The organism is Pseudomonas nitroreducens NBRC 12694 (genome assembly GCF_002091755.1).
GTDB classification, from domain to species: Bacteria; Pseudomonadota; Gammaproteobacteria; order Pseudomonadales; family Pseudomonadaceae; genus Pseudomonas; species Pseudomonas nitroreducens.
On sequence record NZ_BDAI01000001.1, the window covers coordinates 281753 to 338484 of the forward strand.

The following is a 56732-nucleotide window of genomic DNA, read 5'->3' on the forward strand; positions in this document are numbered from 1 at the left end:
CCGGCGAGGACTCCCAGGACTCGGCCAGTTCGGGAATGGCGTTGCCGCTGCTGTCGATCTCCACCAGGTTGCCGCGCAGCGCCTGGCTCAGCAGCATCATGAAGTCGTCTTCGGCCAGGCCCGGATCCAGGCTGTCGGTGGTCGACGCGCCGGCCAGGCCGAATACCAGTCGCCCGCCCTTCTTCGGCTCGGCGAATGCCGGCAGCGGCAAGCCGCCCAGCAACACGCCGGCCCACAAAAGCCCCATCGTCCCTTTCACCAGGTCACGACGGGTTACGCCGGAGGATGGCTCCCCAGGTTGCTTTTCCTTCATCCCACACCTCGCAAGACACTTGAGTTTTGTACGACCGTACAGGCCTGAAGCGAAGTTGGGCCTGGGGTCTTCTGTTTGTTTTTATCCACTCAACGCGACTGCCCCGGAGACTTCTATCGAATCACTTTTGGACAGTCGTACAGATTATTAGCAACAAGAAATCCGCCATGCAAGAATTTTCTGTACAGACGTACAAAAGAATCTCGCAGATCTTCAGTTTCAAGGGAGAGCAAAGCGCGGCCGAGGGTGGCCGCAGGGGAGGAAAAAGGCAGGAAGTACTGGCGCCCTGGAGGGCAGAGCGCCATGGAACCTGACAGCAACCTGCAGCAGGTTCAGGGCCGTGACGACGGCCCTGGTCTCACTGCCCTGCGGTTGGCTTCCAGTCCAGCAGGTGATGGGTGAAACCGTAGCTGGCCGACTGGTAATAGCTGATAGCACGCGCCACCAGCGGGTCGTCCGCCTGCGCCGTCACTTCCGTGCTCGCCCCCAGGGCCTGGTTGTGCCGGCGCAGTTCGCCGCGCGGGCTGAGGATCGCCAGGTCCTGGCCGTCGAACAGGCCCAGGTGCTGGTAGTTGCCAATCACCACGCGCGGTGGCAAGGCGTTCGGCACCATCAGGTTGCGGCCGTAGAAGGTCGAGGTGTAGCTCAGGTTGAGGATCGACAGCAGGCTCGGTGCGAGGTCCAGCTGGCTGGCCAGCTCCGGGCGTTCCCCGGCCGGCAGCAACTTGGGCGCGTAAATGAACAGCGGGATCTGGTAGTTCGCCACGGGCAGGTCTTCCTTGCCGGCGCTGCCCGCGGTGTGGTCGGCGACGAACACGAACAGGGTGTTGTCGAACCACGGTTTGCTCTTCACCGCCTTGAGGAACTGGCCGATGGCGTAGTCGGTGTACTTCACCGCGCCGTCACGCCCCTCGCCCGAGGGGATGTCGATGCGATCGGCCGGGTAAGTGTAGGGGCGGTGGTTCGAGGTGGTCATCAGTTGCAGCAGGAAGGGCTGCTGGCGCGCGTGGTCTTCGTCCGCGACCTTGATCGCCTGGGCGTAGAGATCTTCGTCGCTCATGCCCCAGGCGTTCTTGAAGTGGATGTCCGACTCCTGGACGCTGGACTGGTCGACGATGCGATAACCATTACCGCCGAAGAAGGCGTTCATGTTGTCGAAATAGCCGCGACCGCCATACAGGAACACGGCGTCATAGCCGACGTTCTTCAACTGCTGACCGAGGCTGGCGAAACCGCTCTCGCGGCCGACACGCTTGACGATGGAGCGACCCGGGGTGGGCGGGATCGACAGGGTGATGGCTTCCAGGCCACGGTCGGTACGGGTGCCGGTGGCGTAGAAGTTGTTGAAGTAGAGGCTGTTGCGACGCAGCTCATCCAGGTTGGGCGTGAGGTCGCGCTCGTCGCCGTTGCTGCCCAGGTACTTGGCGCTCAGGCTCTCGATGGTCACCAGGACGATGTTGTAGCGCTTGGGCGCCCCTTCGCTGGCGATGCTCCGGCGGATGTCCATCGGCCCGGTGCCGGTGAAGCGCGCATTGGGCTCGGCCAGTTCCGAGCGGATGCGCTGCGTGACCTGCTCGGGCGGCAGGGTCGCGTAGAACTGCGGATAGTCCAGCTCGTTGTTTCGGAACGCAGCGAAGAACTGGTACGGCCCGTTGCTCGCCAGCTCGCGGGCGTAGGTATTGCCATCCTGGCCGCGCGGGGCATCCTGGTCGACCAGGACACCGGCCGCCAGCGCCATCACCACCAGGCCGGCGCAACCCAGCAGGCGGCGCGACAGCGGCGGCACCTCGGCGTCACGCAGGCGACCCAGGACCTTGAACAGCGCGAGGGTCACGCTCAGCGAAAGCAGCGCCAGCATGCTCAGCCACAGGCCGATGGGATAGGACTCGAGGATGTTGTTCAGCACCTCGTCGGAATACACCAGGTAGTCGACTGCGATGAAGTTGAAGCGCACCCCGAACTCGTCCCAGAACAGCCACTCGGCCACCGCCGTGAAGAGCATCACGTAGACGCTGGTGAACAGCATCGCCGCCAGCAGCCAGCGCCAACTGGCGCTGCGCCAGACCCGCGCGGGCATCAGCAGGAGGACCACACCCATCGGCAACAGGGCGTAGACCAGGAAGCTGAGGTCGTAGAGCAGGCCAATGGCGAAGACCGCCACATGGGCCGCGCCCACCTCGGGCAGATGGCCGACCAGGAGGGCCGATCGGGTCAGGAAGAAGACGATCAGCCAGAGCAAGGCGACCAGCGCCAGGAAGCGCGTCGGAGCCGAGCGGAAGAGTTGCATGGGGTGTCCTTGTAGAAGTCTTTCCTGCGCAGCACAACGCGGCGCAAGTCGGCGCCGGTGCAGGCATCCGGGCGGGACACTACAAGGGGGAAGGAAAAGAAATCGTCAAAATAAGCTGCGGGATTCGTAAATTGTCCAGGATCCGGAACCGCTCGCCTGAATGCCCGGGCAACAGCTCACGAAAAATCCTCCTCCACGTCTTTTTCACATGTCCTTGACGAGACCTTGATCGCTCGATTCGACAATGGACAGTAACTGACGAGTCCCTATCCATGAACGATCCCCAGCGCCTGTTCACCCCCTCCTCCCGACATCAGACCGATGCCCCTGCCCGCGGTTCGTCCGGCGGCGGACTTTGCCAGCGGATTCGCCAGTGGCGGGAGAAGCGTCTGCTGCGCCTGGCCCTGCGCATGGCCGAGGAGCCCATCCTGATGCTGGAAGTCTCGCAGTCGCCCGGCGCCTCCTGGCCCGTGCTGCTGGAACACAGCAACCGCATCATCGTCGCGACCTGCCCGTCGGGCGACTCGCTGGCCGACGCCCACCGCAAGCTGCCCGAAGCGATGAAACGGCGGATCCGCGACCTGCCGGCGCCGCTGGAGGGCGCAGAACTGCGCAAGGGCTCGGTCGATTGCCTGCTGCTGCCGGAAATCCCCCGGACCGCCTGCAACAGCCGCAACGTCCGCTTGCTGAACCAATGGATTCCGGTGACGCGCGACAGCGTGATCCTGTTCGCCCGCATCGGCCATTCGAATTCGCTCGACGACACACAGCCCTGCCCCTGCGGCTCGGACCCGCACCCCATCGGCCCCGACTTCGCCAATGCGCGCGCCCTGGAACGTGAATTCCAGCGCCTGGGTTTCTCCCAGATCCACCATTGCAACGTGATCCCCGGCGTGGATGGGGTACGCATCTACGTCCTGCGCAAGTAAGCCCTCTCGCCCTCCACGGGCAGACCTGCACTTCGCCGCGGCCCTGGTTCTCCGCCGGCAGGTCATTCCACGCTGACGACCGGCCCGGGCCGTGCCATCATCCGGATTTCGCTCCCACCTCCGGATTTCCCATGCCGCTGACCCTGCTGCTGCGCTGCCACGACCTGGACCTCACCCGTGAGCATTACCGCGACGTGCTCGGCTTTGCCGTGACCGACTCCGCCGAGGGGACGCTCACCGTGCAGCTGGAAGACTGCCGCCTGCTGTTCACCGCGCAGGACCTGTGGGGCAGCGAGGCAGGTTGTTCCGGCACCCTCTACCTGCAACTGGCCGACATCCAGCGCTACTACGACGCGGTAAAGGAGCAGGCGCAGATCGCCTGGCCCCTGCAGGACATGCCCTACGGCTCGCGGGAGTTCGGCGTGCGCGACTGCAACGGCTACCACCTCGCCTTCGCCCAGCACAGCGCAGCCTGAACGGGGCCAGCCGACCGAGACAAGGCGCTGGTGTTCGATGCGCAGGCGCCGGGACGCCAAACCAGCGGGGGGATGCGGCGGCGACACTGTTCGGGCCTCGTGGATCACCGCCAGCAAAATACCGGGCGCCCGCGACCTTGCATCCCGCGTCACACCGTGACGACTATCTTGCCCACCTGCTGGTTGGCTTCCAGGAAGCGATGGGCGTCCTGGATCTGCTCCAGCGGGAAGGTCCGCGCGATCACCGGGCGCAGCGCACCGGACTCCAGCCCCTTGACGATGAATGCCTTGGCGCGCTGCAGCGCCGCCGGGTCGGCGACGATCTCGGCGTACAGGTAACCCTTCAGCGTCAGGCTCCTGCCCAGCACGGTGAACAGGGGGAACGGCGTCGGTTCAGGGCTCAGCGCACCGTATTCGAGGAGGATGCCGCCGCGGGCCATGGCCTGGGTGAGCACCTCGAAACCGGGACCACCGATAGGGTCGAACACCACGCGGGCGCCCTGCCCGTCGGTCAGCGCCATGACCTTCTCGACGATACTTTCATCGTCGCTGACGATCACGTGATCGGCACCCGCCTCCAGCAGCGCCTGTTTTTTCGCCTGGGTGCGGGTGACGGCAATGGAGGTGGCGCCCACCATGCGGGCGATCTGGAAAGCGGCGAGGCCGACACTGCTGGACGCGGCGGTGACCAGCACGAACTCGCCCTTCGACAGCTTCGCCTGCTCCACCAGCGCACCCCAGGCAGTGACGTACTGCATCCAGGACGCGGCGGCCTGTTCGAAGCTGAGGTTCTGCGGATGCTTCACCACCAGGTACGCCGGCACGTTGGCCACTTCGCCGTAGGTGCCCCAGCGGGCGATATCCAGCGGCGGGATCAGGCTCACCGCATCGCCCACCTCGATATTCTTCACGGCACTCCCCACGGCGCTCACCACACCAGCGGCCTCGTAGCCCAGGCGGCTGGGGAACTCGGCTTCCTGCAGGTAAGCGTGGTTGCGGAACATCACTTCGGCGCGGTTCAGGCCGAAGGCCCTGACCGCGATCTGTACCTCGTCCGCCGCTGGCGCGGGCACGTCCACCGCCTCCAGTTTCAGGACGCTGGCGTCACCGTATTGGTGGATTCTGACAATGCGGGCCATGACAACCTCTCTTCAGCGGGCCGGGACAAAGGCGCCGGCCGGAATGGGAGTGTAGGAAATCCGTGCGGGGTCGCCCGACCATTCGGACCGGGCGCGTCATCCGGCTGGCCAAGGGCGAGCGAAAAGCCGCAGACTGCTCGCCCGCACACAGGACCTCGACATGGATAGCCTGCCCACCCTGCGTACCGAGCGCCTGCTGCTCACGCCCCTGCAACTGGCGGATGCCGACGCCATCCAGCACCTTTTCCCGCACAGGGAGGTGGTGCGTTATCTGGATAGCCGCGTGCCCTGGCCCTATCCCGATGACGGTGCCTTGACCTACGTGCGCGACCTGGCGCTGCCGGCAATGGCGCGCGGCGAGGAGTGGCACTGGATGATCCGCCTGGCCAGCGCACCCGGCGACGCCATCGGCAGCATTTCCCTCTTCGACCAACCCGGCAATCACCGGGGGTTCTGGCTCGCGCCGAGGTGGCAAGGCCGGGGTTACATGACCGAGGCCTGCGAAGCGGTCACCCGCTACTGGTTCCTAACCCTGGAGCGGCCGCTCATGCAGGTGCCCAAGGCCATCGTCAACCAGGGCTCGCGGCGCATTTCCGAACGCGAAGGCATGCGCTGCATCGACAGCAGCGAAGGCCATTTCGTCAGCGGCGTGCTGCCGCGGGAAACCTGGGAGCTGACCCGCGAAGAATGGCTGGCACACCATGCAGCCGACTGAACGGGCCTGGCAAGGCGAGCTGTGGCTGGGCGCGGACTTCTGCCTGGTCGCCGGCACCACCGGCCACGCCCGCCCACACGCGCACTATGCGCATCAGCTGCTGATGGCTCGCACAGACGAGGTGCAGGCGCTGGTGGACGAGCAACCGCAGCGAGGGTCGCTGCTGGTGATTCCGTCGAACCGGCGCCATGCCATCCAGGCCAGCGAGCAGCCCGTCATCACCCTCTTCGCCGAACCGCTGGCTTTCGAACTGGCCGACCTGGAGCGCGTCTGCCGAGCCACCGGGCCGGACCTGCCAGCGCTCGCCGCGCAACTGCAAGCCCTGCCTCGCCGTGCACTCGACCCGCGCCTGGGCAAGGCCCTGCAACGCATCCGCGCCCTGGACGATGGTGCCCTGCCCGCCCAGGAGCTGGCCGAAGAAGCCGCGCTATCGTTGAGCCAACTGGAGCGGCTGTTCAGCGGCACACTGGGGCTATCGGTACGTCGCCTGGTGCTCTGGCAGCGGCTGCGCCAGGCGCTGCGTCTGGCCATGGCCGGCGACAGCCTGACCAGCGCCGCCATTGCGGCAGGCTTCGCCGACTCCGCGCACTTCTCCCGCAGCGTGCGCAGCCAGTTCGGCATTCGCGCCGACCTGACGCTGCGCCAACTGAAGCTGCGGCTACTCGACTAGCGCACGGCGCAGCTCTGCCGGCAATGGTGCCGGCGGGTGCGCTGCATCGGCGCGGCGGAACGGTTCGGCGAGCTGCGCGAAGTACGCCAGCGGGTAGTCCGGCCGGTCGCCGACGCCCAGGTCGTCCTCTGCCAACTCATAGCCGGGCAGGTACAGCGCGGTACCCAGCAGGCGATCCCAGAAGCTGAAGAACAGCGCGAAGTTGACGTCGCCCGCAGTGCCGTACTTCAGGTGATGCAGGCGGTGCAACGGCGCCCAGGCGAACACATGGCGCAGCACACCGATACGCATGTCGACGTTGCTGTGCTGCAGCAGCAACTGGATGGCGATGGCGAAGGCCAGCAACGCCGCAACCTCCACGGGAACACCGAGCAACAGCAGTGGCAGCGTGCCGCCCAGGGCTTCGAGCATCTGGTGCAGCGGGTGCTTCATCAGGCCGTTGAAGCCGTACATGCGCGTCACGCTGTGGTGCACCGCGTGCAGACGCCAGAGCAGCGCGGAACGGTGGCTGGCGTAGTGCACCAGGGTGATGCCGAAGTCAGCGATCAGCAGCGCCGCCAGCAATTGCAGCACCAGCGGCCAATCGCTTGGCCACCACCCGAAATGCGGTAGCCACAGGGCCAGCAGAGGAATCGCGGCAATGCCCAGCGCGTTCAGCGTCTCGTTGACCAGCGCATGGATCAGGTCGCGGGCGCCATCGCCGTGACTCTCGTTCCAGCCCGCTCGATGCGGCCAGAATCGCTCGGCAACAAAGGCCAGCAGAATCGCCAGCGGCAACAGCGCCGGCAGACAGAGCAGCGAAACGCCTTCACCGACCAGGTACAGGGCCAGGCCGATGAAGCCGAAGAAGAACGCGGGGGCGTAGAGGTGTCGCATGGGGCAACTCCGGTGCAATGGGAGTCACCAGTGTTCCCGTTGCCGCATCACCGGCGCTTGAACAATCCGCGCATCTCGCCGGCTCAACGCCGCCAGGCGCACCCCAACGCACTGAGCGCCAGTATCAGCGCCGCTCCGGCGTAGGCCCAGATCGCCGGCACCTGCGGCAGCAGCACGCCGGCAAGGATCGGCCCGAGCCCGGCGCCGATATCTCGCCAGACCGCATTGCCGGCCAGCGCCTGGATGCGCGCCTGCGGGTTGCGCTGCGCCACCAGCGTCACCACCAGCGGCAGTTGCAGCGCGCGCAACACCAGCACGAAGAAGGCGCCGACGAACAGCCAGTAGCTGCCGAACATCAGCAGCGCCAGCGAGGTGGCCAGCGACAGGATCACCAGCATGCGTAGCGCGCCGAAGCGGTCCGCCAGTCGCCCGCCGAAGGGGCTGAAGAGCATCTCGCTGAGATAACGCGCCGCCATCAGGATGCCCGCCACCAGCACGCCGGTGCCGCCCAGGTGGGTCTGTGCGTAGAGCGACAGGCCGAAGATGAACAGGCCGTCCAGCGTCACGCCTTCGATGAAGGACCAGGTGGCGATGCTGTCCGGCAGGCGCAGGCGGCGACCGTTGCTGACGGGAATCTCGTGCCCCGTGGCCGGCAGCGCGCGGGCGCGCCAGAGACCGCACAGGGCAGCCACGCAGAGCACGAAGAACACGCTGCGCGGCCCGAAGGCCTGGGCCATCACCGCCCCCAGCGGCAGGGCCAGCATCGGCCCGATGGACAAGGTTGCCCGCGAGCGCCCGGCGCGCCGCGCAGCGCCTTGAGCCTCAGCGGTGGCGAGGGTCTGGGTGCTGAGGTTGAAGGTGGCGAAACACAGGCCCCAGACCAGGCGAAACACCAGCAATGTGGCAAACCCGGAGAGCGTCGCCGAGGCCAGCGCGCAGGCTGCCGTCGCCAGCGCCGCCAGGCTGCAGGCGGCACGGTCGCCATGGCGAGCGTAGAAATGCACCACCCAGCCGTAGCCGACGATGCGCACCAGGCGATTGGCCGCCAGCAGGATGCCCGCTTCCACCAGGGTCACGCCGAAGTCCGCCGCGTACATCGGCAGCAACAGGTAGAGCAGCACGTCGGCGGGCAGGCACAGGCCGAGCACCTGGGCGGAGTTGCGCGAATCTCGATCGGCGCGGCGCAGCAGCGCCTGCTCGGCAGCGGACGACATGACAGTCTCGTGACGGCGACGGGGCCCGCAGGATAACCCGGCCCCCGGCCCGCAAGACAAGCCTTACGCCCGCCCCGGCGGCTGTGCTATCGCGCGAGTGTGCGCAGGAAGGAGGCGATCACCTGGCTGCTGCGGCGCTCGGCCAGGTAGTACAGGTAGGTCTCGGTGAACACCGGGTCGCCGATGATGCGGATGGCCTTCAGGCGCGGATCGGCGATGTACTCCGCCTCGGACACCACGCCGATGCCGATGCCACGGATCACCGCCTCGCGCAGCGCTTCGCGGCTGCCGATCTCCATGGCGATGCGCGGTGTGACATCCGCCGCTTCGAGCACCCGCTCCAGGGCGACGCGGGTGGTCGAACCCTGCTCGCGACGCAGCAGCGGCTGGCCCTGCAGCGCCTGCACCGGCACCGCGTCGTGGCGGGCAAAGGGGTGTTCGGCGTGGGCGAAGAGGATCACCGGGTGCCGCGCATACAACTCGGCGACGAAGGCGGGATCGTCATGCAGCCCGGCCAGCACGCCGACATCGGTCACGTAGTTCTCCAGGTCGGCGAGCACCGACGCCGAGTTGCCGATACGGATCGATACGTCGATCTGCGGATAGTCCCGGCGATAGCGGTCGACCATCTCGATCACATGGAACGGCCCCACCGCGCCGACCTTCAGCTGGCCGCGATTGAGCTGGCCGGAATCGCGCAGCAGGTTGGTCGCCTCGGATTCGAGCATCGACATCTGCTGGGCAATCGGCAGCAAGGCGCGGCCCACGGCGGTCAGCTCGATGCGACGGCCACGGCGGTGGAACAGCTCGACGTTGAACTCGCGCTCCAGGCCCTGGATCTGCGTGGTCGCCGTCGGCTGGCTGAGGCCGATGGCCCGTGCGCCGGCGCTGAAGCTGGCGTGGCGGGCGACGGCGAGGAAGGTACGCAGGCGGGCGGTGGACATCCATAGCTCCTATCAATGGATTTGCGTGCAAACCCATATTGATCTGATGGCGTGACTGTCACATGACAGCCCTAGCTTTGGCGCTACCGAACACAACCTCCGGGTAACGCCATGACTTCGCTGACCAGACTGTTCCGCTTCGCCGTGCTGCCGCTCGCCTTCGCCTCCGCCCTGCTCTCGACTGCCCAGGCGCAGGACGCCCTCACCGTCGGCCTGATCCCCTCCGAGGATTCCCAGGCGATGATCAAGAGCAGCCAACTGGTGCTCGACCAGCTGCAGGAACGCCTGGGCATGCCGGTGAAGCCTTTCGTGGCCACCGACTACAACGGCGTGATCGAAGCCCTGCGCGCCGGCAAGCTGGACGTCGCCTACCTCGGCCCGTTCTCCTATGTGCTGGCGAACAAGGTGGCCGGCGCCGACGCCTTCGCCGTGGCGGTGACCAAGAAGACCGGCAGCAGCGCCTACCACAGCCTGATCATCGCCCGTAAGGACAGCGGCATCCGCAGCCTGGACGACCTCAAGGGCCACACCTTCGCCTTCGTCGACCCCAGCTCGGCCTCCGGCCACCTGTTCCCCAAGGCCGGCCTGGAGCAATCCGGGCATGACCCGAAGGCGCTGTTCTCGCGGGTGATCTTCTCCGGCTCCCACGACGCCAGCATCCTCGCCGTGGAGAACCGCAAGGTGGATGCCGCCGCCGTGGCCGACCGCATCCTCGCCGGCGCGATCAGCGCCGGCCAGGTGCAGCAGGATGACTTCCAGGTCGTCTGGACATCCGACGACATCCCCGAGTCGCCCATGGTCTGGCGCAAGAACCTCGACCCGGAACTGCAGAAGAAACTGGTCGCCGCGTTCGCCTCGATCAAGGACGTGCCGTGGGGCGACCAGGGCCTACTCAACGGCTTCCAGCCCACCAACGACGCCGCCTACAACGTCGTGCGCGACACCGCCAAGGTGCTCGATCTCGACCTGCGGAGCCTGAAATGATCCGCGTCGCCCAACTGACCAAGGGCTACGGCGACAACCCGGTGCTGCGCGGGATCGACCTGCGCATCGAGGCCGGCGAGTTCGTGGTGATCCTCGGCCAGTCCGGCGCCGGCAAGTCCACCCTGCTGCGCTGCATGAACCGCCTGGCGCAGGCCGACAGCGGTACGCTGCAGGTCGCCGGGGTCGATGCGCTGCAGCCCCGCGACCAGCGCGAGCTGCGCCGCCGGGTGGCGATGATCTTCCAGCAGCACAACGTGGTACCGCGCCTGTCGGTGCTGAAGAACGTGCTCACCGGGCGCCTGGGCTGCGTCGACACCCTCGCCTCGGTACTGCAACTGTTCAGCCGCGAAGACATCGCCCTGGCCCGCGAATGCCTGCGCCGGGTGGAGCTGGAACACAAGGCCGATGCGCGCACCGATTCGCTGTCCGGCGGGCAGATGCAGCGCGTCGGCATCGCCCGCGCGCTGGCCCAGCGGCCGCAGGTGATCCTCGCCGACGAACCGGTGGCGAGCCTCGACCCGAAGACCGCGCAGCTGGTCATGCACTACCTGCGCGAAGCCACCCGCACCCTGGGCATCACCGTGGTGTGCAACCTGCACCAGGTGGACCTGGCACGCGAGTTCGGCGACCGCATCGTCGGCCTGGCCAACGGCCGCGTGGTCTTCGACGGCAGCGCCGGGGAACTGGATGAATCGGCCCTGCAGCGGATCTACCAGCAACGCCCAAGCGGCGAGGCGACCGCCTACCAGGCGGCGGCTCGCGCGGTGTACACCAGCGGCACAGGAGTCGGCGCATGAACCTGCGAAGCCATCAGTGGATGGTCGAGACACCACACAGCAAGCGCGGCTGGCTGACCACCGGCGCCGCCGTTCTGGCGGTGATCTACCTGCTGCACTGGAGCGCCGAGGGCGCGCAGCTGAGCTGGAGCGAACTGGCCAGCGGCCTGCCGCAGATCGGCGACTTCCTCAGTCGCTCGCTGCCGCCGGACCTGAGCATCCTCCCCAGCCTCTGGCGCCCGGCGCTGGAAACCCTGCAGATCGCCCTCTGGGGCACGCTGCTGGGCATCGTCCTGGCGGTGCCGCTGGGTTTCCTCGCCGCGCGCAACCTGCACGGCAACCGCTGGCTGTACCTGGGCACACGGCAATTGCTCAACGTCATCCGCAGCATCAACGAGTTGATCCTCGCCCTGGTGTTCGTCTCGGCGGTCGGCCTCGGCCCCTTCCCCGGCGTACTGGCCCTGGCGCTGCACGGCGTGGGCATGCTCGGCAAGTTCTTCGCCGAGAGCATCGAGGAAATCGACCAGGGCCCTATCGAAGCCTTGCAGGCCACCGGCGCGCGGCCGTTGCAGGTGATCGCTTTCGGCGTGCTGCCGCAGGTGATCACCGCCTGGATCGCCGTGGTGCTCTACCGCTTCGAGGTCAACCTGCGCTCGGCCACCGTGCTCGGCATGGTCGGCGCCGGCGGCCTGGGCTTCGAACTGGTCAGCAGCCTGAAGCTGTTCAAGTACCCGGAGACCGCCACCTGCATCCTCGTCATCACCGTCATGGTGGTGCTCGCCGACCTGCTCTCCAACCGCCTGCGCCACGCCATCCAGGGCAACGGCCGGCACTGATCCACCCGCCCTCTTCAACCCTGCCGCGTGCGCCTTCCGGGCGCGCGCCGGGCAGGTTCATGCCTGGAGTTTTGCCAGATGTCCGCACCCGCCGTTATCGGTCAGGCCGATGCCCACCTGCGATCAATCGATTGGAACGAAACCGACGAGGCCCGGAGCATGGCCGCACGTTCAAACAACAACAAGGAACTGCCCATGCCTGCCCGATTCCACAATCCGGTCGCCACCGTTTTCGGCGGCGGCAGCCTGGAGCGCATCGCCGACCTGTGCCAAGGCAAGGTCGCCCTGGTGACCTTCCCCGAAGCCGCGCAACTGGGGCTGATCGAACGCGTCCGCCACCTGCTGGGCGACCGCCTCGCCTACGTCATCGACGACGTGCAACCCAACCCCGACGTAGCCTGGCTGCGCGACGTGCACGAGCGCTTCTGGCGTGAAGCGGGCGACTGCACCACGGTGTTCGCCCTCGGCGGCGGCAGCGCCATCGACACCGCCAAGGCACTGGTCGTCGGCACCGGGTCCGGGCGCTTCGACGAACTGCTCGACCTGCTGGCCGCCGGCAAGCCCTTCGTCCCGGCACGACACAAGATACTGGTCGCCGCGCCGACCACCGCCGGCACCGGCAGCGAAGTGACGCCCTGGGCGACCATCTGGGACACGCAGCAACAGAAGAAGTACTCCCTGCACCTGGATTGCACCTGGCCGCAGGTGGCGCTGATCGACCCGGACCTGATGCTCAGCGTGCCCGCCGGGGTCACCGTGTCCACCGGGCTGGACGCGTTGTCCCACGCACTGGAATCGATCTGGAACCACAACGCCAACCCGATCTCCGACACCTTCGCCATCTCTGCCATCGAAGACATCCTCGACTGCCTGCCGCGCCTGCAGCAGGACCTCGGCAACCGTGAACTGCGCTCGCGCATGGCGCTGGCCGCGCTGAAGGCCGGTATGGCCTTCTCCAACACCAAGACCGCGCTGGCCCACTCCATCTCCTACGAGATGACCCTGCGCCACGGCCTGCCCCATGGCATCGCCTGCTCGTTCACCCTGCCGCTGGTGCTGGGCCTGGCCTGGGGTCGCGACGCCGACCGCGACCGCGTGCTGCAGCGCGTCTTCGGCAGCGACCTGAAGGGCGCCCAAAAGCGCCTGCGTGAATTCCTCCATCGCCTCGGGGTCAAGACCGAGTTCGGCGACTACGGGGTGACCGCAGCCGAAGCCGAAGCGATGATCGACTTCGCCATGCAGGGCGCCCGCGGCCGCAACTTCATCGGCTCGCAAGCCGCCTGAGGTCGTCCTTTACCGGGCGGCCCTGGCTGCCGCCTTTTCCTGTTGCACCGAAAACCTATTGCACCGAAGAAGAGTGCCGACACGCCGAGCCTTGCGCCGGCGCGAGCGAACAAGAAGGAAAACAACCATGAACCGTGCACAAACCCTGCCTGGCCTTGAGTCATCCGTGTCGCCCTTCCGCGTGGCGCAGTGGCGCATGCTGCTCGCCGCGATGTTCTGCTACCTGTTCTTCTATACCGGCCGCCAGACGTTCGGCTTTGCCATCCCCGGTATCCAGGCCGAGTTCGGCCTGAGCAAGGAAACCCTCGGCTGGGCCTCCAGCGCCATGCTCTGGATGTACGCCATCGGCCAGGCCATCAACGGCAACCTCGCCGACAAGTTCGGCGGCCGGCGCATCATGAGCCTGGGCGCGGTGCTGTCCTGCGGCGCCAACTGGGTCACCAGTTTCGCCGGCGGCTTCGCCAGCCTGATCCTGCCGTGGGGCATCAACGGCTACTTCCAGGCCCTGGGCTGGGCGCCGGGCAGCCGCCTGCTGTCGAACTGGTGGAGCGCCGCCGAGCGCGGCAAGGTCTACGGCTTCTACGTGTTCGCCGCCGGCTGCGCCTCGGTGCTGTCGTACGTCACCTCGGTGGTGGTGATCGACGTGTTGCACCTGGAGTGGCGCTGGATCTTCCGCCTGCCGGTGCTGCTGATGCTCGCCGGCGGCATCGTGTTCTATCTGGTGGCGCGGGAACGCCCGCAGGACATGGGCTTCGAGCCGCTGGCCGACACCGGCGTGGCGAATGCCGAGGACCGCTCCAGCGAAGCGACCCACGGTGAAGAGGAAAGCTCGACGCAGCGCTACCTGGCGGTGCTGAAGAACCCGCGCCTGCTGGTCGCTGCGCTGTCGCTGGGCTTCCAGAACGCTGCGCGCTACGGGCTGATCGTCTGGGTGCCGGTGCACTTCCTCGGCGCCGACTGGCAGAAGGGCCAGAGCTTCATCGACCCGAAGTGGATCACCATCGCCCTGCCAGTCGGCATGGCCGTCGGCGCACTGAGCAATGGCTGGGTGTCCGACCGCCTGTTCGGCAGCAAGCGCTACCGCGCGATCATGCTCTACATGGTGCTCGGCGCCCTCACCAGCCTGTGGATGTGGAGCCTGCCGGCGCACAGCAGCATCGGCCTGCTCGCGCTGTTCCTCTGCGGCTTCTTCGTCTACGGCCCGGCGTCGAGCTTCTGGGCGCTCTGCCCGGACCTGGTCGGCGCGCGCCGCGCCGGTACCGCCACCGGGATCATGAACTTCTCCTCCTACCTCTTCGCGGGTCTGGCCGAACCCCTGATCGGTCGCATGCTGGACACGACGGGCAATACTTCGCTGATCTTCATCGTGGTCACCACGGCCTGCGTGTGCAGCGCGGTGGTCGCCCTGTTCGTCCGGCGCTGAGGGCACGGCAATGAGCCAGGCCTTCCTCACAGAGAGACCTCATGTACCAGTACCACAAGTGGTTGCGCTCCTTTCACGCCGTGGCCCGCACCGGCAGCTTCACCCAGGCCGCGGCGCTGCTCAGCGTCGGCCAGCCGACCATCAGCGAGCAGGTCAGCGGCCTGGAGAAGCGCTTCAGCGTGGAGCTGTTCCATCGACGCGGGCGCTTCATCGAGCTGAGCCCGGCCGGCGAGCAGCTCTACGCGATCACCCAGGGCCTGTTCGGCCAGGAGGACGAAGCCTTGCAACTGCTGCAGAGCTTCCAGCAGCGCAAGCAGGGCATGTTGCGCATCGGCGCGGTGTCGCCGCCGATCGCCATGAGCCTGACCTACGCACTGATGCAGCGTTACCCGCACATCGAACTGGAGACCTCCTTCACCAGCGAGGCCGGCACCCTGGAGCGGCTGTACAACTTCGATATCGACGTGGCGATCCTCGCCCTCTCGGAGTTCGACCAGCGCCTGAGCACGCAGCTCTACCGTACCTGCCCGATCCTCGCGGTGGTACGCGACGACCACCCCTGGGCGCAGCAGGAATCGGTCAGCGTGCAGGAGATCGCCAGCCAGCGCGTGGTGTTGCGCGAGCCGGCCTCGCGCACCCGCCAGTTGGTCGAGGAAGGCTGCCGGCAACATGGCGTGGAGCTGGACTGCGCGATGCAGCTGAACAGCCGCGAGGCCATCGTCCATGCGGTGGTGCACGGCATCGGCGTGGGCTTCGTCTCGGCGGTGGAATACGCCGACCGGCCCGGCACGCGCTCCATCGCCTTCGCCGAGGACCCGTTCCACATCGACTACTACCTGTGCTGCCTGGGCATCCGCCGCAAGCGGCCGATCATCGCCGAGCTGTTCGACTCCACGGCCTGATTTTCAACCCGAACACCCCGTGACACCGCGAGCCTGCCATGACGCCGGGCGGGCCGCGCTCATCCTGCCTTTCACCAAGAATCCCCTCACAGGAGCACCGCCATGCACTACCAGCAACCCCAGCAACTGCAAGCCGCCATCCTCGACTGGGCCGGCACCGTGGTCGACTTCGGCTCCTTCGCGCCGACCCAGATCTTCGTCGAGGCCTTCGCCGAGTTCGGCGTGCAGGTCAGCCTGGAAGAAGCCCGCGGCCCGATGGGCATGGGCAAGTGGGACCACATCCGCACCCTGTGCGACATCCCCGCCATCGGCGAACGCTACCGTACGGCCTTCGGTCATCTGCCCACCGACGACGATGTCACCGCCATCTACGAACGCTTCATGCCGCTGCAGATCGAGAAGATCGCCGAGCATTCGGCGCTGATTCCCGGTGCGCTCGATGCCATCGCCGACCTGCGCAGGAACGGGCTGAAGATCGGTTCCTGTTCCGGCTACCCGGCGGTGGTGATGGAGAAGGTCGTGGCGTTGGCCAAGACCAACGGCTATGTCGCCGACCATGTGGTCGCCACCGACGAAGTGCCCAACGGCCGCCCGTACCCGGCCCAGGCGCTGGCCAACGTGATCGCCCTGGGGATCAACGATGTCGCGGCCTGCGTGAAGGTCGACGACACCTGGCCGGGCATCCTCGAAGGCCGCAGCGCCGGCATGTGGACCGTGGCGCTGACCTGCTCGGGCAACGCCCTGGGCCTGACCTACGAGCAGTACAAGGCGCTGCCGGCGGAAAAGCTTGAGCAGGAACGCCGCCGCATCGGCCAGATGTTCGAGGGCTCGCGGCCGCATTACCTGATCGACACCATCGCCGAACTGCCGGCGGTGATCGCCGATATCAATGCGCGCCTGGCGCGGGGCGAGATGCCGCAGAGCAGCTGATCCCGAGCGAGAACGAAGAAGGCCCGCCTGATGCGGGCCTTCTACTTTCTGTAGGAGCGAGCTTGCTCGCGAACATCGCCGCGGGGAATCGGTTCGCCAGCAAGCTCGCTCCTATATAAGGATCGTCCATGCATCCCGTGATATCACGGCAATAGCACCTCAGACCGTTCGTCAGGCCTCTGTAAACATTCGGAACAAAATTTCCGTCCTTCATCTCGAACCGTCGGAGCTGTCATATCCGCGTTACACATCCGACAGCGGTGTATCAACGGATTTACAGCGATTAGAACGGATTCACGGTCGGATTCAGGACTTTTCGTCATAATTCGACGAGTTATTGCAAGATATTTCACAAGGATGCGAAATGGCTCTTCTCTCTTGCCGTAGAGCGCTTTCGGCAGATTCGTGCCGTGCTCCACGAGCCCCATGGATGGGTATCGCTCTTCCCCTTCGAACTGCCCTGCACCTGGCTGCCCTGGCCATGGGCGCGTGCAGTGGCGCCACCGCCCTGGCCGCCGACCCGCTCCCCGCCCAGCAGCTTCTGCAACAGCAGGAACGCGATCGCGCGCTGCGCGAGCAGATGGAACCCTCGCCAGATGTGCGCCTGAAGCTGCCACCCAGCGGCCTGGAAGGCAACCGCCTGCCGCGCAACGAGGCACCCTGCTTTGCGATCCGCCAGATAACCCTCACCGGCGATGCCGCCGAGCAATTCCAGTGGGCCCTGCGCGCCGCCGACCCGAAGGACGACCCGGCCACCGGCCAGTGCCTGGGCGCCAACGGCATCAACCTGACGATGAAGCGCATCCAGAACGCGATTATCGAACGCGGCTACGTCACCTCCCGCGTGCTGGCGCAGCCACAGGACCTGAAGAGCGGCACCCTGGAGCTGACACTGGTGCCGGGGCGCATCCGCTCGATCCGCTTCGCCGAGGGCACCTCGCACCGCGCCAACGCCTGGAACACCGTGCCCGCCAAGCCCGGCGACCTGCTCAACCTGCGCGACATCGAGCAGGCGCTGGAGAACTTCAAGCGGGTGCCCACCGCCGACACCGACATCCAGATCACCGCCGCCGAAGGCGCCGGCGCGCAGCCCGGCGAAAGCGACCTGGTGATCGCCTGGCGGCAGAAATTCCCGATCCGCTTCAGCCTCTCGGTGGACGACTCGGGCACCGACGAGACCGGCAAGTACCTGGGCACCACCTCGGTGTCGTTCGACAACTTCCTCACCCTCAGCGACCTCTTCTACTTCAGCTACAACCACGACTTGGGCGGCGGCGACTCCGGCGATCGCGGCTCGCGCGGCCACACCCTGCACTACTCGGTGCCCTTCGGTTACTGGCTGCTGGGGGTGACCTCCAGCGAGTACGACTACCACCAGACCATCTCCGGGGCGAACCAGGACTACAGCTACAGCGGCGAGAGCAAGAACGACGAGATCAGCCTCACCCGCATGCTCTACCGCGACGCCGTGCGCAAGACCACCGCCAGCATCGGCGGCTGGAGCCGGCGCTCGAAGAACTGGATCGACGACACCGAGATCGAGATCCAGCGCCGGCGCATGGCCGGCTGGTCGTTCGGCCTGACCCATACCGAATACATCGGCGCCTCCACCCTCTACCTGAGCACCGGCTACCGCCGCGGCACCGGAGCGCGCAATGCCATGGCGGCGCCGGAGGAACCCTTCGACGAAGGCACCTCGCGCTCCAAGATCATCACCGCCGAAGCCCAACTCAGCGTGCCCTTCGCCCTGGGCGACCAGCGCCTGCGCTACAGCAACACCTGGCGCGCGCAATGGAACCGCACGCCGCTGGTACCTCAGGACCGCTTCACCATCGGCGGGCGCTACAGCGTGCGCGGCTTCGACGGCGAGCAGATCCTCTCCGCCGACCGGGGCTGGCTGACCCGCAACGACCTCGGCCTGGCGCTCGGCCAGACCGGCCAGGAAGCCTACGTGGGCGTGGACTACGGCGAAGTCGGCGGGCAGTCGAGCAAGTACCTGATCGGCACTCACCTGGCCGGTTACGTGCTGGGCCTGCGCGGCGGTTATCGCGGCGTGTCCTACGACGTTTTCGTCGGCCAGCCGATCAGCAAGCCCAAGGGCTTCGACACCGCCACCACCACCGGCGGCTTCAACCTGACCTGGTCCTTCTGAGGAGGCGCCCATGCATATCGACGGATTCGACATCACCGCGCCGGGCTTCTTCGACGAACCCTGGAGCGAAGCCGAGGCGCTGGGCTCGGCGGTCTGGCTGTGGCTGCACTCGGCGTCCCACCGCGACATCCCGCTGCACGCGCTCAACGCCCTGCTGCTGCCGGCGATCAGCCATCGGCAGTTCATCCTCGGCCGGCAGAACGGCCGCCCGGTGTTCTACGTCGCCTTCAGCAACCTGAGCCTGGAAGCCGAGGCGCGCTACCTGAGCCAGCCGGCCATCTGCATGCCGGCCGCCGACTGGAACAGCGGCGAGCGTATCTGGTTCAACGACTGGGTGGCGCCGTTCGGCCACTCCGTTCCGGTGTCGCGCGTCCTGCAGCGGCACTTCTTCGCCAACCGCTGCGGCCGGGCGCTGTACCACCGTGGCGAACAACGCGGCCTGAGGATCAAGAAGTTCCAGGGTGTCGCGGTCATGCCCGCCGAAGGGCGCGCATGGTTCTCCGACCACCCGCTGGCCATCCAGCTCTGAGCGCGCCCCGCGGCCTGCGCCCTGAACCGACAAAGGGATTTGTATGAACAAGCACCTCTACCGCATCGTCTTCAACAAGGCTCGCGGCCAACTCATGGTCGTTGCCGAGAACGTCACCAGCAACGGCAAGGCACCGGGCACCACGGAAGGCCCGCGGGGCGCTGTTGGCTCCGCGCTGCTGGTCAGCCTGCGCCCACTGCGTTTCGCCCTGATGGCGACGCTCGGGCTGATCAGCCTGGCCGTCCCGCTGGCCCACGCCGACATCGTCGCCGACCATGGCGCCCCGCCCGGCCAGCAGCCGGGCGTGATCAACTCCGCCAACGGCGTGCCCCAGGTGAACATCCAGACGCCCAGCGCGGCGGGCGTCTCGCGCAACACCTACAGCCAGTTCGACGTGAACCAGCAGGGCGCGATCCTCAACAACTCGCGCAACAGCGTGCAGACCCAGCTCGGCGGCTGGATCGACGGCAACCAGAACCTGGCCAACGGCACCGCGCGGGTGATTCTCAACGAGGTCAACGGCAGCAACCCCAGCCAGCTGCGCGGCTACGTGGAAGTGGCCGGCGACCGCGCCCAGGTGGTGATCGCCAACCCGGCAGGCATCGCCTGCGACGGCTGCGGCTTCATCAACGCCAACCGCGCCACCCTCACCACCGGTACCGCGCAGATCGTCGACGGCCAGTTGCAGGGCTATGAAGTGCGCGGCGGCCGCATCGCCATCACCGGCAAGGGCCTGGACGCCAGCCAGACCGACTTCACCGACGTGATCGCGCGCTCCGTGGAGGTCAACGCCGGCGTCTGGGCGAACGACCTGCGCGTCACCGCCGGGGCCAACCAGGTCAACGCCGACAACAGCAGCGCACGGCCCATCGAAGGCAACGGCGAGAAGCCCTCGGTGGCCATCGACGTCGCCCAGCTCGGCGGCATGTATGCCGGCAAGATCATGCTGGTCGGCACCGAATCCGGCGTCGGCGTGCGCAACGCCGGGCAGATCGGCGCCAGCGCCGGCGACGTGGTGATCAGCGCCGACGGGCGCATTGGCAACAGCGGCCAGATCAACGCCACCGCCAACGTCCGCCTGGACAGCAACGGCGGCATCGACAACAGTGGCTCGGCCTACGCCAAGGGCGACACCGCCCTGAGCAGCCGCGGCGACATCCACAACAGCGGCATCGCCGCGGCGCAGCAGAACGTCAGCCTGAACGCCAATGGCATCGTCAACGACAGCCAGGCCACCCTGGCCGCCGGCGTGCAGGCGGACGGCAGCATCGGCACCAGCGGGCGGCTCGACATCACCGCCACCCGGCAGGTGAAAAGCCAGGGCGCCACCCTTGCCGGTGGCGACCTCGGGATCGCCGGCGCCGACCTTGACCTCAAACAGGGCCAGGCCAGCGCCCAGAACATTCGCCTGAGTGCCACCGCCAATGCCGACCTGAGCGGAGCAACGCTGGACGCCGGCAACCTCCTTGCAGCGAACATCGCGCAGAAGCTGACCTCCGATTCGGCCAAGCTGGCCGGCACCAGCGTGCAGTTGCAGGCCCACGACCTGTCCAACCGCAAGGGCGAGATCATCCAGACCGGCAGCGGCGACATGACCCTCGCCCTCCCCGGCACCCTGGACAACAGCGACGGCCGCATCGCCAGCAACGCTGCCAACCTGACCCTGGGCGCACTGAACCTGAACAACCGACAGGGCAGGATCGAACACGCCGGCAGCGGCACCCTGAAGGTCACCGCGAACTCCGTCGATGGCCGCAGCGGCTCCATCGCCAGCAACGGCCAGTTGCAGGCCAGCCTGAACGACGCCCTGCTCGACGGCGCCAGCACAGTCGCGCGGCAGATCGGCATCGATGCCGCGTCGCTCTCCAACCGCCAGGGCGAAATCCTCCAGACGGGCGCCGGTACCCTGCGCGTCAGCACCAGCGGCCTGCTGGACAACAGCGGCGGCACCCTCGCCGGCAATGGCGGCGTGCAGCTGGACGCAGGCACCCTGCTGAACCAGTCCGGCACCGTCCAGGCTGCCGGGGGCGACCTCCAGGCCAAGGTGAAGGACAAGCTGGACAATGCCTCCGGCACCCTCGCGGCGACTGGCAACTCGCGCGTGGAAGCCGGCGAGCTGGTCAATGCCAAGGGCAAGGTCACCGCCAGCGGCACGCTCGACGTCAGCGCCGGCAAGCTCAACAACGACACCGGCACCCTCGCCGCCAAAGGCGCACTGACGGCCCGTGGCGGCAGCATCAGCAACCAGGCTGGCACGCTCGGTTCGGTGGACGGCAGCGTGGCCGTCGACGCCACCCAGGGCAGCCTGGACAACCGTAACGGCCGCATCGAGGGCCAGCACCAGATCACCCTGTCGGGCCAGGGCGTGCTCAACGGCAACGGCCTGATCAGTGCCGGCAACCTCAAGCTGGACAGCAACCGCGCGACGCTCGACAACCAGAATGGCGTGCTGATCGCCAGCGACGGTGTTGAGCTGCAGACCGGCGCGCTGAACAACCAGGGCGGCCTGGTCCAGGCCGCCGGCCTGCTGCGCATCGACGCCCATGGCCAGGCCATCGGCAACACCGACTCCGGCGCCAGCGGCGGCCTGCTCGGCAAGGGCGGGGTGATCCTCGCCAGCGGCGACCTGGACAACAGCGCCGGCTTCATCGGCGGCAAGGGCGACCTCGATCTCACCACTGCGCAAATCAACAACGCCCGTGGCGGCCTGTTGACCAGCGAAGGCAACGTGCGCATCAAGGCCAGCGGCCTGGACAACCGTGGCGGGCAGCTGCAGACCCTGGGCGACGCCGTGCTCGACCTCGCCAGCGGCCGCCTGGACAACGCCGGCAGCCTGCTGCGCGCCGGCGGCAAACTGCTGGTCACGGCGGGTACCCTCGACAACCGCAACACCCTGGGTACCGACCAGGGCCTCGAAGGCCATTCGCTGACGCTCAGCGCCAGCCAGATCGACAACCAGTCCGGTGCGGTGCGCGCCGACGAAACCCTCACCCTGAACAGCAGCGGCCAGTTGGACAACAGCGGCGGCCTGGTCAGCTCCAGCAAGAACCTGAACATCCTCGACGGCGCGGCCAGCAAGTCCCTGGCCATCCTCAACCACAACGGCAAGCTGATCGCCGGGCAGAAGCTGAGCATCGACAGCAGGAGCCTGGGCGGCGACGGCCAGACCCTGAGCCTGGGCGACATCAGCCTGAAGCTGAGCGACAGCTACGTGCACAGCGGCCAGTTGCAGGCCAACGGCAGCATCGACCTGCAGACCGCCGGCAACCTCGACAACCAGGCACGCCTCGTCGCGGGCCAGGCGCTGAAGGTGACAGCCGGCAACCTGAACAACACCGCCACCGGCGAGCTGAGCGCCACCAACCTGACCCTCGACACCGGCGGCACCCTGACCAACCGCGGCCTGCTCGATGGCCAGACCACCCGTGTCAACGCAGGCACCCTGAACAACCTCGGCAGCGGGCGCATCTACGGCGACCAGCTGTCGGTATCCGCCGGCGCCCTGCGCAACGACGTCGAAGACGGCAAGGCCGCCGTGATCGCCGCGCGCAATCGCCTGGACATAGGCGTGGGCAGCCTGCTGAACCGCGAGCATGCCCTGCTCTTCAGCGCCGGCGACCTCTACATCGGCGGCGCCCTGGACGCCAACGGCCACGCCACCGGCAGCGCCGGCGAAATCCGCAACGCCAGCGCCACCATCGAGGCCCTGGGCGACATGGGCCTGGCCAGCGCCGTGCTGCGCAACACCAACGAACATTTCAGCACCCAGGAAGTGGAAGTCAGCCGCGAGAGCGTCCTCGAGTACCAGCTCACCGGCTCCACCAACCGCTACCGGCCGGAGCAGATTTCCATCTACAACTCCGAGGTGGATTACCTGGTCACCCCGGAGGGCGAGCGCGAGGACTGGAACCTCTACAACTACACCCGCGTGACCCGCGAAACGCAGATCCTCAGCTCCGATCCGGCGCAGATCCTTGCCGGCGGCAACCTGCGCCTGGACGTCGCCGACGCGCTCAACGACAAGAGCCGGATCATCGCCGGCGGCACCATCGGCGGTAACCTGGGCCGCCTGGAAAACACCGAGGCCCCCGGCGAGCGTGTCACTACCGAGAGCGGCATCGTCACCCACTTCTACCGCATCCAGAAGAAGGGCCGGGACAAGCAGGGCGCCGATAACGCCGCCTACAACCCGGCGGCCAGCATCGTCGACATCTTCCTCAAGCCCGGCGCCTACCTGCAGAACACTGCCCACGTCGGCAGCGGCACCCAGGTCGGCGATCTCAACCTGGGCCGTGTCGACCAGCCGGCAAGCGGTGCCGGCGCCGCCCAGGTCAACGTCGGCAACGGCCGGGTGATCAGCCCGGTACTGGAAGTGACTGCCGTGCAGACCAAGAACGATGCCGGCGTCGCCGAGAGCATCCGCACCGGCGGCATCGACACCCGCGTGCCGGACAACAGCCTGTTCCAGGTCAACCCGCAGGCCACCAGCGGCTACCTGATCGAGAGCGACCCGCGCTTCACCAACTACCGCGCCTGGCTGTCCTCGGACTACATGCTCGACCGCCTGAAGCTGGACCCCGGCCTGACCCTGACGCGCCTGGGCGATGGCTTCTATGAGCAGAAGCTGATCCGCGAACAGATCGCCCAACTCACCGGGCGGCGCTTCCTCGATGGCTACGGCAATGACGAAACCCAGTACCGCGCGCTGCTCGACAACGGCCTGACCTATGCCCAGGCCTGGAACCTGGTGCCCGGCGTCGCCCTGACTCCCGAGCAGATGGCGCAGCTGACCAGCGACATCGTCTGGCTGGTGGCCAAGGACGTCACCCTGCCCGATGGCAGCGTGACCCGCGCGCTGGTACCGCAGGTCTATGTGCGCGTACGCCAGGGCGACATCGACGGTTCCGGCGCGCTGATGGCCGGGCAGAACGTCGACCTGAACATCCAGAACGACCTGGTCAACAGCGGCACCCTTGCCGGGCGCGACGTGCTGTCGATCACCGCGCAGAACATCCAGAACCTCGGTGGCCGCCTGACCGGCACCGACGTGGGAGTGAAGGCCGCCGGCGACCTGAACAACCTCGGCGGCCTGATCGACGCCAGCCATAGCCTGACCGCCGTAGCCGGCCGCGACATCAACCTGACCTCCAGCACCCAGGACTCCCAGAGCGCCCAGGGCAGCGCCACGCGCCTGTCCCGGGTCGCCGGGCTGTTCGTCTCCGACCCGGCCGGCGAGCTGATCGCCACGGCCGGGCGTGACCTCAACCTGAACGCCGCCCAGGTGGTCAACAGCGGCGCAGGCGGCAAGACCACCCTGGGCGCCGGCAACGACATCAACCTCGGCACCGTGGCCGTCCAGGAACAGCAGAGCATGACCTGGAACAGCAGCAACTGGCGCAAGGAGTCCAGCGCCGGCGAAGTGGCCAGCAGCGTGCAGGGCCAGGGCGACGTGCGCCTGATCGCCGGCCACGACCTCAACTCCCGCGGTGCCAGCGTGACCAGCGAAAAGGGCGCGGTGCAGGCCTCCGCCGACCACGACGTCAACCTCACCGCCAGCCAGAACAACGCCATGGCCGACGAGGCGCACAAGGTCAAGAGCAAGACCGGCTGGTTCTCCTCCAAGACCATCGTCACCCGCGACACGGTCGACGAGAGCCTGTCCCAGGGCTCGACCTTCAGCGGCGAGACCACCTACGTCAGCGCCGGCAACGACATCAAGGTGGAAGGCAGCAACGTGGTGTCCAACGGCGACACCACCCTGGTGGCCGGCCGCAACGTCACCATCGCCTCCGCCACCGACCACCTGAACGAACAGCACAGCCGCGACGAGAAGAAGAGCGGCCTGTTCAGCGGCGGCGGCATCGGCTTCACCATCGGCAGCCAGCAGCAGTCGGTGAAGAACACCGACGATGGCGACAGCGCCGCCGCCAGCACCGTCGGCTCGATCAACGGCAACGTCAACATCAAGGCCGGCGAGGCCTACCGCCAGGTCGGCAGCAAGGTCAGCGCGCCCAGCGGTGATGTGAACATCGAAGGCCGCACCGTCGACATCGTCGAGGCGCAGAACGCCCACCTCAGCACCCAGGAAAGCAAGTTCAAGCAGAGCGGCCTTTCCGTCACCCTGACCAACCCGATCATCACCGCCGTGCAGACCGCGCAGCAGATGAAGAAGTCCGCCGAGCGCACCGACGACAACCGCATGAAGGCCCTGGCCGCGGCCAATGTCGCGCTGGAAGGTGCCGGCGCCGCCTCCGCCGTCATGGCCAATCCGGCCCAGGCTGGCGGCATCAACATCAGCATCTCCATCGGCGCGAGCAAGAACGAGAGCCGCAGCGAGCAGCGCGGCAGCACCGCCGCCGGCTCCAGCGTGAGCGCCGGGCGTGACGTGAACATCACCGCCAGCGGCGCCGGCAAGGACAGCGACCTCACCGTGCAGGGCAGCCAGATCAGCGCCGGGCGCGACGCCAATCTCAAGGCCGACGGCGACATCGCCCTGCTGGCCGCGAAGAACACCGTCGAGCAGCACAGCACCAGCAAGGGCAGCAGCGCCAGCATCGGCATCGGCTTCGCCGTGGGCGGCACGCAGAACGGCTTCACCATCAACGCCGGCGCCTCGCAGAGCCGCGGCAACGCCGATGGCAAGGACCTGGTGTGGAGCAACACCCACGTCGACGGCGGGCGCCAGGTCAACCTGCAGTCCGGCGGCGACACCCAGCTGCATGGCGCGGTGGTCAGCGCGCCGCAGGTCACTGCCGACGTCGGCGGCAACCTGAGCATCGAGAGCCTGCAGGACACCAGCACCTACGACGCCAAGCAGTCGAGCAAGGGCGTGGGCGTCAGCCTGTGCATCCCGCCGTTCTGCTACGGCGCTTCCAGCGGCAGCGTCAGCAGCAACACGGCCAAGCAGAACTCCAACTACGCCAGCGTCACCGAACAATCGGGGATCAAGGCAGGCGACGGCGGCTTCGACATCCGCGTGAACGGCAACACCGACCTCAAGGGCGGCCTGATCGCCAGCAGCGACGCCGCCATCGAGGCCGGGCGCAACCGGCTCAGCACCGCCACCCTGACCCAGGCGGACATCCACAACGCGGCGGATGCCAAGGCCACCAGCAGCGGCGTCAACCTCAGTTCCGACATGGTCACCCAGGGCAAGTACGGCGTCGGCAAGGCCATCGTCGGCAACGCGCTGAACTCGGGCAAGGACTCCGGCTCGTCGTCCGGCGATACCCGCAGCGCCATCAGCGCCGGCACCGTGGTCATCACCGACGATGCCCTGCAACAGCAACTCACCGGGCAGAACAGCGCGGACACGGTCGCCGGCCTCAACCGCGACACCGCCAACGCCCATACCGCCGCCGAGCGCCAGGACGTCGACGAGATGCGCCGCACCGCCGAGGCGGAACAGGCGATCAAGAACGAAACCTACCGCCAGGCCGTGCAGTTCACCGACGACGCCTACCGCAAGATGTTCCTGGAAAAGGCGCGGATGTTCGTCATCCTCACCGACGACCAGGGCAACGTACTGCGCGACAAGGACGGCATGCCGCTGCGCCGCGAACTCGACGACAGCGAGAAGGCCAACCTGCAGGCCGGTGGCGACGGCCGCGTGCACATCGCCAACAACGGCATCTTCAACGACGAGAACGGCGCGGCCCGCTACGCGGCGCAGCACAGCACCGCCGATGGCCCGCAGTACTTCATCTGGTTCCCCGACGCCAGCAACTCCGTCTCCGAGCTGCTCATCGCCGGCTACCAGAAGTACCTGGAGAACGACTTCTGGGGCCTGGCCAACGCCACCGTCGAGACCCGCGAAGCGCTGCTGCGCTATGGCGAGACCGGTCTGCACATCGACGGCCACAGCCGCGGCTCGATGACCACCGGCAACGCCATGGAGTCCATCGCACGGCTGCCCGATCCCAGCGGCAGCCTGAGCAACACCACCCTCAACTTCTACGGCCCGGCCTACAATGCCGCCAAGGCGGACGACCTGCTGGCCATGCTGCAGAATCGCGACGCGATGAGCGACGAGAAGAAGAACGAGATGGTCGTCCAGTTGCAGAACCACAAGACCGACCCGGTGGGCGGCTGGATCGGCTGGAACCCCGGCACCGGCGGCACCATCCCCGACGACAGCAATGCGCTCAAGGAGATCAAGAACGTGGCAGGCGGCAAGTACACGGTGCACAACTGCTACGGCAACGGCGACCCTGCCTGCCAGAAGTTCTGGCAGGACATGCCGGACAAGAAACCGGTACTCACCCCGGTGAAGACCTATCCGCCGACCCCATGAGCCCGCAGACATGCTGAAGCGCAACGGCGGCCTGGCCGCCCTTCTGCCCTGCCTGCTCCTGGCAGCCTGCAGCCAGGCGCGGCCGTTGCAGCCGCCACCGCCGCTGTACGAGCTGTGGGCCAAGTCCGGCGTGGACCAGCAGGGCGTGCGCAACGCCCTGCTCGGCTGCGGCTTCCCCGACTCGGCCTACGTCGACAGCACGACCATCACCACCAACGACTACGCGCGCGGCGAGCAGTGCATGCTCGGCCAGGGGTTCGCCTACCAGGATCGCTACACCCTCTGCGATACCAGCCCGCAGCTGCCCGCCTGCAAGGCCACCGGCGCCGCGCCGAAGGCCGGCCCGACGCAGCGCCCGCCCGCCTACACGCAATGGACGCAGGCCGGTGCCGACAGCCTGGGCGTGCAGCAGGCCATGAAAGCCTGCGGCTACACCACGGTGATCGAGCCCGTCGACCAGATGCTCCTCAACGACATCGCCGCCGCGCAACTGTGCATGCTCGATCGCGGCTTCCACTTCACCCGCCCGGCCAACAATCTGCTGTGCAAGAACCCGCCCATGCTGCCCGCGTGCCGCGGCAAGGTCATCGACACGCGCAACTGCTGCGCGCCGCCCAAGGCCGCCGGGCAACGCTGATACCAGGAATCACCATGTACGCCACGCTGTTCCCCCGCACCGGCGCCCTGGCGCTGGCCACGCTGCTGCTCGCCGGCTGCGGCAACCTCGCCAACGTGCAGTCCTACTCCACGCCCTACTCCGCGCCGGCTGGCGGAGAAACGGCACGCTTGCGCGTGATCACCAACGGCATGGCCCGCGGCGTTCCCGCCAGTGCCTGCATCGACTGGCGCCGCGAAGGCGCCGGCGTGATCGCCGTGGCGCAATCCGGCTTCGCCAACCGCAACGGCCAGAGCCTGGGCATGCCGCCCAGCCGCCAGGCCGAACAACTCAGCCAGGGCGGCTTCGCCAGCAGCGAGGTGCGGATACCGGCGGGCCAGCCCTTCGCCTTCAACTTCCAGAGCCGGGGCATGGTCAGTAGCGGCTATTCGTATAGCTGCCAGCAATCCATGACCTTCACCCCCGAAGCCGGGCAGGACTACGAGCTGCTGCTGATGGAAAGCGGCCAGTGCCTGGCGCGGCTGGTGCGCCTGGGCGATGGCCGCAACCTCAGCGGCAGCCTGCAGGACACCCGTTTGTGCAAGGCTTCCGACGCGCTCTGAGCGCCGCTTTCAGGGTTGCGAATAGGGTGGATAGCGGTCATCCGGCACACGCCGCTGGCTGCCGGGGTCCGGCCCGTCTTCGGGAGCATGGGCCGGGTGTGGCGGGTCGACCTGCGGGTCGGCCAGGTCCGGCGAATCCGGATCGAACCCCAGGTCGGGGTCCACGTGGTGCGAGCCATCGCCGGGCGCCTGGCCCGACGCGAACAGCCAGCGCTCGCTGGCGGCCACGGGGTGCTCGCTGAGGGGGACATGGCGTTTCATGATCACCTCCTGCGTCTCTGGCAGTGACAAGGCAGTTTACGCGCAGCCATCCCCCTGGGTTTCCCCTGCACCGACAGCCGGCCGATTTCGCTCGCCGCCGAAGGGAAACCCGCGATCTAGACCATGGTCGCAAAGACCCGACCGCCCATCTGTGACACCTTCGCGCGCTTTTTCAGTGCCCCCGGAGTCACCGCATGCCCTCGCCCCTCTCCTCCAGCCAGCTCACCCGCCTGAGCGCCCTCGCCCTGCTCGGAGGCATCGCCGCCCCGGCCAGTGCCGACTTCCTGGAGGACAGCAGCGCGCGCCTGGAATCGCGTACCTTCTACTTCAACCGCGACTTCCGCGACGGCAGCTCGTCCAACCCGCAGGGCGCCTCCAAACGCGAAGAGACCGCCCAGGGCTTCATCCTCAATCTGCAATCGGGCTACACCGAAGGCACCGTCGGCTTTGGCGTCGACGCCCTGGCCATGCTCGGCGTCAAGCTCGACTCCAGCCCCGCCGACAGCAACAGCGGCCTGCTGCCTTCCAGCGGCCACGACCCGCGCCACTCCGCGGACCAGTACGCCAAGGCCGGCGTCACCGGCAAGCTGCGCGTGTCCCGTACCCAGCTGAAGTACGGCGCGATGCTGCCGGACATGCCGCTGCTCAAGTACAACGACGGCCGCCTGCTGCCCAACATGTTCCACGGCGCGCAGCTGACCAGCGAGGAAATCGCCCACCTCAAGCTCACCGCCACGCGGCTGGAGCGCTACACCGCGCGCGACTCCAGCGACGCCCAGGACGTGCGCCTGAACTGCAAGAACAAGCGCTACGCCTGCGACACCACCGGCAACCGCTTCGACGCCTACCAGGCCGACTACCAGGTCAATGACCAACTGCTGCTGCAATACGCCCAGGGCGGGCTGGAGAACGTCTACCGCCAGCGCTACGTCGGCATCGTCGGCAAGCAGGCGGTGGGCGCCGGCAAGGTCACCGCCGACCTGCGCTGGTTCGACAGCGACGACGACGGCTCGGCCCGCGCCGGCGAAATCGACAACCGCGCGCTTAGCCTGCTGCTGTCCTACGCCCAGGGCGGCCATATCCTCAGCGCCGGCTGGCAGCACATGAACGGCGACAGCTCCATGCCCTACCTCGACGGCAGCAACCCCTACCTCGCCAACTACGTGCAGGTGAACGACTTCGCCAATGCCCGGGAGCGCTCCTGGCAACTGCGCTACGACTTCGACCTGCGCAGCGTCGGCGTGCCCGGCCTGAGCTTCATGACCCGCTACGTCAACGGCGACCACATCGCCCTGGCCAATGGCGACGAAGGCAAGGAATGGGAGCGCGACGTGGAGTTCAAGTACGTGATCCAGGCCGGCACCTTCAAGGACCTCAGCCTGCGCCTGCGCAACGCCACCTACCGCACCAACTACGAACAGTCGGCGCGGGACGTGGATGAGGTCCGGCTGATCGCGAGCTACAACTTCTCGATTCTCTGAGCCAGCCGAACACCCCCTCTCACCGGGCGATGCCTGCCCACGCTTCGGTGACAGCTCCGGCCAGACGTTCCGTCGTGGCCGAGCCAGGGTCTGGGGCCCCCAGGGTTCGGACGAAGAATGCCGAAGCCTTGTCCCAGCCTTCCCGACGGTGAACGTAGCCCAGCAACTCGGCAGTCATCTCCCGAGCCTTGGCGATGGCAGCGCTGTTGCTCTTGTACGCCCCGTCCTTTTCACAGTGGGTCTTCCGGTTCTCGGCATCGTACGTATACAGATGCAGCAGCCTGCCGGTGCCGTTCTCGCGTTGCGTGTGACTGGCGCTGTAACTGTCCTGGATCAGGTGGGCGATCGCCCCTGCGGCCAGTGATCTCAGGTTTTCCTCCTGATTGCCCTGGCGATACATGTGCTTCATGTCGAAAACATCGAGCACCGTGCAGTCACTGGGGTTGGCCAGTTGCGGATTGCGCGAGCAGCCGACCTTGCCGAAGAACTCGTGGTAGGGCGTTGTCTTGCGAATGGTGTTGGCCGGCACCTCCCCGATCGCGACCCGGTAGGTGTATTCCAGCCACCGATACATCTTCGCTCTGGCCTGCGCGTCGGACTCATCCGCAGCCCGCATCGCATGAAGGAATTGCAAATCACCATGGTGTACGCGGCGGGTCAGCGTATTGGGTCGACTGGCGTCTTCCTCATGGGCCTTGAACAGCCAGATATGCGCCGTGCCGTTGTAGTGCCAGGCCTTGCGCGTCAGCTCTTCCGGGTCATCGTTCCACTCCACGCCCCCCAGTAACGGCAGGAGCCAGGTCCTGCCGCGCAGGACTTTCGCGTATGCCGGCTGATAGGCCTGCCGAGTGATGATCTCGTGGATGGCCTGATTACGGCTGTCGAGGATGTAGGAACGCAGATGGCATTGCGCGGCGCTCGCATCGTCGCGGATTTCCAACTGCACCGCGCTGGAGCCGTAGTCATTCGCGCCACCTTTCCAACTGACTGGATGGATTTCGAACGCCATGGCCTGGCTGACCAGGAGGATGCCCAGAAAGCCCAACGGAATGCGCATGTTTTCTTCCTTGAAGTGAGGCGGGGGCTGCTGGCAGAGCCTGAACCACCCCAAAGCGCCGGTCATCATCGAGATGAATGATGACCGGGCAACCCGCCAACGGCACTCTGGGTCAGGCGCGCACCTCCACCGAAAGACTTCTGGGCCGGGCCTGGGAGGCAATATGAAAAGGGAATTTCTGGTAACCGCCTGCCTGTTGATCGCGGGCTGCTCCAGCAACGCGCAGTTCCTCGTCGGCACAGATAGCGACCCGCAGGGACTGACGCTCGATCAACTCGAAGCGCAGAACACAGCAATCCGCCAGACCCTGGCCCCCTGCGACACCCTGTTCGGCGTGAAGACCGAGAAAGCCGAGCAGAAAGCTCGAACAGCCTGGTGGCTGAAGGTTATCGGCGTGACGTCGGCGTCCATCGTCGCCCCGGCCCTGACGGCGGCGAACGCCTCCGCCAACGCAGCCTGGATAGCCGGCGCCAGCGGGACCGGCGGCGCGGTGATCGCCGTGCTCGACAGCGCCGATTCGATGGGCATAAGCGGCGTCGCCGCATTACGCGGCCTGACCCAATTGGCCCAGGATATCGGGCCAGACGTCGATATCGCCGAAGACATCGGCAAACCCTACAACGAACGCACAGCCGCCGCCGCAACGGCCGCCCGCAAGTGCCGGTTCCAGGTTCCCACTGTGGCGCCGGCTGCTGCTCCAGCACCAGCTCCGACTCCAGCTCCTGGCGCCGCGAAGGGTTGACCTCTTTGCTCTTGCGCCGTGCGGCGAAGCCGGCTCCGCATTCACCTCTCCCACCCCGATCGCTCCTACGTGTTTGGGAAAGGGACGAGACCCGCTTCATTCTGTCGGCAATGTCCTGCCACTGCATCGCAGCAACCAACCGAGAAGCCTCACCGGCCATTAGCCTTAGCGCCGCCCCTGGCCTCTGAACCGCCGCAGCGTCATCGCGGCCGGGCGTAGGAAACCCCAGCAGTATCTCTCAGGGCACGGCAGCTCCGTAGCCACGACTCGGGGACGTAATCCGTTTGCGGACTCCTGTTTCATGGTGCCCGCGCGGGAGGCCTTCGGGCCTAGCGGGTTCCTGAGACCGGCGCTTCCTACCCTCGCACGGTTGCCTCTCTTCCCGCAGGAAGGGTTGATTGGCGGCCCTCATTCATTCTCGGGAAGAGCGAACAATCCCACCTTGCGGAGGATCGCCAAGCGCGAATTTCTCCCCCCGTCACCGTGACCGACCGGTCCGGCGAGGAAGTCCTCTTCATCAACGCACTGGCCCCGCTGCTCAGCGAAGCCCGACAATTCTACGAGCTTGCCCTGGAGCGCCCCGGCTTCAGGACAGGGCCGGCCCACCTGGCGCCGGCCCGGCAAGCGCCGCCTCACTTCTTGGCGGTGAGCGTGCTGTAGCTGGTGATCAGGTTGCGGTAGTCGGGGATGTGGTTGGAGAACAGCGCGGCAAGGCCTTCGATGTCGTTGCGCCAGTCGCGGTGCAGCTCACAGGCCACGCCGAACCAGGTCATCATCTGCGCGCCGGCGGCCTCCATGCGGCGCCAGGCGGCGTCACGGGTGACTTCGTTGAAAGTGCCCGAGGCATCGGCGACGACGAAGACATCGAAGCCCTCTTCCAGCGCCGACAGCGCGGGGAAGGCCACGCACACCTCGGTGACCACGCCGGCGATGATCAGTTGCTTCTTGCCGGTGGCCTTCACCGCCTTGACGAAGTCCTCGTTGTCCCAGGCGTTGATATTGCCCGGGCGGGCGATGTAGGGCGCGTCGGGGAACAGGTCCTTCAGCTCGGGCACCAGCGGGCCGTTGGGGCCGTTCTCGAAGCTGGTGGTGAGGATGGTCGGCAGCTTGAAGTACTTGGCCAGGTCGGCCAGAGCCAGGACGTTGTTCTTGAACTTGTCGGGCTCGATGTCACGCACCAGCGAAAGCAGGCCGGCCTGGTGATCGACCAGCAATACCGCGGCCTGGGACTTGTCGAGACGGACGTAGGGCTTGCTCATGGGATTTCCTCTGGATGAAGGTCGCCCGGCTCTGGGCGCCGGGCCGGTGATGAGTCAGCGGTACTGCGTGCTCGCTCAGTTCGTGCGCCGCCAGGCGCAGTGGCAGGTATCAAGCGTAGGCCATGAAGCCTGGCACGCCGGTGCAAAAAAGTTTGCACTTCGATTCCAGCCGCCGGTCCACGGTGAAGGAATTCCGAGAACGGATGATGACGACCGGGGCTTCAGACTTCCCTTACATATCTCACCCACGACAATTCCTTACCATTCGTCGACATTGTTGTTGTAAGCAGTTCTTCCCAATGGAAATATTCGCGAAATGTCTAAGCTGAAAACTGTAGGAAGCGTGTGGGGGAACTAGCGCCATGGCCAGGAACGTAAAAGAGCGCGCAACCGTGATTTGCCGGCTCGACGACAAGATTCTGTTCGTCCGCAAGGCCAAGTCGAAATGGAACCTTCCCGGCGGCCGTATCGAGGCCGACGAACGCCCAGGCCAGGCCGCCGTGCGCGAACTGATCGAGGAAACCGGGCTGGCCATCGAGCAGATGAACTACGTGGCACCGCTGGAGCTGTACCAGACGCTGCACTACGTGTTCGAAACGCCGGTCGACCCGGCGCAGCAGCCGACCCCGCTGAACGAGATCGCCGATTGCCGCTGGTTCACCCCCGAGGAAGCGAGCAAGCGCAACATCAACAAGTCGGTGCGGCGCCTGTTGCGTTCGTGTCTGAGCAAAGAGGCCGGCTGACGCCGGCCTTTTTCATCGCCCCCTCTCCAGCCCACGGCGGACAACGCAGGCGCGTTCGTCTCCCCTGTGCTGCTGACCACCGTTTCAGCTGCCCTGCCCTATTGCTCGATGATTCATGCACTCCAGCGCTTGCGCGCATTCAGATACGCCGCCAAGTCACCGTAGCCCAGGCGCTCGGCGATGCGCGTGCGACTTTCTCCCTGCAGTTCCAGGTGCTGCTCCAACTCCTTGCGCACCTGATCGAGCAACTCGCGAAATCCCAGATCCTGTTCCGCCAACCGCCTGCGCAGGGTGCGCGGACTCTGGTGCAGCTGGTCTGCGACGCTTTCCAGCGCCGGGACCTCGCCGCGTTCGAGCATCCGTCGGGCGATACCCGCTGCCCTGGCCGCCCACCCGCTGAGTTGGCGCAGCCGGGCGAGGCGGCGATCAAGCTCCATCGTGAGCAGCTCCACCAGACCGGCATGACGCCCCAGTAGCGGCAGGGACAGCGTCTGCGCGTCGAAATACAGTCGGTTGCAGGTGCTCCCGAACTCCACCCGCTGACCGAACCACTGCGTGTACTGCGCGTGGTACTCGGGCCGTGCGTGGGAGAAACAGGCACGCACCGGGACGACGGCGCTGCCGGTACCCCGACGCAGTTGAGTCACCGCCATCACGCAGTAATGCTCCAGCAGGTATCGGCTCAGCGGTTCGGGGGCATCGATGACCAGCTCGACGGCGACGCTGTCGCCCTCTTCGAGCAGCCGGAAGGTATCGGTGTCCGCGGCCAGCGGCGCATAGCGCACCCAGCAGAGCACAGCCTGCCGCACATCGGCGCAGAACTGCGCGAGGTGGGCGATCACATGCCAGTCCTGAGGGGTGAACAGGCCGAACAGCTGCAGGCCGATGGCCGGCTCCAGGCTCGCCGCTTCAAGCCAGAGCTGCTCCAGCTCGACCAGGCTGTAATCGCTGTGCCGGCGCGCACGGTGGCTGCTCAGGTAGCGCTCCAGCACCTGGCCGAGCGGCCCGCGGTGGTAGCGCTGCGCCGCCGGGTTGGCCAGTTCTCGGATGTTTCTGTCCTTTTCGCGCATGGGTCGCCGTTCGGTCATGGGTTCTGATGGGCACGCCTTGTCCCATTGGACCCGAACCGAGAGTGTCATGACTACAACAACAATGCTCCCAGACAATCCGACCGTGATCGTGGCGGGGATATTCTTCGCCTTCATCGCCCTGGAAATGGCCTGTGCCACCTTCCGCCAACCCCATGGCCAGCGTCGTGACGCGCTGATCGAGATTTTCGGCTCCAGCCTTCTGCTGGCGGTGACCTTCCCTCTGGTGATGTGGGCCAGCGGCGCCCTGCTCGACCTCGCCATTCCCGCCGCCGCCGGTTCCCTCGCGGGCATCCCCTGGCTGGCCGGCTTCGCGCTGTTCCTGCTGTTCGACGACCTGACCCAGTACTGGTGGCATCGCCTGGCCCACCGCGTGCCGTTCCTCTACGCCCTGCACCGCGCGCACCATTCGGCGCCGTACATGAGCATCCGCATCGTCTACCGCAACAACAGCTTCTACTACCTGCTGATGCCGGGCCTGTGGTTCTCCGGGGCGCTGATCCACATGGGGTTGGCGAACGTCTACTACGTCTACCTGATCCTGAAGATGTGCGTGATCTTCGGCGCCCACAGCAACCTCGCCTGGGACGACAGGCTCTATCGCATCCGTGTCCTGCGCCCGCTGATGTGGCTGCTGGAGCGGACAATCTCGACGCCCGCCACCCATTCGGCCCACCACGGATTGAGTGCCGACGATGGCGTGACCTACTACAAGGGCAACTTCGGCAACCTGCTGTTCTTCTGGGACGTGCTCTTCGGTACGGCAAAGATCACCCGGCGCCGCCCACAGACCTACGGCATCGAGGACCTGGCGCCGGTCAGCTGGCAGGAGGAAGTGTTCTGGCCGCTGGTGCGCAACCGTGCGCCGGACACCGAGAAGGACGTGGCAGCGGAGGTGGCCCGATGAGCCCGAATATCGTGCTGGTCGCCGGCTCCAGCCAGTTGGACAGCCAGTCGGCGAAGGTCGCTCGCTACCTTGCCGGCCGTCTGGAAAGCCTGGCGCTGTGCGGCTGGGCGCAGGTCATCGACCTGGGCGCCACGCCACTGCCGCTGTGGCCGGCAGCGGATACGCAAGGCCATTGGCCGCAGCACCGCGAGCTGCTGCACGAGGCCGATGCGCTGGTGGTGATCGCTCCGGAATGGCACGGCATGGCCTGCCCGGCGCTGAAGAATTTCTTCGTCTATGCCGGGCTGCGCGAACTGGGGCACAAGCCGGCGCTACCGGTCGGGGTTTCCGCCGGCCAGGGCGGCGCCTATCCGCTGGCCGAGCTGCGCGCCTCCAGCTACAAGAACAGCCGCATCGCCTACCTGCCGGAACAGCTGTTGGTCCGACAGGTGGAAAGCGTGCTCAACGAAGGCCCGCCAAGCGATGAAAACGACCAGCGCCTGCGCGAACGCGCCGATTGGGCGCTGCACATGCTTTGCCAGTACGCAGGCGCGCTGCGCGAGGTCCGCCAGCGGATCGACCTGCACAATCCGGCCTACGCCAACGGTATGTGAGGCGCCCAGGAGGATGCGTAGGAAGGCGCTTCAGGGTATCTTCTGCGCCTTCCTACAAAAACTTCGACAGGACTCGTCTCCCGATGCTTCGCACCGCCCTGCTCTGTGCCACCGCGCTGTGCTCCAGCCTGACCTTCGCCAAGGTCGAGGTGAAGCAGGTGCAGCATTCCAAGGTCGGCGAAGTACTGGCGGTACGGATCAGTGAGGACATCGCTCCGGGCGACTACGAACGTCTGTTCAAGGGGCTGCTGGCCAACCCCGGCAAGTTCGCCCGCAAGGTGGCCCTGCTGGACAGCATCGGTGGCAGCGCCGCCGAGTCGATCAAGATGGGCCGCCTGCTGCGTGAATCCGGCTTCGAGACCCTGGTGCCGACCAACAGCGTCTGCCAGGGTTCCTGCGTCTACCTGCTGGCCGCCGGCAAGCACCGTACCGTGCGCGGCTACGTGGGCCTGCATCGCCCCTACTACCCGGCCGGCGATTCGTCCCAGGCCGCGGGCAGCTACAACGCCCGCACCTATTTCCGCGACATGGATATTCCCCTGGAGCTGGCCGACGCCATGCAGAGCATCGACCCGCAACGCATGCGCGTGCTGACCGCGCAGGAATTGCAGCGCTACCGCCTGGGCGCCACGCCCAGCCAGATCAGCGCCCGCTGACGTTCAACGGCCACTGATCCGCGTCGAGGTAACCCAGCAGGCGCGGCGTCTGGTCCTTCTCGCTGAGCACGAAGAGCGTCGAGGCATAGTCCGGGGTCGCCGGGTCGTCCACGCTGACCGAGTGTTCCAGGTCTTCGATGCATTCGCTGTGGGTCACCAGGATCAGGTTGCGGTGCGCCACCTTGTGCTGCAGCGCCTGGTCCAGCATCGTTCCTTCGCACTTGTACAACCAGTTCTGCTCCACCGGCTGCCGGCCGAACATCGAGGAGGCGGTCTGGATGGCGCGCAACTGGTCGCTGCTGAGAATGTCGGCATTGGCCAGGCCGAGCGCGGCGAAATCCTGCCCGATCTCGTGGGCACTCTGCCCGCCCCTGACGGTGATGCCGCTGACGTCGGCCATGCACGGTGCGCTGGAGCGGTCGCAGCGTTCGGCATGGCGCACCAGCACGATCAGGTCGCCGTTCTGCCAATGCTCGCGCAATTCGGCCTGGCGCTGGGCGTCACCCACCAGCGGCGTAGGACGCGAGAAGTCCAGCGGCAGGAAGCCACTGAGCAGGGCAATCACCGGGAGCATTGCCAGTAATGCCAGCCAACCGCGGGACATTGATCTGAAGACTTTCGGGATGGGCATGATTGAGGCCGCGTTGCTGGAAAGAGGTCCGCATCCGTTCCCTCTTCGACGAGGGAGGCCCGACCCATCCCTGGGGTATCCATCGCACTGCGGGTTGTCAGATGGCGGGCGATCAAACCCTATCCCCGGATTCGTGAAGAACCCGTTATGAATTGCTGAAGAAACCGTCTCTGTCGGAAACGACCGTCTGTCGCCCCGCCGCCATCGAGGGGTCAACCAGCGCAATCGGCCGCTTTTCGGTCATCGCGATGTGGTAGAACAAGGCACAGTGCCATCAGAGAGCCGCCGCCATGCCGTACGACGCCTCCCCGGAGAATCCCGTCTACCAGACCCTCCTCGAATCCACCCGCGCCATCCCGTGGAAGATCGACTGGAAATCCATGACCTTCGCCTACATCGGCCCGCAGATCGAAGAATTGCTGGGCTGGAGCCAGGCCAGTTGGGTCAGCGCCAACGACTGGGCAGAGCGCATGCACCCCGAAGACCGCGAGCGGGTGGTGAATTTCTGCATCTCGCAGTCCCGCGAGGGCACCGATCACGAGGCGGATTACCGCGCGCTGACCATCCAGGGTGATTACGTGTGGATTCGCGATGTGGTGCACGTGGTGCGCGACGACGACGGCGAGGTGGATTCGCTGGTCGGCTTCATGTTCGACATCAGCGAGCGCAAGCGCGCCGAAGAACAGCTGATCATGCTGCAGCGCCAGCTCGAGGAGTACTCGTACAAGGACGGTCTGACCGGTGTGGCCAACCGGCGCATGTTCGATTCGGTGCTGGACACCGAGTGGGGCAGCGCCCAGCGCAGCGGCCAGCCGATCTCCCTGGTACTGCTGGATATCGACTACTTCAAGCAGTTCAACGATCACTACGGGCATGTCCGCGGTGACGACTGCCTGCGCACGGTGGGCAAGGCACTGGCCGGTGCGCTGCATCGCCCGCGGGACTTCATCGCGCGCTTCGGCGGCGAGGAGTTCGTGCTGGTGCTGCCAGAGACCGACAGCGAGGCCGCGCGGCAGGTTGCCGAGCGCTGCCGCAGCGTGCTGCGCGAACAACAGATCAGTCACGAGAAGTCGAATGTGTCCTCGCTGCTGACCATCAGCCTGGGCGTCGGCACCGCCGTGCCCTCCTCCAGCGACCGCCCGCTGGACTTCGTCGCGGCGGTGGACCGGTTGCTCTACCAGGCCAAGCAGGCCGGGCGCGACCGGCTGGTGGCGGCCCAGTGGAAGCGCGGCGACGACCTGCGGCGCGACGCGGTGCTCTGAGGCCACTGCGACGACCTGACTCGACAATCAGGGCGGGCACTGGCGCCAGAGCTGTCTAAGCTCTATAGCCACACGCGCGTGCCGGCGGCAGCGCGGTGGCCTCACAAGGGCCGCCGACCGTTGCGCCAACCCCATGGAACACCTGGCCCGGAGCCGGCATTGCGTAGAGCCGACCCCGTAACCAGGACCCCTGACCATGCACGATATCGACCCCGTCGAAACCCAGGAATGGCTGGACGCGCTGGAATCCGTACTGGAAAAAGAAGGCGAAGAGCGCGCCCACTACCTGATGACTCGCCTCGGCGAGCTGGCCAGCCGCACCGGCACGCAACTCCCCTACGCCATCACCACGCCCTATCGCAACAGCATTCCGGTCGGCCATGAAGCACGCATGCCCGGCGACCTGTTCATGGAGCGGCGCATCCGCTCGCTGGTGCGCTGGAACGCGCTGGCAATGGTCATGCGCGCCAACCACAAGGACCCGTCACTGGGCGGGCACATCTCCACCTTCGCTTCCTCGGCGACCCTCTACGACATCGGCTTCAACTACTTCTTCAACGGCCCTACCGAGGAACACGCCGGCGACCTGATCTACTTCCAGGGCCACGCCTCCCCAGGCGTTTACGCCCGCGCTTACATCGAGGGGCTGCTCAGCGACGAACAGCTGGAGAACTTCCGCCAGGAGGTGGATGGCAAGGGAGTCTCCTCCTACCCGCACCCCCGGCTGATGCCGCACTTCTGGCAGTTCCCCACGGTGTCCATGGGCCTGGGGCCGATCCAGGCGATCTACCAGGCGCGCTTCATGAAGTACCTGGAGAGCCGCGGCTTCATTCCCGCCGGCAAGCAGAAGGTCTGGTGCTTCCTCGGCGACGGCGAGACCGACGAACCCGAATCCCTCGGTGCGATCTCCCTGGCCGGGCGCGAGAAGCTCGACAACCTGATCTTCGTGGTGAACTGCAACCTGCAGCGCCTGGACGGCCCGGTGCGCGGCAACGGCAAGATCATCCAGGAGCTGGAAGGCGTGTTCCGCGGCGCCAACTGGAACGTGATCAAGGTGATCTGGGGGCGCCTGTGGGACCCGCTGTTCGCCAAGGACACCGCCGGCCTGCTGCAGGCGCGGATGGACGAAGCGGTGGACGGCGACTACCAGAACTACAAGGCCAAGGACGGCGCCTACGTCCGCGAGCACTTCTTCGGCAAGCGGCCCGAGTTGCTGGAGATGGTCAAGGACCTCTCCGACGAGGAGGTCTGGAAGCTCAACCGTGGTGGCCACGACCCGTACAAGGTCTATGCGGCCTACCACCAGGCGGTGAACCACAAGGGCCAGCCCAGCGTGGTCCTGGCCAAGACCATCAAGGGCTACGGCACCGGCACCGGGGAGGCGAAGAACATCGCCCACAACATCCACGAGATCGACGTGGACAGCCTGCGCGCCTTCCGCGACCGTTTCGACATCCCGATCAAGGATGCCGACCTGCCCAGGCTGCCCTTCTATCGCCCCGACGAGGGCAGCGCCGAGGCGCGCTACCTGAAGGAACGCCGGGCCGCCCTGGGCGGCTTCATGCCCCATCGCCATGGCAACAGCCAGGCCATCCCGGCGCCGCCGCTGGAAACGCTCAAGGCGCTGCTGGACGGTTCGGGCGACCGTGAAATCTCCACCACCATGGCCTTCGTGCGGATCATCTCGCAACTGGTGAAGGACAAGGAGCTGGGCCAGCGCATCGTGCCGATCATCCCGGACGAAGCCCGCACCTTCGGCATGGAGGGCATGTTCCGCCAGCTCGGCATCTACTCCTCGGTGGGCCAGCTCTACGAGCCGGTCGACAAGGAGCAGTTGATGTTCTATCGCGAGGACAAGAAGGGCCAGATCCTCGAGGAAGGCATCACCGAGGCCGGCGCCATGTCGTCGTTCATCGCCGCCGGCACCGCCTACAGCAACTACCGCCAGCCGATGCTGCCGTTCTACATCTTCTATTCGATGTTCGGCTTCCAGCGTATCGGCGACCTTGCCTGGGCGGCCGGCGACAGCCTGACCCGCGGCTTCCTCCTCGGCGGCACCGCCGGGCGCACCACGCTCAACGGCGAAGGCCTGCAGCACGAGGACGGCCACAGCCACGTGCTTGCCTCGGTCATCCCCAACTGCCGCACCTACGACCCGACCTACTCCTACGAGCTGGCGGTGATCATCAGGGAGGGCGTCCGGCAGATGATGGAGGAGCAGCAGGACGTCTTCTACTACATCACCGTGATGAACGAGAACTACCCGCACCCGCCCCTGCCCAAGGGCGCCGAGGAAGGGATCATCAAGGGCATGTACCTGCTCGACGAGGACAAGCGCGGCGCCGCGCACCACGTCCAGCTGCTCGGCTCGGGAACCATCCTGCGCGAGGTGGAAGCGGCCGCGAAAATCCTCCGCGAGGACTTCGGCATCGGCGCAGACATCTGGTCCGTGCCCAGCTTCAACGAGCTGCGCCGCGACGGCCTGGCGGTGGAACGCTGGAATCGCCTGCATCCTGGGCAGAAGCCGCGTGCGAGTTATGTCGAGCACTGCCTCGGCGGCCGGCGCGGGCCGGTGATCGCGTCCACCGACTACATGAAGGTCTACGCCGAACAGATTCGCCAGTGGGTGCCGACCAAGGAGTTCAAGGTGCTGGGCACCGACGGCTTCGGCCGCAGCGACACCCGCGCCAGGCTCCGTCACTTCTTCGAGGTGGACCGCCACTGGGTGGTGCTCGCCGCGCTGGAGGCGCTGGCCGATCGCGGCGACATCGAGCCGAAAGTGGTGGCGGAAGCGATCGCCAAGTTCGGCCTCGACCCGGAAAAACCCAACCCGCTGGACTGCTAGAACCTGTTCAAGGTCTTGCCGAACGCAGCTCAGGCAAGGCGAGAGCAGGCGAGAAAGCGCAGTTTACGAGCGATAAATGAGCATTTCGAGCCTGCTCTCAACGCCGCATGAGCAAGTGCAGGCAGACATTGAGCAGGTTCTGAGGAGAGGCACCGTGAGCGAGACCATCCGCGTACCCGACATCGGCAACGGCGAAGGCGAAGTCATCGAACTGCTGGTCAAGGTCGGCGATCGCATCGAGGCCGACCAGAGCCTGCTGACCCTGGAATCCGACAAGGCCAGCATGGAAATTCCTGCGCCGAAAGCCGGCGTGGTGAAGGCGATCAAGGTGAAGATCGGCGACACCCTCAAGGAAGGCGACGAGATCCTCGAACTGGAAGCCGAAAACAGCGCCACCGAGGCCAAGGCCGAAGAGCCCGCCAAACCGGCAGCCGAACAACCCAGGCCCGCCGCCGCACCGGCCCCGCAATCCGCGCCTGCGGGAGGCGGTGGCGTGGAAACCATCAAGGTGCCGGACATCGGCAACGGCCAGGGCGAGATCATCGAACTGATGGTCAAGGTGGGTGACTCCATCGAGGCCGACCAGAGCCTGCTGACGCTGGAATCCGACAAGGCCAGCATGGAAATCCCCGCGCCCAGGGCCGGGGTGGTGAAAGCCATCAAGGTGAAGATCGGCGATACGCTCAAGGAAGGCGATGAGATCCTTGAACTGGAAGTTGCCGCTAGCGCCGCGCCGACTGCTGCGCAGGACACCGCGCAACCCGCTCCGGAGCCCAGCGCAAGAACCGAGCAGCCCAAGGCACCGGAAGCCGCGCCCGTCGGTGCGCCCAGCCGCGACGGCACCAAGGTCCACGCCGGGCCGGCGGTGCGCATGCTCGCCCGCGAATTCGGCGTCGATCTCGCTCAGGTGACCGGCACCGGGCCCAAGGGCCGCATCCTCAAGGAGGACGTGCAGTTGTTCGTGAAGGAGCAACTGCAACGGAGCAAGTCCGGCGCGGCGGCAGGAGCCGCTGGCGGCGCAGGGATTCCGCCGATTCCGGAAATCGACTTCAGCAAGTTCGGCGAAATCGAAGAAGTGGCCATGACCCGCCTGATGCAGGTCGGCGCCAGCAACCTGCACCGCAGCTGGCTGAACGTGCCCCACGTGACCCAGTTCGAGTCCGCCGACATCACCGAGGCGGAAGCCTTCCGCATCGCGCAGAAGGCGGCGGCGGAAAAGGCCGGGACCAAGCTGACCATCCTGCCGATCCTGCTCAAGGCCTGCGCCCACCTGCTGCGAGAGCTGCCGGACTTCAACAGCTCGCTGGCGCCCAGCGGCAAGGCCCTGATCCGCAAGCATTACGTGCACATCGGCTTCGCCGTGGACACGCCGGATGGCCTGCTGGTGCCGGTGATCCGCGACGTGGACAAGAAAGGGCTGCTGCAGCTTGCCCTGGAGGCCGCCGAACTGGCGGAGAAGGCGCGGACCAAGAAGCTCTCCGCCGACGCGATGCAGGGCGCCTGCTTCACCATCTCCAGCCTGGGGCATATTGGCGGCACCGGCTTCACGCCCATCGTCAATGCGCCAGAAGTGGCGATCCTCGGCGTGAGCAAGGCGACCATGCAGCCGCTGTGGGACGGCAAGGCCTTCCAACCGCGGCTGATGCTGCCGTTGTCGCTGTCCTATGACCACCGGGTGATCAACGGTGCGGCGGCGGCGCGGTTCACTCGGCGGCTCGGCGAAGTGTTGGGGGATATTCGCAGTCTTTTGCTCTAAGGCCCCATGGCAGCGGGCTCCGACTGCGATGAGCCTCGCACCCGGGCGCTTCCCTCACCCCGGCCCTCTCCCCGAGGGCCAGGGTGAGGGGAAGCAGTGGCTCGAATGTCCGGGAGCGCAGGAAGCGTTATCCGCCATCACGGCGGATAGCCCGCAGCGGTTCGCGAACCTGTTCACTCCGACAAGTTCGTAGCAGGCTCCATTGGCAGGAGCGAGTCTGCTCGCGAACCCGTTGCCTCACCCTACATACGATTCAGCGGAATCCGCAGATACCGCACGCCGTTGCCCTCGGCTTCCGGCAGAACCCCGCCACGCATGTTCACCTGGATCGACGGCCAGATCAGTGCCGGGGCGTTGAGCGTCGCATCGCGTTCGTTGCGCATCGCGACGAAGGCGTCCTCGCCCACCCCGTCATGCACATGGACGTTGGCCTCGCGCTCGCGCGCTACCGTGGTCTCGTGCTGGTGCTCCTCGCGCCCCTCCGTCAGGTAGTCGTGGCAGAGGAACAGCCGGGTCGAATCGGGCAGCGCGAACAGCCGCTGGATCGAACGGTACAACTGCCGCGCGTCGCCGCCGGGGAAATCGCAGCGGGCGGTGCCGTAGTCGGGCATGAAAAGCGTGTCGCCGACGAAGGCAGCGTCAGCGATGAGATAGGTCATGCAGGCCGGCGTATGGCCCGGAGTGTGCAGTGCCTGGGCCTGCAATTCGCCGATGCTAAAACGCTCGCCGTCCTCGAACAGGTGGTCGAACTGGCTGCCGTCGCAGGGAAAATCCTCGCCCAGGTTGAGCAGTCCTGCGAAGGTGCGCTGTACCTGGGCGATGCTGGCGCCGATGGCGAGCCGACCGCCGAGCTCGGCCTTGAGCCAGGCTGCGGCGGACAGGTGATCGGCATGCAGGTGGGTCTCCAGCAACCACTGCACCGTCAGCGCCTGTTCGCGCACATGGTCGAGGATGCGCCGGGCGCCGGCGTTGCTCACGCGGCCGGAGGCGGCATCGTAGTCCAGTACCGGATCGATGATGGCGCAGTACCCGGTGCTGTGATCCGCCACCACGTAGCTGTAGGTGGAGGTGGCCGGGTCGAAGAAATGCTGGATCGTGGCGCTCATGCGGGCCTCCCCTGGTTCTCGCGATGCCGTTCGCAGGCGGCGTGGAGCGCCATCCCCACCAGCATGGCGAGGCAGAACAATGCGCCCTGCCAGTAGCCGGCGGAGAAGGTCACCAGTGCCGGTCCCGGACAGATGCCGGCAATGCCCCAGCCAACGCCAAACAGCAGGCTGCCGCCGATCAGCCGGCTGTCCAGGTCGCGGCGCTGCGGCAGTTGCATCAGGCCACCCAGCAGCGAACGATCGTGCCGCCGCGCCCACGTGAAGAACGGTAGTCCAACAGCGATGGCAGCCAGCATCACCAGCGCCAACGAGGGGTCCCAGCGCCCAGCGAGATCGAGGAAGCCCAGCACCTTGGCCGGGTTGGCCATGCCTGCCAGCAACAGGCCGATGCCGAACAGCAGGCCGAGCAGCAAGGCGGCGATCCTGCTCATGCTCCAATCCCCAACCAGTGACGCAGAACGAACACGGTGGCGAAGCCGGTACCCATGAAGCACAACGTCGCCACCAGCGAGCGGCCAGACATCCGTGATAGCCCGCAGACACCATGCCCACTGGTACAGCCGGAGCCGAAACGACTGCCAACGCCGACCAGCAGGCCCGCCACCGCCAGCGTCCTCCAGCCTGCCTCGAAACGGATCTCCGGCAATGGCAGCAACGCAGCCCACAACAGCGGCGCGGCCAGTATTCCGAGCAGGAAGAACAGCCCTTCTCCGCGCCAGCCGGCGCTTCTGAACAATCCGCCGAGCAGCCCGCTGATGCCGGCGACGCGACCATCGAGGACGGCGTAGAGCCCGGCCGACAGACCGATCAGCGCTCCACCGGCCAGGGCGCTCCAGGGGGTGAAATGAGTCCAGTCGATCATCTCGGTTGCTCCGCGCAGAACAGCCGGTACAGCGTTTCGATCACCGCCAGCGCCTGGTGGCTCGCAATGCGGTAATAGACCTGCTTGCCCTCGCGGCGAGTCTCCACCAGCTCTTCGCGGCGCAGCACCGCCAGTTGCTGGGACAGGGTCGGCTGGGAGATGCCCGTACGGGTTTCCAGCTCACCGACGTTCAGTTCACCCTCGGCCAGTTGGCAGAGCAGAATCAGGCGGTCGGTATTGGCCAGCGCCTTGAGCAACTGGCAGGCGGTTTCGGCGGACTGATGCAGACGCAGCGCGTCGGCGGGGTCGAGCGCAGGAGTGGTCATGGGTACGATCTACAAATAAACAATCTATGTTTTTATAGATTGTTTTTCACCTCCTGGCCAGTCCCCGATCTCTTCTTCAGATCAGCGGCTTCTCGTACCGCCAGGCATCGGCGCCGTCTTCGTAGAAACCCGCGGTCCGGCCAAACCGACGATAGTCGTGCCGCTCATAGAGACCGATGGCGATGCCATTATCGACGCGCACCTCGAGCCGCAGCGCCTTGCAGCCGCGCCCCGTGGCACTGCGCTCCACCTGCTCCAGCAGGCCACTGCCCAGCCCCCGACCACGGGCCTGGGACGAGATCGCCAGCGAATACAACCGCGCCACCGTGGCGCCCCGGCGAAACAGCAGCAAGGCGTAGCCAAGCAGCTCGCCCCCCTCCTGCGCCACGAGGAGTTCAGCGCTCGGCGCGGCGATCAGATGACGGAAGCTGCGCGCGCTCAGGCGGTCCTCGTCGAAAGTGCCTTCCTCCAACGCGAGAAGAGCCGGCAAATCGGCCTGCGTGGCAAGGCGATATAACAGTGACATGAGTTCTCCATAAAACTTTCGTAATGAACCGGGACATTTCAGAAAGTTACTGCTTAATAGACACACGGCAACTTCCAGACAGGTCCGTTAACAATGTCTTCGTTACACACTAACTTCCATGAAAAGTTGAACGCAAGTTCTCTCCGGATAATCCCCGATGCCGCTGCAGAGCCTCCTTCAGCGCGGTCCAGCCGGGTTCTGATCATCGTCGACCGCAAGGAAGACTGGGCCTCGTACCTCCCCAGCGAGGACATGCTGACGGCGCGGGAATATCTGGAAGCCTCCCGCCAGTTCGAAGCAGGGAAACGCTTCCAGGTCATCAACTTGTGCCGCCACTATAAATATCTCGGCCACGGTTATTATTGTTCGCTGCTCGCCGAAGCACGTGGCCACAAGGTCATTCCTTCCGTGCGCACCATCAGCGAATTGGCGAAGAAATCCCTCTACGGCCTGGCTCTGGACGGCCTGGAAAAATCCCTGGAAAAAGCCCTCGCCCAGCATCCCTGCGCCAGCACCGACGGCTTCACTCTGCGCCTGTATTTCGGCCGTACCGACCTCGAACCGCTGCAACCCATCGCCCGCCAACTGTTCGAGGTCTTCCCTTGCCCCATTCTGCTGGTGGACTTCCGCCGCACCGACGCCTGGCACATCGCGGGAATCCGCCCCGGCGCGCTGCACAAGCTGCGCGATAACCAGGAGGACCAGTTCGCCGATGCCCTGGACCGCTTCAGCCGGCGCGTCTGGCGCCAGCCCAACTCGCGGCGCCTGGCGCGTTACGACCTGGCCATCCTGCACAACCCGGCGGAAAGCCTGCCGCCTTCCAACGCCGGCGCACTGGAGAGTTTCGTCCGCGTCGGCCGGCAGTTGGGCATCGACGTGGAGCTGATCGAGAAGAAAGATTACCCGCGCCTCGCCGAGTACGACGCGTTGCTGATCCGCGAGACCACCAGCGTCGACGACCACACCTACTGCTTCGCCAAAAAGGCCGAGAGCGAGGGGTTGATCGTGATGGACGACCCGGCCTCGATCCTGCGCTGCACCAACAAGGTCTATCTCAGCGACCTGCTGCGCAGCCACGGCCTGGGCATGCCGGCCACGGAAATCCTCTACAAGGACGACCCGCAGGAACTGGAGCGCATCGGCGCGCGGCTGGGCTTCCCGCTGGTTCTGAAGATCCCCGACGGCTGCTTCTCCCGTGGCGTCTACAAGGTCGAGGACGCCCAGCAACTGCACAGCGTCAGCGCCGAGCTGTTCGAGCACTCGGTGCTGCTGCTCGCCCAGGAATACCTCTACACCGAGTTCGACTGGCGCATCGGCATCCTCAATCGCCAGCCGGTGTTCGCCTGCCAGTACTTCATGTCCCGCGGGCACTGGCAGATAGTCGAGCACAAGGCCGGCGGCGAGGCGATCGGCGAGTGCCGCACGCTGCCGGTGGAAAGCGCGCCGCCCGCCGTCGTGGAGCTGGCACTGAAGACTGCCAACCTGATCGGCGACGGCCTTTACGGCGTCGACCTGAAGGAGGTGGACGGCGAAGTGGTGGTCATCGAAGTGAACGACAACCCCAACCTCGACGCCGGTATCGAGGATGCCTGCCTCAAGGACGAACTTTACCGCCGGGTACTGGAGGAGTTCATCCGCCGCCTGGAGCTCAAGCGCCACGGCCAGGCGCTCTGAGCGAACCGTCCAAGGAGAACCCTATGGAAGCCACGCATATCGGCCTGACCATCCTGATCGCCATCGTCGTGTTCGGCACCGCGATCAACTACTTCGACCACCGCATGAAGCCGCGCGAGGAGCGCGAAGAGGCCAGGCACAAGACTCAGCCAAAGCGCACGCAGTAGATCGGCGGCAGGTGGACGGACAGGCACTGCCAGTGGTCCCCGCCGTTCTCCGACAGCCACAGGCCACCGGTGGTGGAACCCATCGCCAGGCAGGCGCCGTCATCGTCGATGGCCAGGCCGTGGCGATAGACCAGGTCGAAGGCGGCGCCCTCGGGCAGGCCACCGTCCAGTATTTCGAAGCTGGCGCCGCCGTCGCGCGTGCGGGTAACGACGAAGCGGGCATCCACCGGAATCCGGCACACATCCTTCACCGCCGGGACGAACCACGCCGTCTCCGGCCGTGTCGGGTGGACGGCGACGGCAAAACCGAAGCTCGAGGGTTGGACCGACACGTCGCTCCAGCGCGAGCCGCCGTCGATGGAGGTGAAGATGCCGTTGTGATGCTGCACCCAGAGGCGATCCGGTTGCGCCGGGCAATGCACCAGGCGGTGCGGGTCCTGGATGGCGCCCTCTTCACGCAGCTCCGGCGGCATGTAGTCGGCGTACATGCCGGCGGTGCTCAGGCGCCAGCTGGCGCCGCCGTCAACGCTCTGCCAGACGCCGCCGCAGGACACCGCGACGGTCAGGTGCTGGCTGTCCCGCGGATCGACGCTGACCGAGTGGATGCCCGGCCAGTCATAGCCGCCGCCCATCCAGCGCGAGCGCTCGGGAACATCCCAGAGCGGGCGGTTCAACTCCCAGCTGTCGCCGCCGTCGTCGCTGCGGAACAGGCCGCCGGGAATGGTGCCGGCCCAGAGCACGCCGGGCTCGGCAGCGCCACCGGTTTCCAGGCACCAGATCTGTTGCAGGGTCCAGGGCGCGGCCGGCGCTCCCCCTTCCGCGGGTTCGGGCAGCGGGTCGGGTTGCTGCGGATAGGTCGGCACGGCGACTTCCTGCCAAGCTTCACCGGCGCGTTGGCGCCAGAGCTTGCAGCCGAAATGGCCGAGGTTGAGGGCGGCATAGAGGCTGTCATCGCGCGGGTCGGCCAGCACGGTGCTGAGCGGTTCGCCGATGAAGTCACGGCGGCTTTCCTGCCAACCGTCCGCGCCACGCTGGAAGGTGAACAACCCCTTGCGGGTCGCCACCAGCAGTCGATCATCCATTGTGCTCTCCTGAATTACCGCCGGTTCTCATCCACCGCTCAAGGCCTGCACCACGTAGACCTCGCTGTCCGCCGCCAGCGCATCGCTGAGGCGGGCGCGGTCCCGCAGGCGCAGCCCATCAATGAAAATCGTCAGGTGCCGGCGCAATCCGCCCTGGTCATCCAGCAGGTAGCCGCGCAGCTTCGGCGCCTCGGCGAACACCGTTTCCAACGCGCCGGACAAGGTGTCCGCCGTCAGCTCGCGCTCAACGATGGAAACGTGACGCTGGATCGACGGGGCGAAGGCGATACGGCACATGGGCGAACTCGCAACGGGCGCTGACTGCACCAGTCTAGGGCAGGTGTGGCGGGTGTTCCGAGCGCTTCGACGGGATGCGCCATGGTCACCGGAGAGGCTCTGGAACGGCCTTCGTAGCGGTCCTTCCCCGGCATTCAGTTTCGATAAAATGAAACCAAACGTCGTGAAAATCACATTTAACAAACCCATCCGCCGTGCGAGTCTCCGGGAATCGTCAGCCATAACCTTCGACATGCATCTGCTCGTTTCGCCCGCATCGCTGGAACCCGTCGCCGCCCGCAAGGCCGGCAGCGCTGTCCGCCTGCCGCGCAAACATGCCCGCTGGCTCGAACTGCAACCGCTGACCCTGCCTCTCGAACTGGCCTTCTGGGCGCTCTGGCACTGCCGCCACGCCCGTCCACCGGACAGCACCTCTCGCTGATCGGGCGTCATCGCCCGTATTCATTCGACGGAACTACGCTCAGGACTGGCCATACGCCGTTCTCGAACAAGACGTAGCCCGTTGTATCGCTTGCCTGCCTTCAATCCTGCGCCCGTCGGCGCGGCCCTGGCCTGCAGGTCGTCAGCGCATCCGCGTGGATGCTAACGAGAGCCCCATGAATTTCGCCTCCGTGCAAGAAGCCCAGTATTTCCTGGCCCAGAACCCCGATATCGAGATGGTCGAGCTGTTCATCCTCGACGCCAACGGCGTGCCGCGCGGCAAGCTGCTGCACCGCGAGGAACTGCTCGCCGTGTACCAGTCCGGCCGGCCGCTGCCCAGCACCATCCTCGGTCTCACCGTGCACGGCGAGGACGTGGAGGATTCCGGGCTGGTCTGGGACGTGGGCGACATCGATTGCCGCGCCTACCCGTTGGCCGGCAGCCTGGTGCGCCTGCCCTGGCGGCAGATTCCCACGGCGGCGGTGCAGGTCAGCATGCACCCCGAGGAAGGCAAGCCGGCGGACATCGCCGATCCGCGCCACGTGCTGCTGCGCGTGATCGACGGCCTCAAGGCCGATGGCTTCCACCCGGTGATGGCCTGCGAGCTGGAGTTCTACCTGCTGGACGCCAAGCGCGATGCCAATGGCCGCCCGCAACCGGCGCTGGACGCCGACGGCGGTCGCCCGCGCACCACGCAGGTTTATGGCCTGCGTGAGCTGGAGCAGATCGAGCCGTTCCTCGCCGACCTCTATGCCGCGTGCAAGGCCCAGGGCATTCCGGCCCGCACGGCGATTTCCGAATACGCGCCGGGCCAGGTGGAGATCACCCTGGAGCACGGCGATGCGCTGGTCGCCATGGACCAGGCCGTGCGCTACAAGCGCCTGGTGAAAGGCGTGGCGCACAAGCACGGCATGCAGGCCTGCTTCATGGCCAAGCCGTTCGACGACCTCGCCGGCACCGGCATGCACATGCACGTGTCCCTGGCCGACGCCGAGGGCAACAACCTGTTCGCCAGCGAAGACCCCGCCGGCACTCCGCTGCTGCGCCAGTCCGTGGGCGGCATGCTGAAAAGCCTCCTCGACTCGCTGCTGCTGTTCTGCCCCAACGCCAACTCCTACCGCCGCTTCCAGGCCAACAGCTACGCGCCGCTGGCGCCGACCTGGGGCTGCGATAACCGCACCGTCAGCCTGCGCGTGCCCGGCGGCCCGGCCAATACCCGACACGTCGAGCACCGCATCTGCGGCGCCGACGCCAACCCGTACCTGGCTGCCGCCGCGATCCTCGCGGGTATTCACCGCGGCATTCGCGAGGCGATCGATCCGGGTGCGCCGGTGGAAGGCAACGGCTACGCCCAGGCCAAGGAACTGCTGCCCACCGACTGGCTCACCTCGCTGCGCGCGCTGGAACGCTCCAGCTGGGCGCGTGACGCGCTGGGGCACGAATTCCTCGGCGTCTACCTGAAGGTCAAGCAGGCCGAATACCGCCAGTTCATGGGCGAGGTCGGCGAGCAGGACTGGCGCTGGTATCTGACGCAGGCGTGAAAGCATCGTGCAACTGCTTGCAAGCCCCTCTCCCCAGCCTTCTCCCTTCAGGGAGAGGGCTAGGGAGAGGGAAAGGAACAACAAGGGAAACACAAAAATGAACGCTGCACTGAACCCCGCCACTCCCGCCCCCGAGCGCGCGAAGTCCTATTATTCCGCGAGCCTCAACGAAGAGACCCGCTACCCCACGCTGCAGGGCGAGGTGAACGTCGACATCGCCATCATCGGCGGCGGCTTCACCGGTGTTGCTACTGCCGTGGAGCTGGCCGAGCGTGGCTACAAGGTCGCCATCGTCGAGACCAACAAGGTCGGCTGGGGCGCCAGCGGGCGCAACGGCGGGCAGGTCACCGGCAGCCTCTCCGGCGACTCCGCCATGGAAAAACAGATGCGCCAGTGGCTGGGCGACGACGTCGACGACTTCATCTGGCACCTGCGCTGGCGCGGCCACGAGATCATCAAGAGCCGCGTGGAGAAATACGGCATCCAGTGCGACCTGAAGTTCGGCCACCTGCACGCGGCGATGAAGCCGTCGCACATGGACGAATTGAAGGCCACCTTCGATGACGCCAAGCGCCGTGGCATGGGCGACGAGATCAGCCTGCTGGACGGCGCCGGTGTGCGCGCGCACCTGGAAAGCGACCTCTACTGCGGCGCCATCAAGAACACCCGCAACATGCACCTGCACCCGCTCAACCTGTGCATCGGCGAGGCCAAGGCCGCCGCCAGCCTGGGCGCGCTGATCTTCGAGCACTCCGAAGTGCTGGACATCATCCACGGCCCGCGCCCGGCGGTGGTCACCTCGGGCGGACGGATCAACGCCGCGCAGGTGATGCTGGCCGGCGACGTCTACCACAAGCTCGAGCGCAAGCAGCTCAAGGGCATGATCTTCCCGGCCATGGGCGGCATCGTCACCACCAAGCCGCTGGGCGAACTGGCCAAGCGCATCAACCCGCAGGACCTGGCCGTCTACGACTGCCGCTTCGTGCTCGACTACTACCGCATGACCGGCGACGGCCGCCTGCTGTTCGGCGGCGGCGCCAACTACTCGGGTCGCGACTCCCGCGACATCGCCGGCGAACTGCGCCCGTGCATCGAGCGCACCTTCCCGGCGCTCAAGGGCGTGGACATCGAGTTCCAGTGGAGCTGCGCCATGGGCATCGTGATGAACCGCATCCCGCAGCTGGGCAAGCTGTCGGAGAACGTCTGGTACTGCCAGGGCTACTCCGGCCACGGCGTGGCGACCACCCACATCATGGGCGAGATCATGGCCACGGCGATGACCGGCGACCTGGAGAAGTTCGACACCTTCGCCCAGTGCAAGCACATCCGCGTGCCCATGGGCGACGTGTTCGGCAACCCGATGCTGGCGGCGGGCATGTGGTACTACCAGATGATGGAGAAGCTGCGCTAACGGCCAGATCAGAAGTCGAGCTGTAGGAGCAACTGTCTTCTTCAGGTCAGTCCGCGCCTGTGATTCCCCCTCACCCCAGCCCTCTCCCTTAGGGAGAGGAGGCAGATTGTGCCGGCTGAGGCCATGGTTTCATCCTGCGCCGAACGGCCCCCTCTCCCTCTGGGAGAGGGCTGGGGTGAGGGCGGCCCCTGCGCCGAGGTCATCCCGTAGGAGCGGCAAGACCGGGGTTGCCGTTGCGCGCGAACGGCTCTTTGTAGGAGCGAGCTTGCTCGCGAACCCGCCCCGCTGCGAAACCCGTTCGCGAGTTTTGTAGGGCGAATAACGCGCCAGCGTTATCCGCCGTAGGAGCAGCGGCGGATAACCTGTTCCAGGTTATTCGCCCTACGGTCTGGCTCCGGCGCTCCTGGGGTGCGCGAAACACTCCGCAACACCCACCCTCTCCGCCCGTACCCGCAGCCACTCGACACCACCGCCCCGCTCAGGGATAAAGGCTCCACTTCGCGCACTTGGAGTGAGCCATGCGTTTCCCCTCGATGACCGCCCTGCGCGTGCTGGACGCCGTCGCCCGCCTGGGCAGCCTGTCCGGCGCGGCCAGCGAGCTGAGCCTGACCCGCAGCGCCGTCAGCCACCAGTTGCACAGCCTCGAAGACTGCCTGGGCATCCCGCTCACCGAACGGGTTGGCCGCGGCATTGCGCTGACCTACCACGGCGAATGCTTCGCCCGCGAAACCCAGCGCGCCCTGGCGATCCTCAACGAGGCGCGGCGCTTCGCCAACGCCGAGGAAGTTTCCGGCCGCCTGTGCGTGAGCTGCACGCCGGGCTTTGCCACCTACTGGCTGTGCCACCAGATCGGCAAGTTCCAGCGCGCCCACCCGCAGGTGGAGCTGAACCTGGTCTCGCCCCGCGTCCCCGACGATGTCAGCGACCGTGACGTCGACCTGTTCATCGCCTACGGCGTGGGCGACTGGCAGGACCTGCACGTGGACCTGATCGCCACGCTGGACACCTTCCCGGTGTGCAGCCCGTCGCTGATCAACTCCGTCGGCGGCCTCGACTCGCCGGAAGACCTGGCCAGCCTGCCGTTCCTGCACATGGTCGATCACTCCGACTGGCTGCTGTGGACCGCCGCCGCCGGGGTGAAGAACCTCAATGTGCGCAACGGCATCGTCTTCTCCGACGCGCACCTGGTGCAGTCGGCGGCCATCGCCGGGCAAGGCGTGGCCATGGGCGATGCGCTGGTCAGCGGCGACGCCATGGCCAAGGGGCAGTTGGTGCGCCTGTTCAACGTCGCCATCGAGCCGCCCAACCGCTACTACTTCGTCACCGACCCGGCCAAATCCGAACGCCCCGACGTTCGGGCCTTCAAGGCGTGGATGAAGGCCGAGCTGCGGATGTCCGAGCAGTTCCGCCAGAATGCGCGCCATGCGCTGATTGGTGAGTGATTTCGAACAATGAGGGCAAAAAAACGCGATTGAAGCGAAGAGAGATTTGACAATACTGCGTTAAAAAAAGGCCGCTGATTTTTACCTGATCCTCACCCGGCGGCTGCTCGAACAAGAACAAGAAATCGAGGTAAGTGCAGTGGAGCGACAGCCCCAACTCCGTGCCATCGGCATCGGCAAGAGCTACGGAAGTTTCAACGCGCTGGATGGCGTGAACATCGACGTCCAGCAGGGTGAGTTCCTCACTCTCCTCGGCCCGTCGGGCTCCGGCAAGACCACCTTCCTGATGATCCTCGCCGGCTTCCAGGACCCGTCCCGCGGTCGTCTGGAGGAAGGCGGCGCCGACATCACCAAGCGCCCCGCCGAGAAGCGCAACTTCGGCATGGTGTTCCAGGGCTACGCCCTGTTCCCGCACATGAGCATCGAGGACAACGTCGCCTTCCCGCTGAAGATCCGCGGCGTGAAGACCGAGGAGCGCAACCGCCGCGTGCGCCACATGCTCGAAGTGGTCGGCCTCGGCGAACACCTGGGCAAGCGCCCCGGCGAGCTCTCCGGCGGCCAGCAGCAACGCGTGGCCATCGCCCGCGCCCTGGTCTTCGAACCGGACATGCTGCTGCTCGACGAACCGCTCTCGGCACTCGACAAGAACCTGCGCGAGCAACTGCAGGCCGAACTGCAACGCATCCACCGCCAGGTCGGCACCACCTTCGTCTTCGTCACCCACGACCAGAACGAAGCCCTCGCGCTGTCCACCCGCATCGCCATCTTCAACCGTGGCCAACTGGCCCAGGTCGACGCGCCGGAAATCATCTACAACCAGCCGAACAACCGCTTCGTCGCCGAATTCCTCGGCAAGATGAACCTCTTCCCGCTCAGCCAGGTGGGCCGCGCCGGCGAGCTGGCCTGCGGACGCTTCGGTGAGGCCGAGCTGCGCGCCAGCTATTCCAACGCCATACAGGCCGACGCACCGCTGCTGGCGGTGCGCCCGGAACACATGCAGCTGCACAGCGCCCCGCCGCAGGTGAACGGCCACAACGTGGTGCAGGCCGTGCTCACCGCCAAGACCTACCAGGGCGCCAGCACCGAGCTGTGCCTGGGTGCCGGTGCCGAAGGCAAGTTGCCCATGAGCCTGGCCGTGCACGCCGACCATCAGGCCTCGCGCCTGGAGCACGGTTCGAAGGTCTGGCTGAGCTGGCCCATCGAGAAAAGCCTGCTGATCGCCTGAGTCGCCGCACGCGTTCGTCCCCTAATTCGCCATCCCACCTGATCGGGAGCTGCACCCATGTTCAATCCTCACCAGCAAGACTGCATCGAAGTCCTCATCGAAAAGACCCGCCGCGGGCAGATCGACCGCCGCACCTTCCTCAAGGGCATGGGCCTGATGGCCGCCCTGCCGCTGGCCCTGCGCAGCGGCGTGAGCTTCGCCGCCGGCGACAAGCCGCTGGTGGTGGTGAACTGGGGCGGCGACGCGATCAAGGCATTCGGCAAGGCCTGGACCGAGGGCTTCTCCAAGGCCACCGGCATCCCCACCAAGATCGACGGCAGCGGCCCTACCGAGGGCGCCATCCGCACCCAGCTATCCAGCGGCCGGGTGAGCTGGGACGTGGTCGACGCGGAGAGCTCGGTCCTGCAGATACTCGGCAAGGAAGGCCTGGTGCAGCCGATCGACTACAACGTCGTGTCCAAGGACAAGGTGCTGCCCGGCTT

At 66.4% G+C, this 56732-nt stretch carries 51 protein-coding genes (2 of these 51 running past the window's edge); 33 read left to right on the forward strand and 18 right to left on the reverse strand.

Annotated features, from left to right (window positions below; genetic code table 11):
* Together PNI01S_RS01270 and PNI01S_RS01275 are read right to left on the reverse strand one after the other, a co-directional pair.
* Positions 1-247 carry the 5' end (the start) of an ABC transporter substrate-binding protein gene (locus PNI01S_RS01270; RefSeq protein ID WP_231387467.1) on the reverse strand. 1268 nt of this gene lie to the left of the window's left edge, so only the first 247 of its 1515 coding nucleotides appear in the window; its start codon is at positions 245-247; the stop codon falls past the left edge of the window.
* Positions 248-671: 424 nt separating this feature from the next.
* Positions 672-2600, reverse strand: coding sequence for an LTA synthase family protein (locus tag PNI01S_RS01275; RefSeq protein ID WP_084357278.1), 1929 nt, complete (start codon positions 2598-2600; stop codon positions 672-674).
* Between the two features lie 272 nt (positions 2601-2872).
* Here PNI01S_RS01275 and PNI01S_RS01280 point away from each other — a divergent pair, with 272 nt between their 5' ends.
* Both PNI01S_RS01280 and PNI01S_RS01285 read left to right on the forward strand, forming a co-directional pair.
* Entirely contained in the window at positions 2873-3529 is a 657-nt protein-coding gene (locus PNI01S_RS01280) for a hypothetical protein (RefSeq protein ID WP_037015613.1), read from the forward strand.
* A 131-nt stretch (positions 3530-3660) separates the two neighbouring features.
* Positions 3661-4005 (forward strand): VOC family protein, encoded by a 345-nt coding sequence (locus tag PNI01S_RS01285; protein WP_037015618.1) that lies wholly within the window; start codon positions 3661-3663, stop codon positions 4003-4005.
* Between the two features lie 149 nt (positions 4006-4154).
* On the opposite strand, the gene PNI01S_RS01290 is transcribed toward PNI01S_RS01285, so the two are convergent.
* Positions 4155-5144, reverse strand: coding sequence for a zinc-dependent alcohol dehydrogenase family protein (locus PNI01S_RS01290; protein WP_084357279.1), 990 nt, complete (start codon positions 5142-5144; stop codon positions 4155-4157).
* 160 nt (positions 5145-5304) lie between these two features.
* Between PNI01S_RS01290 and PNI01S_RS01295 the strand changes: the two genes are divergently transcribed.
* A complete protein-coding gene (locus PNI01S_RS01295; RefSeq protein ID WP_084357280.1) occupies positions 5305-5859 on the forward strand; it encodes a GNAT family N-acetyltransferase in 555 nt (184 codons plus the stop codon).
* Entirely contained in the window at positions 5846-6529 is a 684-nt protein-coding gene (locus tag PNI01S_RS01300; protein ID WP_024763501.1) for a helix-turn-helix domain-containing protein, read from the forward strand. Before PNI01S_RS01295 ends, PNI01S_RS01300 begins: the two co-directional genes overlap by 14 nt.
* Here the strand turns inward: PNI01S_RS01300 and PNI01S_RS01305 are convergent.
* From PNI01S_RS01305 to PNI01S_RS01315, 3 genes are all read right to left on the reverse strand, one after another.
* Complete coding sequence (locus PNI01S_RS01305; RefSeq protein ID WP_084357281.1) at positions 6518-7405, reverse strand: sterol desaturase family protein; 888 nt, start codon at positions 7403-7405, stop codon at positions 6518-6520. The two genes, PNI01S_RS01300 and PNI01S_RS01305, sit on opposite strands and share 12 nt — an antisense overlap.
* A gap of 83 nt (positions 7406-7488) precedes the next feature.
* Positions 7489-8619, reverse strand: a complete 1131-nt coding sequence (locus PNI01S_RS01310) for an MFS transporter (protein WP_084357282.1) — start codon at positions 8617-8619, stop codon at positions 7489-7491.
* An 86-nt stretch (positions 8620-8705) separates the two neighbouring features.
* Positions 8706-9563 (reverse strand): LysR substrate-binding domain-containing protein, encoded by an 858-nt coding sequence (locus PNI01S_RS01315; RefSeq protein WP_037015629.1) that lies wholly within the window; start codon positions 9561-9563, stop codon positions 8706-8708.
* Positions 9564-9674: 111 nt separating this feature from the next.
* On the opposite strand from PNI01S_RS01315, the gene phnD reads away from it, so the two are divergent.
* From phnD to PNI01S_RS01375, 12 genes are all read left to right on the forward strand, one after another.
* Positions 9675-10547 (forward strand): phosphonate ABC transporter substrate-binding protein, encoded by an 873-nt coding sequence (gene phnD, locus PNI01S_RS01320; RefSeq protein WP_084357283.1) that lies wholly within the window; start codon positions 9675-9677, stop codon positions 10545-10547.
* Positions 10544-11344 (forward strand): phosphonate ABC transporter ATP-binding protein, encoded by an 801-nt coding sequence (gene phnC / locus PNI01S_RS01325; protein WP_084357284.1) that lies wholly within the window; start codon positions 10544-10546, stop codon positions 11342-11344. Before phnD ends, phnC begins: the two co-directional genes overlap by 4 nt.
* On the forward strand, positions 11341-12159 hold the full coding sequence (gene phnE / locus PNI01S_RS01330) for a phosphonate ABC transporter, permease protein PhnE (protein WP_024763507.1): 819 nt from the start codon (positions 11341-11343) through the stop codon (positions 12157-12159). Before phnC ends, phnE begins: the two co-directional genes overlap by 4 nt.
* Before the next feature lie 195 nt (positions 12160-12354).
* Positions 12355-13443 (forward strand): iron-containing alcohol dehydrogenase PsrA, encoded by a 1089-nt coding sequence (psrA, locus tag PNI01S_RS01335; protein ID WP_084357587.1) that lies wholly within the window; start codon positions 12355-12357, stop codon positions 13441-13443.
* A 127-nt stretch (positions 13444-13570) separates the two neighbouring features.
* Positions 13571-14866 carry an MFS transporter gene (locus PNI01S_RS01340; RefSeq protein ID WP_084357285.1) on the forward strand — a complete coding sequence of 432 codons (1296 nt, stop codon included), beginning with the start codon at positions 13571-13573 and terminating at the stop codon, positions 14864-14866.
* Between the two features lie 41 nt (positions 14867-14907).
* Positions 14908-15768 carry a LysR substrate-binding domain-containing protein gene (locus tag PNI01S_RS01345; protein ID WP_024763510.1) on the forward strand — a complete coding sequence of 287 codons (861 nt, stop codon included), beginning with the start codon at positions 14908-14910 and terminating at the stop codon, positions 15766-15768.
* A gap of 102 nt (positions 15769-15870) precedes the next feature.
* Complete coding sequence (gene phnX, locus PNI01S_RS01350; protein WP_084357286.1) at positions 15871-16698, forward strand: phosphonoacetaldehyde hydrolase; 828 nt, start codon at positions 15871-15873, stop codon at positions 16696-16698.
* 430 nt (positions 16699-17128) lie between these two features.
* The gene (locus PNI01S_RS01355) at positions 17129-18850 is read left to right on the forward strand and encodes a ShlB/FhaC/HecB family hemolysin secretion/activation protein (protein ID WP_256576492.1); all 1722 of its coding nucleotides are present in this window, start codon (positions 17129-17131) and stop codon (positions 18848-18850) included.
* Between the two features lie 10 nt (positions 18851-18860).
* Positions 18861-19379 (forward strand): toxin-activating lysine-acyltransferase, encoded by a 519-nt coding sequence (locus PNI01S_RS01360; protein WP_024763513.1) that lies wholly within the window; start codon positions 18861-18863, stop codon positions 19377-19379.
* A 43-nt stretch (positions 19380-19422) separates the two neighbouring features.
* Positions 19423-27672 carry a two-partner secretion domain-containing protein gene (locus tag PNI01S_RS01365; RefSeq protein ID WP_084357287.1) on the forward strand — a complete coding sequence of 2750 codons (8250 nt, stop codon included), beginning with the start codon at positions 19423-19425 and terminating at the stop codon, positions 27670-27672.
* A 10-nt stretch (positions 27673-27682) separates the two neighbouring features.
* On the forward strand, positions 27683-28309 hold the full coding sequence (locus PNI01S_RS01370; protein WP_024763515.1) for a hypothetical protein: 627 nt from the start codon (positions 27683-27685) through the stop codon (positions 28307-28309).
* Between the two features lie 14 nt (positions 28310-28323).
* On the forward strand, positions 28324-28890 hold the full coding sequence (locus PNI01S_RS01375) for a hypothetical protein (RefSeq protein WP_084357289.1): 567 nt from the start codon (positions 28324-28326) through the stop codon (positions 28888-28890).
* A gap of 9 nt (positions 28891-28899) precedes the next feature.
* Here the strand turns inward: PNI01S_RS01375 and PNI01S_RS01380 are convergent, their stop codons facing one another.
* Positions 28900-29151 carry a DUF6021 family protein gene (locus PNI01S_RS01380; protein ID WP_037013194.1) on the reverse strand — a complete coding sequence of 84 codons (252 nt, stop codon included), beginning with the start codon at positions 29149-29151 and terminating at the stop codon, positions 28900-28902.
* 194 nt (positions 29152-29345) lie between these two features.
* On the opposite strand from PNI01S_RS01380, the gene PNI01S_RS01385 reads away from it, so the two are divergent.
* The gene (locus PNI01S_RS01385) at positions 29346-30632 is read left to right on the forward strand and encodes an OprD family porin (RefSeq protein ID WP_084357290.1); all 1287 of its coding nucleotides are present in this window, start codon (positions 29346-29348) and stop codon (positions 30630-30632) included.
* A 19-nt stretch (positions 30633-30651) separates the two neighbouring features.
* On the opposite strand, the gene PNI01S_RS01390 is transcribed toward PNI01S_RS01385, so the two are convergent.
* On the reverse strand, positions 30652-31689 hold the full coding sequence (locus tag PNI01S_RS01390) for a hypothetical protein (protein ID WP_084357291.1): 1038 nt from the start codon (positions 31687-31689) through the stop codon (positions 30652-30654).
* A gap of 163 nt (positions 31690-31852) precedes the next feature.
* Here PNI01S_RS01390 and PNI01S_RS01395 point away from each other — a divergent pair, with 163 nt between their 5' ends.
* Positions 31853-32431, forward strand: a complete 579-nt coding sequence (locus PNI01S_RS01395; protein ID WP_084357292.1) for a hypothetical protein — start codon at positions 31853-31855, stop codon at positions 32429-32431.
* 632 nt (positions 32432-33063) lie between these two features.
* Here the strand turns inward: PNI01S_RS01395 and ycaC are convergent.
* A complete protein-coding gene (gene ycaC / locus PNI01S_RS01405; RefSeq protein ID WP_024763520.1) occupies positions 33064-33690 on the reverse strand; it encodes an isochorismate family cysteine hydrolase YcaC in 627 nt (208 codons plus the stop codon).
* A 362-nt stretch (positions 33691-34052) separates the two neighbouring features.
* Between ycaC and PNI01S_RS01410 the strand changes: the two genes are divergently transcribed.
* Complete coding sequence (locus PNI01S_RS01410; protein WP_024763521.1) at positions 34053-34433, forward strand: NUDIX hydrolase; 381 nt, start codon at positions 34053-34055, stop codon at positions 34431-34433.
* A 113-nt stretch (positions 34434-34546) separates the two neighbouring features.
* Here the strand turns inward: PNI01S_RS01410 and PNI01S_RS01415 are convergent, their stop codons facing one another.
* Entirely contained in the window at positions 34547-35503 is a 957-nt protein-coding gene (locus PNI01S_RS01415; RefSeq protein ID WP_084357294.1) for an AraC family transcriptional regulator ligand-binding domain-containing protein, read from the reverse strand.
* 67 nt (positions 35504-35570) lie between these two features.
* Between PNI01S_RS01415 and PNI01S_RS01420 the strand changes: the two genes are divergently transcribed.
* From PNI01S_RS01420 to PNI01S_RS01430, 3 genes are all read left to right on the forward strand, one after another.
* Complete coding sequence (locus tag PNI01S_RS01420; protein WP_167632548.1) at positions 35571-36428, forward strand: sterol desaturase family protein; 858 nt, start codon at positions 35571-35573, stop codon at positions 36426-36428.
* Positions 36425-37021: an NADPH-dependent FMN reductase gene (locus PNI01S_RS01425; protein ID WP_037013297.1), complete on the forward strand. Its 597-nt coding sequence runs from the start codon at positions 36425-36427 to the stop codon at positions 37019-37021. The genes PNI01S_RS01420 and PNI01S_RS01425 overlap by 4 nt, the downstream gene beginning before the upstream one ends.
* An 83-nt stretch (positions 37022-37104) precedes the next feature.
* Positions 37105-37677: a COG3904 family protein gene (locus PNI01S_RS01430; protein ID WP_037013296.1), complete on the forward strand. Its 573-nt coding sequence runs from the start codon at positions 37105-37107 to the stop codon at positions 37675-37677.
* Here the strand turns inward: PNI01S_RS01430 and pmrG are convergent.
* Positions 37664-38281 (reverse strand): lipopolysaccharide core heptose(II)-phosphate phosphatase PmrG, encoded by a 618-nt coding sequence (gene pmrG, locus PNI01S_RS01435; protein WP_063831012.1) that lies wholly within the window; start codon positions 38279-38281, stop codon positions 37664-37666. The genes PNI01S_RS01430 and pmrG overlap by 14 nt on opposite strands.
* A gap of 317 nt (positions 38282-38598) precedes the next feature.
* On the opposite strand from pmrG, the gene PNI01S_RS01440 reads away from it, so the two are divergent.
* From PNI01S_RS01440 to aceF, 3 genes are all read left to right on the forward strand, one after another.
* The gene (locus tag PNI01S_RS01440) at positions 38599-39570 is read left to right on the forward strand and encodes a GGDEF domain-containing protein (protein WP_024763526.1); all 972 of its coding nucleotides are present in this window, start codon (positions 38599-38601) and stop codon (positions 39568-39570) included.
* Between the two features lie 196 nt (positions 39571-39766).
* On the forward strand, positions 39767-42415 hold the full coding sequence (aceE, locus tag PNI01S_RS01445) for a pyruvate dehydrogenase (acetyl-transferring), homodimeric type (protein ID WP_024763527.1): 2649 nt from the start codon (positions 39767-39769) through the stop codon (positions 42413-42415).
* Positions 42416-42569: 154 nt separating this feature from the next.
* Positions 42570-44171, forward strand: coding sequence for a dihydrolipoyllysine-residue acetyltransferase (aceF, locus tag PNI01S_RS01450; RefSeq protein WP_084357296.1), 1602 nt, complete (start codon positions 42570-42572; stop codon positions 44169-44171).
* 242 nt (positions 44172-44413) lie between these two features.
* On the opposite strand, the gene PNI01S_RS01455 is transcribed toward aceF, so the two are convergent.
* The 5 genes from PNI01S_RS01455 to PNI01S_RS01475 all read right to left on the reverse strand — a co-directional run bounded on the left by PNI01S_RS01455 (position 44414) and on the right by PNI01S_RS01475 (position 46991).
* Positions 44414-45277 (reverse strand): MBL fold metallo-hydrolase, encoded by an 864-nt coding sequence (locus PNI01S_RS01455; RefSeq protein WP_024763529.1) that lies wholly within the window; start codon positions 45275-45277, stop codon positions 44414-44416.
* Positions 45274-45708 carry a DUF6691 family protein gene (locus PNI01S_RS01460; RefSeq protein WP_084357297.1) on the reverse strand — a complete coding sequence of 145 codons (435 nt, stop codon included), beginning with the start codon at positions 45706-45708 and terminating at the stop codon, positions 45274-45276. The genes PNI01S_RS01455 and PNI01S_RS01460 overlap by 4 nt, the downstream gene beginning before the upstream one ends.
* Complete coding sequence (locus tag PNI01S_RS01465; protein ID WP_084357298.1) at positions 45705-46139, reverse strand: YeeE/YedE family protein; 435 nt, start codon at positions 46137-46139, stop codon at positions 45705-45707. The genes PNI01S_RS01460 and PNI01S_RS01465 overlap by 4 nt, the downstream gene beginning before the upstream one ends.
* Entirely contained in the window at positions 46136-46465 is a 330-nt protein-coding gene (locus tag PNI01S_RS01470; RefSeq protein WP_024763532.1) for an ArsR/SmtB family transcription factor, read from the reverse strand. Before PNI01S_RS01470 ends, PNI01S_RS01465 begins: the two co-directional genes overlap by 4 nt.
* Positions 46466-46541: 76 nt before the next feature.
* Positions 46542-46991 carry a GNAT family N-acetyltransferase gene (locus tag PNI01S_RS01475; RefSeq protein WP_024763533.1) on the reverse strand — a complete coding sequence of 150 codons (450 nt, stop codon included), beginning with the start codon at positions 46989-46991 and terminating at the stop codon, positions 46542-46544.
* 93 nt (positions 46992-47084) lie between these two features.
* On the opposite strand from PNI01S_RS01475, the gene PNI01S_RS01480 reads away from it, so the two are divergent.
* The gene (locus PNI01S_RS01480; RefSeq protein WP_084357299.1) at positions 47085-48665 is read left to right on the forward strand and encodes a RimK family ATP-grasp domain-containing protein; all 1581 of its coding nucleotides are present in this window, start codon (positions 47085-47087) and stop codon (positions 48663-48665) included.
* Between the two features lie 23 nt (positions 48666-48688).
* Entirely contained in the window at positions 48689-48832 is a 144-nt protein-coding gene (locus PNI01S_RS28425; RefSeq protein ID WP_157837653.1) for a hypothetical protein, read from the forward strand.
* Here the strand turns inward: PNI01S_RS28425 and PNI01S_RS01485 are convergent.
* Positions 48811-49914 (reverse strand): WD40/YVTN/BNR-like repeat-containing protein, encoded by a 1104-nt coding sequence (locus PNI01S_RS01485; RefSeq protein WP_024763535.1) that lies wholly within the window; start codon positions 49912-49914, stop codon positions 48811-48813. The genes PNI01S_RS28425 and PNI01S_RS01485 overlap by 22 nt on opposite strands.
* A 27-nt stretch (positions 49915-49941) precedes the next feature.
* Positions 49942-50211: a ubiquitin family protein gene (locus tag PNI01S_RS01490; protein WP_084357300.1), complete on the reverse strand. Its 270-nt coding sequence runs from the start codon at positions 50209-50211 to the stop codon at positions 49942-49944.
* Between the two features lie 232 nt (positions 50212-50443).
* Between PNI01S_RS01490 and PNI01S_RS01495 the strand changes: the two genes are divergently transcribed.
* The 6 genes from PNI01S_RS01495 to PNI01S_RS01520 all read left to right on the forward strand — a co-directional run.
* Positions 50444-50632: a hypothetical protein gene (locus PNI01S_RS01495; RefSeq protein WP_024763537.1), complete on the forward strand. Its 189-nt coding sequence runs from the start codon at positions 50444-50446 to the stop codon at positions 50630-50632.
* Positions 50633-50807: 175 nt separating this feature from the next.
* Entirely contained in the window at positions 50808-52172 is a 1365-nt protein-coding gene (locus PNI01S_RS01500; protein WP_084357301.1) for a glutamine synthetase family protein, read from the forward strand.
* A gap of 97 nt (positions 52173-52269) precedes the next feature.
* Positions 52270-53583, forward strand: a complete 1314-nt coding sequence (locus PNI01S_RS01505; RefSeq protein ID WP_024763539.1) for an NAD(P)/FAD-dependent oxidoreductase — start codon at positions 52270-52272, stop codon at positions 53581-53583.
* Positions 53584-54101: 518 nt separating this feature from the next.
* Entirely contained in the window at positions 54102-55025 is a 924-nt protein-coding gene (locus tag PNI01S_RS01510) for a LysR substrate-binding domain-containing protein (RefSeq protein ID WP_037018793.1), read from the forward strand.
* Between the two features lie 139 nt (positions 55026-55164).
* Positions 55165-56250, forward strand: coding sequence for an ABC transporter ATP-binding protein (locus tag PNI01S_RS01515; protein ID WP_084357302.1), 1086 nt, complete (start codon positions 55165-55167; stop codon positions 56248-56250).
* A 57-nt stretch (positions 56251-56307) separates the two neighbouring features.
* Positions 56308-56732: the start of an ABC transporter substrate-binding protein gene (locus PNI01S_RS01520; protein WP_024763541.1), read on the forward strand. The gene runs 691 nt beyond the window's last position; 425 of the gene's 1116 nt are visible here — the first part of the coding sequence; its start codon is at positions 56308-56310; its stop codon lies off the right edge, out of view.

Bases quoted from the DNA above. Each gene is read 5' to 3' on its own strand.
- PNI01S_RS01510 (WP_037018793.1), top strand. From the start codon at position 54,102: ATGCGTTTCCCCTCGATGACCGCCCTGCGCGTGCTGGACGCCGTCGCC.
- aceE (WP_024763527.1), top strand. From the start codon at position 39,767: ATGCACGATATCGACCCCGTCGAAACCCAGGAATGGCTGGACGCGCTG.
- phnD (WP_084357283.1), top strand. From the start codon at position 9,675: ATGACTTCGCTGACCAGACTGTTCCGCTTCGCCGTGCTGCCGCTCGCC.
- PNI01S_RS01300 (WP_024763501.1), top strand. From the start codon at position 5,846: ATGCAGCCGACTGAACGGGCCTGGCAAGGCGAGCTGTGGCTGGGCGCG.
- PNI01S_RS01390 (WP_084357291.1), bottom strand. From the start codon at position 31,689: ATGCGCATTCCGTTGGGCTTTCTGGGCATCCTCCTGGTCAGCCAGGCC.
- PNI01S_RS01480 (WP_084357299.1), top strand. From the start codon at position 47,085: ATGTCTTCGTTACACACTAACTTCCATGAAAAGTTGAACGCAAGTTCT.
- PNI01S_RS01355 (WP_256576492.1), top strand. From the start codon at position 17,129: ATGGGTATCGCTCTTCCCCTTCGAACTGCCCTGCACCTGGCTGCCCTG.
- PNI01S_RS01315 (WP_037015629.1), bottom strand. From the start codon at position 9,563: ATGTCCACCGCCCGCCTGCGTACCTTCCTCGCCGTCGCCCGCCACGCC.
- PNI01S_RS01470 (WP_024763532.1), bottom strand. From the start codon at position 46,465: ATGACCACTCCTGCGCTCGACCCCGCCGACGCGCTGCGTCTGCATCAG.
- PNI01S_RS01440 (WP_024763526.1), top strand. From the start codon at position 38,599: ATGCCGTACGACGCCTCCCCGGAGAATCCCGTCTACCAGACCCTCCTC.
- PNI01S_RS01415 (WP_084357294.1), bottom strand. From the start codon at position 35,503: ATGCGCGAAAAGGACAGAAACATCCGAGAACTGGCCAACCCGGCGGCG.
- PNI01S_RS01275 (WP_084357278.1), bottom strand. From the start codon at position 2,600: ATGCAACTCTTCCGCTCGGCTCCGACGCGCTTCCTGGCGCTGGTCGCC.
- PNI01S_RS01420 (WP_167632548.1), top strand. From the start codon at position 35,571: ATGACTACAACAACAATGCTCCCAGACAATCCGACCGTGATCGTGGCG.
- PNI01S_RS01360 (WP_024763513.1), top strand. From the start codon at position 18,861: ATGCATATCGACGGATTCGACATCACCGCGCCGGGCTTCTTCGACGAA.
- PNI01S_RS01385 (WP_084357290.1), top strand. From the start codon at position 29,346: ATGCCCTCGCCCCTCTCCTCCAGCCAGCTCACCCGCCTGAGCGCCCTC.
- PNI01S_RS01490 (WP_084357300.1), bottom strand. From the start codon at position 50,211: ATGTGCCGTATCGCCTTCGCCCCGTCGATCCAGCGTCACGTTTCCATC.
- PNI01S_RS01495 (WP_024763537.1), top strand. From the start codon at position 50,444: ATGCATCTGCTCGTTTCGCCCGCATCGCTGGAACCCGTCGCCGCCCGC.
- ycaC (WP_024763520.1), bottom strand. From the start codon at position 33,690: ATGAGCAAGCCCTACGTCCGTCTCGACAAGTCCCAGGCCGCGGTATTG.
- PNI01S_RS01345 (WP_024763510.1), top strand. From the start codon at position 14,908: ATGTACCAGTACCACAAGTGGTTGCGCTCCTTTCACGCCGTGGCCCGC.
- pmrG (WP_063831012.1), bottom strand. From the start codon at position 38,281: ATGTCCCGCGGTTGGCTGGCATTACTGGCAATGCTCCCGGTGATTGCC.
- PNI01S_RS01380 (WP_037013194.1), bottom strand. From the start codon at position 29,151: ATGAAACGCCATGTCCCCCTCAGCGAGCACCCCGTGGCCGCCAGCGAG.
- PNI01S_RS01500 (WP_084357301.1), top strand. From the start codon at position 50,808: ATGAATTTCGCCTCCGTGCAAGAAGCCCAGTATTTCCTGGCCCAGAAC.
- PNI01S_RS01290 (WP_084357279.1), bottom strand. From the start codon at position 5,144: ATGGCCCGCATTGTCAGAATCCACCAATACGGTGACGCCAGCGTCCTG.
- PNI01S_RS01295 (WP_084357280.1), top strand. From the start codon at position 5,305: ATGGATAGCCTGCCCACCCTGCGTACCGAGCGCCTGCTGCTCACGCCC.
- PNI01S_RS01310 (WP_084357282.1), bottom strand. From the start codon at position 8,619: ATGTCGTCCGCTGCCGAGCAGGCGCTGCTGCGCCGCGCCGATCGAGAT.
- phnX (WP_084357286.1), top strand. From the start codon at position 15,871: ATGCACTACCAGCAACCCCAGCAACTGCAAGCCGCCATCCTCGACTGG.
- PNI01S_RS01425 (WP_037013297.1), top strand. From the start codon at position 36,425: ATGAGCCCGAATATCGTGCTGGTCGCCGGCTCCAGCCAGTTGGACAGC.
- PNI01S_RS01505 (WP_024763539.1), top strand. From the start codon at position 52,270: ATGAACGCTGCACTGAACCCCGCCACTCCCGCCCCCGAGCGCGCGAAG.
- PNI01S_RS28425 (WP_157837653.1), top strand. From the start codon at position 48,689: ATGGAAGCCACGCATATCGGCCTGACCATCCTGATCGCCATCGTCGTG.
- PNI01S_RS01365 (WP_084357287.1), top strand. From the start codon at position 19,423: ATGAACAAGCACCTCTACCGCATCGTCTTCAACAAGGCTCGCGGCCAA.
- PNI01S_RS01340 (WP_084357285.1), top strand. From the start codon at position 13,571: ATGAACCGTGCACAAACCCTGCCTGGCCTTGAGTCATCCGTGTCGCCC.
- PNI01S_RS01395 (WP_084357292.1), top strand. From the start codon at position 31,853: ATGAAAAGGGAATTTCTGGTAACCGCCTGCCTGTTGATCGCGGGCTGC.
- PNI01S_RS01430 (WP_037013296.1), top strand. From the start codon at position 37,105: ATGCTTCGCACCGCCCTGCTCTGTGCCACCGCGCTGTGCTCCAGCCTG.
- PNI01S_RS01455 (WP_024763529.1), bottom strand. From the start codon at position 45,277: ATGAGCGCCACGATCCAGCATTTCTTCGACCCGGCCACCTCCACCTAC.
- PNI01S_RS01285 (WP_037015618.1), top strand. From the start codon at position 3,661: ATGCCGCTGACCCTGCTGCTGCGCTGCCACGACCTGGACCTCACCCGT.
- phnC (WP_084357284.1), top strand. From the start codon at position 10,544: ATGATCCGCGTCGCCCAACTGACCAAGGGCTACGGCGACAACCCGGTG.
- PNI01S_RS01485 (WP_024763535.1), bottom strand. From the start codon at position 49,914: ATGGATGATCGACTGCTGGTGGCGACCCGCAAGGGGTTGTTCACCTTC.
- PNI01S_RS01465 (WP_084357298.1), bottom strand. From the start codon at position 46,139: ATGATCGACTGGACTCATTTCACCCCCTGGAGCGCCCTGGCCGGTGGA.
- PNI01S_RS01305 (WP_084357281.1), bottom strand. From the start codon at position 7,405: ATGCGACACCTCTACGCCCCCGCGTTCTTCTTCGGCTTCATCGGCCTG.
- phnE (WP_024763507.1), top strand. From the start codon at position 11,341: ATGAACCTGCGAAGCCATCAGTGGATGGTCGAGACACCACACAGCAAG.
- PNI01S_RS01460 (WP_084357297.1), bottom strand. From the start codon at position 45,708: ATGAGCAGGATCGCCGCCTTGCTGCTCGGCCTGCTGTTCGGCATCGGC.
- PNI01S_RS01280 (WP_037015613.1), top strand. From the start codon at position 2,873: ATGAACGATCCCCAGCGCCTGTTCACCCCCTCCTCCCGACATCAGACC.
- PNI01S_RS01370 (WP_024763515.1), top strand. From the start codon at position 27,683: ATGCTGAAGCGCAACGGCGGCCTGGCCGCCCTTCTGCCCTGCCTGCTC.
- psrA (WP_084357587.1), top strand. From the start codon at position 12,355: ATGCCTGCCCGATTCCACAATCCGGTCGCCACCGTTTTCGGCGGCGGC.
- PNI01S_RS01410 (WP_024763521.1), top strand. From the start codon at position 34,053: ATGGCCAGGAACGTAAAAGAGCGCGCAACCGTGATTTGCCGGCTCGAC.
- PNI01S_RS01475 (WP_024763533.1), bottom strand. From the start codon at position 46,991: ATGTCACTGTTATATCGCCTTGCCACGCAGGCCGATTTGCCGGCTCTT.
- PNI01S_RS01375 (WP_084357289.1), top strand. From the start codon at position 28,324: ATGTACGCCACGCTGTTCCCCCGCACCGGCGCCCTGGCGCTGGCCACG.